Consider the following 57,671-nt stretch of genomic DNA (forward strand, 5'->3'; position numbering starts at 1 on the left):
GTTTCGCCAGTAGGGCCTGTAATACCTGTTGCTCCAGCAACCCCAGCTTCTCCAGTTTCGCCGGTTATCCCGGTAGCACCCGTTTCACCAGCAGGACCAGTAGTGCCTGTTGCCCCCGTGATACCAGTTTCACCAGTGCTGCCAGTCGTCCCAGTAACACCTGTTTCACCGGCAGGGCCGGTCGTACCTGCCATCCCAGTGGCACCAGTTTCTCCAATGCTGCCGGTTAGCCCAGTAGCGCCTGTTTCACCGGTGCTGCCGGTCATTCCGGTAGAACCTGTCGTACCAGTTCCTCCAGTACTGCCGGCCATTCCAGTAGCACCGGTTTCACCAGCAGGACCGGTAGTGCCTGTTGCCCCCGTAACCCCAGTTTCTCCGGTGGCCCCGGTGATTCCGGTAGCGCCCGTTTCACCAGCAGGGCCTGTGATACCGGTAGCCCCAGTGATTCCGGTTTCTCCGGTGCTGCCGGTCATTCCAGTAACACCTGTTTCGCCGGTAGGACCTGGCGTACCGGTTGGACCAGTCAACCCCGTTTCTCCGGTGGCCCCGGTGATTCCAGCAGCGCCCGTTTCACCGGTAGCCCCTGTTTCACCAGCAGGACCAGTGGTACCAGTTGGCCCAGTGACCCCAGTTTCACCGGTAGAACCTATTTCACCAGTGATACCGGTCGCTCCAGTCATCCCAGTAGCACCTGTTGCACCGGTAGAACCAGTCGTACCGGTCGCCCCGGTGGCTCCGGTTTCTCCAGAACTGCCGGTCAGTCCAGTAGGGCCTGTTTCACCAGTAGCGCCTGTAATGCCAGTTGATCCAGTAACTCCAGTTTCACCGGTGCTGCCAGTCATCCCGGTAGTGCCTATTTCACCAGTAGGACCGGTGGTACCGGTCGCTCCAGTAATCCCAGTTTCCCCAGCAGGGCCAGTAGCACCGATTTCGCCAGTAGCACCTGTTTCGCCAACAGGGCCAGTGATGCCGGTCGTTCCGGTCACACCTGTTTCACCGGTAGGACCTGTTGTACCGATTGCCCCAGTTTCACCGGTGCTGCCAGTTATCCCAGTAGCACCTGTTTCACCGGCAGGGCCAGTCGTACCAGTTGTCCCAGCAACCCCAATTTCTCCAGTGGCTCCGGTTATCCCAGTAGCACCCGTTTCACCGGTAGGGCCAGTAATACCTGTCGTACCTGTAACCCCTGTGACCCCGGTTTCACCAGTGCTGCCGGTCATTCCAGTAGCGCCTGTTTCGCCAGTAGGACCGGTAGTGCCGGTCGCTCCGGTCACACCCGTTTCTCCAGTGGTTCCGGTTATCCCAGTAGTACCTGTTGCACCAGCAGGACCGGTGGTACCGGTCGCTCCAGTAATCCCGGTTTCTCCAGTGCTGCCGGTCAGTCCAGTAGTGCCCGTAATACCTGTTGCTCCAGTGACTCCAGTTTCACCGGTGCTGCCAGTTATTCCGGTAGCACCGGTTTCGCCAGTAGGACCAGTGATACCGGTTTCTCCGGTGTCACCAGTCAATCCGGTCACACCTGTTTCACCAGCAGGGCCAGCGACACCTGTCATCCCTGTGGCACCAGTTTCTCCGGTGCTGCCGGTCAGTCCGGTAGCACCTGTTTCGCCAACAGGGCCAGTGATACCGGACGCCCCGGTAACACCCGTCTCACCGGTATTGCCAGTTATCCCAGTAGCACCTGTTTCACCGGTAGGGCCAGTGGTACCGGTCGCTCCGGTCACACCTGTTTCGCCAGAAGCGCCTGTAATGCCAGTTGGTCCAGTGATCCCAGTTTCTCCGGTGTCACCAGTCAATCCGGTAGCACCAGTAGTGCCAATTGCTCCAGTGACTCCAGTTTCTCCTGTGCTACCGGTCATTCCAGTAGCACCTGTTTCACCAGCAGGACCGGCGGTACCAGTTGGCCCAGTGACCCCAGTTTCACCGGTGTCGCCGGTCATCCCAGTAGCACCCGTTTCACCGGTAGGACCAGTTGGTCCGGTGCCCCCAGTTTCACCGGTGTTGCCGGTCAATCCAGTAGCGCCCGTTTCGCCAGTAGGGCCAGTAATGCCTGTTGCCCCCGTGATACCAGTTTCTCCTGTGCTACCAGTCGTCCCAGTAACACCTGTTTCACCGGTAGCACCTGTTTCGCCAGTAGTGCCAGTAGTGCCGGTCGCTCCGGGCACACCCGTTTCTCCAGTGGTTCCGGTTATCCCGGCAGCACCTGTTTCGCCAGTAGGGCCAGTAATACCGGTTGCTCCAGTGACTCCAGTTTCACCGGTGCTGCCAGTTATTCCGGTAGTGCCCGTTTCGCCAACAGGGCCAGTGATACCGGTCGCCCCGGTAACACCCGTCTCACCGGTGCTGCCAGTTATCCCAGTAGCACCTGTTTCACCGGTAGTGCCCGTTTCACCAGTGGCGCCTGTCGTACCGGTTGGTCCGGTCACACCAGTTTCACCGGTGCTACCGGTCATCCCGGTAGTGCCTGTTTCACCAGTACCGCCTGTAATGCCAGTTGGTCCAGTGATCCCGGTTTCACCAGTACTGCCGGTCAGCCCAGTAGCGCCTGTTTCGCCAGTGGGACCAGTAGTGCCGGTCGCTCCGGTCACACCCGTTTCTCCTGTGGCCCCGGTCATCCCGGTAGCACCTGTTTCACCAGTAAGGCCAGTGATGCCAATTGCCCCCGTGACCCCAGTTTCACCGGTGATGCCGGTCATTCCGGTAGCACCGGTTTCACCGGTAGAACCAGTGGTGCCTGTTTCCCCGGTGACCCCAGTTTCTCCAGTGCTACCAGTCATCCCAGTAGTTCCTGTTTCACCAGTAGGACCAGTAGTGCCGGTCGCTCCGGTCACACCCGTTTCTCCAGTGGCCCCAGTGATTCCGGTAGCGCCCGCTTCGCCAGTAGGACCTGTCGTGCCGGTTGGTCCGGTCACCCCAGTTTCACCGGTGTTGCCAGTTATCCCAGTAGCACCCGCTTCACCAGTAGGGCCAGTAATACCGGTTGCTCCAATGACCCCAGTTTCTCCAGTACTGCCGGCCATTCCAGTAGCACCGGTTTCACCAGCAGGACCGGTGGTACCAGTTGGCCCAGTGACCCCAGTTTCACCGGTGTCGCCGGTCATCCCAGTAGCACCCGTTTCACCGGTAGGACCAGTTGGTCCGGTAATCCCGGTTTCTCCAGTGCTGCCGGTCATCCCGGTAGCGCCCGTCACACCGGCAGGACCAGTCGTACCGGTTGCCCCCGTGCCCCCGGTTTCTCCGGTGCTGCCGGTCAGTCCGGTAGCACCTGTTTCGCCAGTAGGGCCTGTAATACCTGTTGCTCCAGCAACCCCAGTTTCGCCAGTCATCCCAGTAGCGCCCGTTTCACCGGTAGGGCCAGTGGTACCGGTAATCCCGGTTTCTCCAGTGCTGCCGGTCAGTCCAGTAGTGCCCGTAATACCTGTTGCTCCAGTGACTCCAGTTTCACCGGTGCTGCCAGTTATTCCGGTAGCACCGGTTTCGCCAGTAGGACCAGTTGGTCCAGTGCCCCCAGTTTCACCGGTGTTGCCGGTCAATCCAGTAGCGCCCGTTTCGCCAGTAGGGCCAGCGACACCTGTCGTCCCTGTGGCACCAGTTTCTCCGGTGCTGCCGGTCAATCCAGTAGCACCTGTTTCACCGGTAGGACCAGTAATACCAGTAGCACCGGTAACACCAGTAGCACCGGTAGCGCCCGTTTCGCCAATAGGGCCAGTAATGCCTGTTGCCCCCGTGAGCCCAGTTTCTCCAGTATTGCCAGTCATCCCAGTAACACCTGTTTCACCGGTAGGGCCAGTGGTACCGGTCGCTCCGGTCACACCTGTTTCACCGGTAGGACCTGTTGTACCGGTTGCCCCGGTTTCACCGGTGTTGCCGGTCAGTCCGGTAGCACCTGTTTCGCCCGTGGAACCTGTTGAACCTGTAACCCCAGTTACCCCAGTTTCTCCAGTGTTACCAGTCATTCCAGTAGTACCGGTCACTCCAGTAGCACCTGTTTCACCGGTAGGGCCAGTCGTACCAGTTGTCCCAGCAACCCCAATTTCTCCAGTGGCTCCGGTTATCCCAGTAGCACCCGTTTCACCAGCAGGGCCAGCGACACCTGTCGTCCCAGTGGCACCAGTTTCACCGGTGTTGCCGGTCATTCCAGTAGCGCCCGTTTCACCAACAGGGCCAGTGATACCGGTCACTCCAGTAGAACCTGTCGTACCTGTAACCCCAGTGACCCCAGTTTCACCAGTGCTGCCAGTCATTCCAGTAGTGCCTGTTTCGCCAGCAGGGCCAGTCGTACCGGTTGGGCCAGTCAACCCCGTTTCGCCAGTAATGCCAATTGCCCCCGTGACCCCAGTTTCACCGGTGATGCCGGTCATTCCGGTAGCACCTGTTTCACCGGTAGGACCAGTCGTACCGGTTGGTCCAGTAACCCCAGTTTCTCCAGTACTGCCGGTCGCTCCGGGCACACCCGTTGCTCCAGTGGCTCCGGTTATCCCGGTAGCACCTGTTTCACCGGTAGGGCCAGTAATACCTGTCGTTCCAGTTACCCCAGTTTCACCGGTGTCGCCGGTCATTCCAGTAGCACCTGGGTCACCAGTAGTTCCAGTGGTACCGGTCGCTCCGGTCACACCTGTTTCACCAGCAGGGCCTGTGATACCGGTAGCCCCAGTGATTCCGGTTTCTCCTGTGCTACCGATCATTCCAGTAGAGCCCGTTTCGCCAGTAGCGCCTGTAATGCCTGTTGCCCCCGCGCTACCAGTTTCTCCAGTACTGCCGGTCATTCCAGTAGCGCCTGTTTCGCCAACAGGGCCAGTGATACCGGTGGCCCCGGTAACACCCGTCTCACCGGTGTTGCCAGTTATCCCAGTAGCACCTGTTTCACCAGCAGGGCCTGTGGTGCCTGTTGCTCCCGCAATCCCCGTTTCTCCAGTGATACCAGTCATCCCGGTAGTGCCCGTTTCGCCAGTAGGGCCAGTAATACCTGTTGCGCCGGTGCCCCCAGTTTCACCGGTGCTGCCGGTCATTCCAGTAGTACCGGTTTCACCGGTAGCGCCAGTGGTACCGGTCACTCCAGTAGCACCTGGGTCACCAGTAGAACCTGTCGTACCGGTCGCACCGGTGACTCCGGTTTCTCCGGAACTGCCGGTCAGTCCAGTAGGGCCTGTTTCACCAGTAGCGCCTGTAATGCCTGTTGCTCCAGTAACCCCGGTTTCTCCGGTATTGCCAGTTATCCCAGTGGTGCCGGTTTCGCCAGCAGGACCGGTTGTACCGGTCGCTCCGGTTACACCTGTTTCTCCAATGGCTCCAGTCATCCCGGTAGCGCCAGTTTCGCCGGTAGGACCAGTAGTGCCTGTTACCCCCGTGACCCCGGTTTCTCCGGTGCTACCGGTCGTTCCGGTAGTACCTGGGTCCCCAGTAGAACCTGTCGTTCCGGTCGCCCCAGTTTCACCGGTGCTACCGGTCATCCCAGTCATTCCAGTAGCGCCTATTTCACCGGTAGGGCCAGTGGTGCCAGTAGAACCTATGCTACCGGTTGATCCAGTGCAACCAGTAGTGCCGGTTATGCCGTTTATACCTGTTGCCCCGGTTGGACCAGTTGGTCCAGTTGCTCCTATGAAGAAGGGTGGAAGCGGATGGGTGTGTCCTTTAGAGCATATGTAGTGCCAGGAACGATTTGTTTTCTTTAAACCGGGGATTCTTTTAGTTCTATAAAAAACATAAGGAAAATTATATTTCATAAGACATCACCTCTACGTGTCCAGTACAGAATTTATGCCGTAGTATCCTATGAGGATAAATGTTTGAAGGGAACGAGTAAAAAAGAAATACAGGCCGTTAGTTTAGCGAAACTGCAGATTGTAAAGATAGTAGTATTTATTAAGTTTTTTGCGAAATTGTCTGATGATTGCAAAAGAATACATAATACAATGTCTGAATTGTCTATATCGTGAATAAATTCACTAGACAAAAAAACGATTATGCATTATGCTATAAACAGAATACGAATAGTGGGGTAGAGTTACGGTGAACCCCCTAAAGTAGGCGTTGATTTTTAAAGAAATCAGCAGCTATTTTAGGGGGTTCTTTTTATTTAAATATAAATAAGGTCGAGTACAATGTGGAGGTTTACATGAAACAGAAAAAAGTATCACGAAGAGGATTTTTTAAACTTCTTGGTACCGCAGGGGTCGTGGGGGTTGGTGCAACGGTTAGCGGCTGCAGCAATGAATCGGCCGGAGGCAAAGGCTGGATGCCAAGTCAGTATAATGTTCCTGCCAACTGGCCCGTTCAGGTTAAAGGACGGATTCCGATAGATAGCAATAATGTATCCATTGAGCGGGATGATGCGAAATGTATTCTGTGCGGACAGTGTCTGGAAGTATGCCGCAATGTGATGAGTGTATATGGCTATTATGAGCTGCCGGTGAAAAAAGAAGTTGTGTGTATAAATTGCGGTCAATGTACGTTGTGGTGTCCCACCGGTGCCATTACCGAGCGGCAGGATACGGCGAAAGTGTTAGCGGCGCTTGATAATCCAGCAGTTCATGTGCTTGTGCAAACAGCGCCGGCTACCCGTGTATCTTTGGGGGAAGAATTCGGCTTGCCGCCGGGCAGCATTGTCCAGGGCAAGCAGGTGGCGGCGCTTAAAGCGCTTGGTTTTGATGCTGTGCTGGACACCTGTTTCGGTGCCGATCTAACCATTATGGAAGAGGCCTCGGAACTATTAGAGCGGGTGAAGCAACCGGAACACAGTCTGCCGCAATTTACCTCCTGCTGCCCCGGCTGGGTGAAGTTTGTTGAATATTACTATCCTGATCTTATGCCTCATTTATCAAGCTGTAAATCACCGCAGCAGATGTTTGGGGCGGTGGCTAAAACGTATTACGCGGCCAAGAAGCAAATCAGTCCGGAGAACATTGTATCGGTGGCGGTCATGCCCTGTACGGCAAAAAAGTTTGAGTGCCAGCGGCCGGAAATGAATGCGGCCGGCGTCGAGGCTAAACTGCCAGCGGTGCGTGATGTGGACATTGTTATCACTACACGGGAGCTAGCCCAATTGTTGAAAAAACGGGGCATTGACATGAACGGACTGGCCAGTGCCGAGTATGACTCTATTTTAGGGGAAACCAGCGGCGCCGGTATTATCTTTGGCGTTACCGGTGGGGTGATGGAGGCGGCGGTGCGGACTGCGTATCATTTGAGCACTGCTCAGGATCCGCCTGACAGTCTGTTGACCTGGAATCCTGTGCGCGGCCTTCAAGGCGTGAAAGAGGCGACTGCCGATATTCCCGGTCTTGGTACTGTTCGGGTAGCTGTCTGCCATGGCCTGAAAAATGCCAGGGAATTGCTGGCAGCAGTACGGGAGAAGAAGGCTCCCTGGCAGTTTATTGAGTTTATGGCCTGTCCCGGCGGCTGTATTGGCGGTGGTGGTCAACCCAGGACATCATTGCCGCCGACCGATGAAGTGCGCAAAGCCAGGATTGCCAACTTGTACAAATTGGATACGGCTTTGCCGGCCAAACGCAGTAGTTATCAGAACCAGGAAATCCGTCAGGTATATCAGGAGTGGCTGAAAGAGCCGTTGAGTGAAGAGGCGGAAGCATTGCTGCATACCCGGTTTGTTGACCGCAGCAATCAATTGACGGCAAAACGATAGGGAAGCGCTGATTGGTGATTTTCTATAAGCCGGTTTAAAAACAGGAGGTACCTGCTATGTCGAAAGGCGTGTTAACCGATCTTACCAAGTGCATCGGCTGTGGCAGCTGTGTGGTGGCTTGTAAGATGTGGAATAAACTGGAATATGATACAAAGCAGCCGGCCGTAGGGTCTGCAGCGAAATTAAACGATAAGAACTGGACAATTGTCAGCACCTGTGAGACGCAAAACAGTAAAGGAGAACCTGTCTGGCGGTTTGTCAAGCGTCAGTGTATGCACTGCCTGGAGCCGGCCTGTGTTTCGGCTTGTTTTTCCCGGGCATTGCAAAAAAATCCCGACGGCTCCATCGTTTATTATCCCGATTTATGTGTGGGCTGTCGTTACTGTATGCTCGCCTGTCCTTTTGATGTGCCGAAATATGAGTGGCAGAAGGCGGCGCCGGAAATTACAAAATGTCAGATGTGCTCTTCACGGCTGGAAAACGGGGAAGCCCCTGCCTGTGTATCGGTGTGCCCAACCGGAGTTATGCAGCTGGATGACCGTGATAAGCTGGTGGCCCGCGCGGAGCAGCAGATCAAAGATAATGATCAATATGTAAAAAAAATCTATGGCAAAGACGAGGTAGGCGGCACATCCTGGCTGTATATCTCAGATATTTCTTTTGAAGAACTGGGCTTTAAGGTCGTAGGCATGACGGCGCTCCCCACCTATACGCAACGTTTCCTGAAGCATACGCCGTTTATTGCCGTTGGATGGGGCATTTTGCTGGCGGCATTATCTTTTTACACCAGACGACGCAATGAGTTGGCCAAAGAGAAACAGCAAAACCGGCAAATGGAGGATGAGCATCATGAAAGTTGAGATATTGGGCTGGAAGTTTACCATTACACCGACTCGCCTGGTTTTGGCGGCTATTGCCGGCTTGAGCATTTTGACGATGCTGGTCCGCTTTATTACTGGTTTCGGTATGGTAACTAATTTGAGCGATGAATGGCCCTGGGGCCTCTGGATTGCATTCGATGTACTGACCGGCGTGGCTCTGGCCGGCGGCGGTTATTCCACAGCGCTGATCGTGCATATTCTGCACCGGGATAAATATCATCCCATCGCCAGAGGCGCCTTGCTGACGTCACTGTTGGGCTATATCCTGGTTATGCTGGGACTGTTTCTGGACATTGGTCAGTGGTTTAATTTCTGGCGGCCCTTTGTTTCCTGGGGGCATGCTTCGGTATTATTTGAAGTGTTCTGGTGCGTTTCCATTTATACTACCATCCAGACCCTGGAGTTCGGCGAGATTGTTACTGAAAAGATCGGGGTCCGTCTTCATGGACTGTTTAAAAAGATACTGCCTGTCCTGATGATTGTTGGCGTTATTTTTCCGACGCTGCACCAGTCGTCGCTGGGTGCGTTATTCCTGATCGCGCCGACTAAAGTGTATCCGCTTTGGTGGACGGAATTTTTGCCCGTATTTTTCCTCATGTCGTCCTTCTTTGTCGGACCGGCTATGATTACTATCGAGTCGGCGCTGGCAGGCAATTTTTTTGGGCATAAGGTTTCAAACGAGGTTCTGAGCGGTCTGGCCCGGATTGGCGGCGCCATGATGGCACTGTACCTGCTGCTCAAAGTATATGACCTGGTGTCCCGCGGCGTGTTCGGCCTGATGTTTGCCGGCAATTTTGAGGGTAATATGTTTTTGCTGGAAATGGTGCTGGGGCTTCTTGTGCCACTGGGTATTGTATTCAGCAAATGGGGCAACACCAAGGCCGGTTTGACTGTTTATGGAGTACTGACCGCGGGAGGCGTTATTTTGAATCGCATGAATACCGTATTTACTTCCATGCTGCATTACTCTGACGGTGCCTATTTCCCTTCCATATGGGAATTCATCATCAGCATCGGTCTGGTAGCTATCGGCTGTCTGTGCTATTGTTTTATTGTCGAGAATTTTAATATCTTCGATCATTCCCATACCGATAAGGAGAGCAGCGGAAAGACGAAAAACCAGTTCAACCGAAGCCCAATCGGTTCCATGCTGTCCAAGCAATAAGCCGTGTGCCGTTCATAATTCTTTCATCTTTTCTTCACAATATCTTCACAATGATCTGCTATAGTAAGTAACTACAGGTTAAAGGAGAGATGAAGAGTGAACATGACGCATTACATGGAATTATTGGCAGTGAACCAGCCCTGGAATCTGATTATATATATGGTGATTCCGGTAGCGTTGGCGGAAGCGCTCGTTGCTACTGAATTTTTCGTAGTTTTTAACCGGCTGCAGGCCGGCGCTATGCGGGCCTGGAACAAGTGGATTGGCATCGTGCTGGGCATTTACTTCTTAGGTGTTTTCCTGCAACTGTCGTTTACGGTAGTTCCCAGCCTCGCCTGGCGGGGGACGGCAGATATGATTGCCGTAGGAGCCTATTTGAGTGGTGTGATTCCACTGTTTTCCATCGCGCTGCTGGAACTGGGCGTGATTGGCGGTGGTAAAACTCATGAGGAAAAAATGAAGCTCCATTTCATTTTGCTGACCGTCTTTTTGGTTGTGGCGCATGTGGCCATGGTGTTTGGCATGATTGATCCTGCCATCATGGGCTGGAACCCTGGGGCGATGCACATGCCGGGCGGACATATGAGTCACCCGCAATAAAAGGCCCGAATAGTAGAAAAAGCAAAAGAAGGAAAACACCGACCGCCCCTGGCGGTCGGTGTTTTCCTTCTTTCCATTATGGACCGATCGTAGTACAATAGGCAATATAAGTGGCAAGGTATTTTCCAGTCCTCTGGGACTGGAAGAAAGAGGGTGGCAGGTTTGGCTGTTAGGAAGATCGCTTTTTTCGAATGCGATAAAAAACGCAAAGAATTTTATAGCCGCAATCTGCCGGGCTTTGAATTGCTATTCTATGCGGAAACGCTGGGACAGCAGCATATCCCGGCAATAAAGGACTGTGAAATTATCTCGGTGATCAATTACTCACCGGTAACGGAAAAGATCATAGAGCAACTGACCGGCACCAAGCTGATTGCGCTGGGCTGCACCGGTTTTGTTAATGTCGATGTCAGGGCTTGCGCCAAACAGGGCATTCTGGTCGCCAATACGCCGGGCTACAGTGATGATGCGGTAGCCGAGCACACGGTTGCGCTCATGCTGATGTTGCTGCGGCACGCTCACACGGCCTTTTTACAGGCCAGGGATAATAACTTCTCCTGGCAGGGTCTGCGCGGTAGAACGCTGCGCGGCAAAACACTGGGCATTATCGGCACCGGGAAAATCGGGTTGAAAGTAATTGAACTGGCTAACGCCTTTGGCATGAGAGTGCTTGCCTATAGCCGCCGGCAAAGAACCGATGAAGCGGCGCGGCTAGGGTTTGCCTACGCCGATTTGGACACAGTACTGGCTGAAAGTGATATTCTGTCGCTGCACCTGGCAGCCAGTCCGGAAACCCTTCATCTTTTCAATCAGGATAAAATAAGCCGCTGTAAACCGGGAGCCGTGCTGATCAATACCTCGCGCGGCGAAATTTGTGATACCAGGGCGCTGTTATGGGGGCTGGAAGAGGGCATCTTGCGGGGTGTTGCTTTGGACGTTCTGGAGGAAGAAAAGCTCTGCCAGGACAGCCGTCTGCTTACACCGGAGCTGACCGGTGCCCAACTGGAGACTTATGCGCTGAATCAGCGCCTTCTGCGTCATAAAAATGTGTTAATTACGCCGCATATCGGCTGGTTTACCGAAGAAGCCATTGCCAGCATGCTGACCGTTCATTTGGAAACGCTGCAGGCGTTCATTAACGGTACGCCTATTCATCTCATAAACCCCTAGGGAACCACTGATTTATTCACACCGTGCATCCTGGCGGAGATTTTTCCGTCTGGCTGCGTCAGCAAAACGTTGAAATAGGAACCGCTATTCCTGCGTTTTTGCTTCCTTGCCAGCCGAAAAAATCTTTCGTCAGGCTGACAGGCTCATTAAATCAGCGGTTCACTAGATTTTTTTAAATCTTAATTCTTTTAGAAAGGTAACCTTTGATTATGAATCAAACATTTTCCGGCCTGGCGTCCGCCGTCGGGTCCTATATACTGTGGGGATTTTTACCCATCTACTGGCGGTTGCTGCTGGACGTTCCAGCCTATACCATACTGGCTCACCGTATTGTCTGGTCTTTTGGCTTTATGATGCTTGTAGTGATTTGTGTTAACCGCGGCGGACAGTTTACAGCGGAGTGCAGGGAGATTTTCAGCGACACCAAGCGCTGGCTGGCCCTTGCCTCCGGTTCTGTCTTGATCAGCCTGAACTGGCTGACCTATATTTGGGCGGTCAATCATGATCGGATTATTGAAACCAGCCTGGGTTATTATATCAATCCGCTGGTCAGTATTTTTCTGGCCATCGTCGTTTTGAAGGAGCGACTGAGCTTCTGGCAGATGATCTCTGCTTTGTTGGCTTTAGCCGGGGTTCTGTTCATGGCTGTACATATCGGTACCGTTCCCTGGGTAGCCTTGGCCTTGGCGCTTTCCTTCGGGCTGTATGGCCTGTGCAAAAAACTGGCCAAGGTTACGGCTGTTGCCGGGCTGGCGCTGGAGACCTGCCTGGTGACGCCGTTGGCTCTTTTCTATTTATTTTATTTTCAACAAAGCGGTACAATAAGCGGTCTGACCAACTTTTCCACCACGGCGTTCCTGCTGGCGGGTACCGGTGTTATTACTGCTATTCCTCTGCTATTGTTTGCCAATGGTGCCAATCGCCTGTCGCTTACGGTACTGAGCTTTATCCAGTATTTGTCGCCGACCATTGCCTTACTTATTGGAGTCTTTTTATATCATGAACAGTTTACCGCTGTGCATGCGGTAACGTTTACCTTCATTTGGTCAGCGCTGCTGCTGCTTTCCCTGGGGAAAACGGCTTGGTTTAAAAAGGTGGAGGCTTATGCCGGTAGCCTGAAAAAGGCGATGGAATCCTAAGATGCGTCTTCAAACTATCGGAATGCTCCATGCGAGTGCTTTCTGCAGCAGACGAATTATACCCGAAAGGGCATGCGGAATTTTGCAGGAATAGCGGCCCTGTTTCAAAGTTGGCGGGCACTAGGAAAAATCGGCAAGCAGCTTGCGAAACTCGCTTTCGTCGGGAAACCGGCTGTGCAGTACTAGCTTTCCGTTGAGTACCAGAGCCGGCGTGTACCGGTCACTGGCGCTGTCGCGGGGCGCATGGTTGCAGCCGGGGCAGTAGCCGATTAGACAGCCGATATAAAGATTATATTCCTGCCGTAAGATGTCCTCGGCTTCTATTTTTTCAATAGTATAGGCTAGACCAAGCTCCTGCGCTATTTTTTCTACGACTTCCCGGTAATGGTCGCTGACAGCGCACTGAGAACCGAGGACTTTAATATTCAGCATGGTGTTAGTTCCTCCTCTTACTCTTATGGGCACTAGCTTTAGCAATAAAAAGGAGATATTCGGTCGATGAGGACGCGGATATCTCTTTTTATGATTAAAGAAAAATAAAAGATTGTCGTGTATGCTTATACCGTTATCCCGTTATGGTATTTTATGAATGACGGCATATAAATCAGTAAGGGCGGTGTACAAAACGGTCAAATCCTTATCGTTCAGGCAGGATAGCTTTTCCTGCAGAATGGCAAGCGTCTCCACTTTGCATTTTTCTCGCATTTCATATCCGGCGACAGTAAGTACAATGTGAATGATCCGACGATCCTCCATGTCCGGTTCACGCTTCACCAGGTTTTCCGCTACCAGTTTGTCAACAATCGGAGTCATCTGCTGTTTAGACATAACCAGCTCTTTGGCCAGGGACGTCATGGTGATGCCTTTTCTATCACTTAATCTTACCAGCACTCGCATCTGTGCCGGACTGAGCGGGATACTACTCTGCTGCATGACCGGACGGACGAAATTTCTTTCAAGCAGGGGGATCAAATGAAATAAGGTTTCCGCAGTTTGACGGTAATCCAAGAAATTCCCTCCTGTAGCATATTTTACGTTTGTTGCTAAGATTGACACTAAGATAGGGGAGAGGATAAGATATAATAAACAATTATTTAAGATATAGAATCATGGATATTTCGTAATAGTGAATATTTCAGAGATAGTGTAACACAAACGGCAATAAAAGTCGATAGAAGGTAACGTGTCCAAATGACGGAAAGGAGCAGAAAAAGGCGACAGGGACAGATGTGGTTCATCGCGGTTTTTTATACAATTTTTAAGCGAGGATTATACTATGCAAATAAATTGGAAGCCCATAACGAAACATAAAACCTGGATTGTGGTTGTGGCCGTACTAGCTGCTGCAGCAGCCGGCGGCGCGGTTTACTATCAAAAGAGCAGTACGCCGGTGGTTAAAGAAAGCACGATAGCGGTAAGCCGTGGCGACGTGCAAGAGACGGTTTCGGCTACCGGCACCATTTCGGCGGTTAATTCGGTAGAGATCAGTTCCCGGGTAACAGGATTGATTTCTGAGATGAAGGTGCAGGAAAATGATCTGGTAAAAGCCGGACAGGTATTGCTTGTCCTGGATGATACGACCTTGCGGGCGCAATTGTCGCAGTATCAGGCACAACTGCAAAATTACGCCGCCATTTATGAACGCGGCAAAAAACTGGCTTCTGTAGGTGGTTTATCCACTCAGGAGCTGGAGGCGGAACGGACCAATTACTTAGTGGCCCAGTCAACCTACAACAATTACGCGGCTCAACTTGATTATTATGTAATCAAATCTCCCATTGACGGTGTAGTCGTCGGTAAACCGACACCGGCCGGCCAAACGGTGGCCCAGGGGATTTCCAGCCCGCAGGTCATCATGACTATAGCGGACATGTCCAAAATGCAAATCAAAGTACTGGTCGATGAAACGGATATTGGCAAGATCAAGGTGGGACAGAATGTAACGTTTACAGTTGATGCCTATACCGATACAACCTTTAACGGTAAAGTGACCAGTATTTCCAAAAGCGCGACCACTTCGTCCAATGTCGTTTACTACCCTGTCTATGTGGATGTAGATCAGACCCAGGGACTGTTGTATCCAACGATGACTGCCAGAGTAAATATTATTACCGGTCAAAGCACCAATGCCATGCTTGTGCCGCTGGCGGCGGTGAAGGATAATGGCGGGCAAAAATATGTACAGGTCATGGTCAATGGGAAAATGGAAGATGTGCCGGTACAAGTTGGTTTAAGCGATGACCAGCATAGCGAAATTATAAGCGGACTCCAGGAAGGGGCCCAAGTGGTTATACCTGCTGCCAAAGCCGCTATCACCAAAACTCAGAATCAGCATCAGGGACCTCCGCTATAAGGAGGTTTGAGAATATGATTGATTTAACGGATGTTACCAAAACCTACGTGATGGGTGATTCGACAGTGTACGCATTGGCAGGCGTTAGCTTATCGATTGCTGAAGGAGAGTTTGCCGCCATCACCGGCCCTTCGGGTTCAGGAAAATCGACTTTGATGAATATTCTTGGCTGCCTTGACCGCCCGACAAGTGGCTCTTACCGGTTGGATGGACAGGAAGTGGCGTCTTTAAGTGATGACCAATTAGCCTGGACGCGAAATAAGAAAATCGGGTTTGTATTTCAGAATTTTAACCTGCTGACCAAATTGTCAGCTTTGCAGAATGTGGCATTGCCATTGGTATATGCCGGTGTTGAAAAGACGCAGCGCCTGGAAAAGGCGGCACAGGCCCTGGCTCGTGTGGGGCTGGAAGAACGTAAACATCATCTGCCGACCGAACTGTCCGGCGGACAGCGGCAGAGGGTAGCCATTGCCAGGGCACTGATTAACGATCCGGCCATTGTTATTGCCGACGAACCGACAGGTAATTTGGATACTAAATCCAGCCTGGAGATTATGGATATTTTTTGCCGGCTACATGAGCAGGGCCGTACGATTATCATGGTAACCCATGAGCCGGACATTGCCGCCTATGCCAAACGGGTGATCCATGTCCGGGATGGAAATATTACCAGAGATGAATGCAAATAGGGGGTGGGAGCATGTTCTGGGAAAGCATTTCTATTGCCTTTGAAGGATTAAAGACCAATAAACTCCGCTCCATCCTCACCATGCTGGGCATTATTATCGGTGTTGGCGCCGTGATTGCCATGGTTTCTATCGGTCTCGGCGTCCAGCAGAAGGTGCAAAGCTCAATTGCCAGCCTGGGCAGCAATCTGCTCATTGTCATACCGGGAGCCAACTCGCCGTCCGGCGGAGTGCGCCTGGCGGCCGGCTCGAATATCACGCTGACCAATCAGGACGCTAAGGCTATTGCCCGGGAAATCTCCGGAGTAAGTTATGTAGCCCCTACCGTAAATCAACAGTATCAAATTGTTTACGGTAATCAGAACTGGAAAACCAGTGTGCAGGGTACAACACCGGAGTTCCTGGACATACGTAATTATACGGTGGCGGAGGGCAGCTTTTTTAATACCAGCGACGACAATTCCCGGGCCCGGGTGGCCGTACTGGGTAACACGGTAGCTACCAATTTGTTCGGTAATGTCAGTCCGGTGGGCAAAACTATCCGTATCGGCAGTGCCCCGTTCCGGGTGGTCGGAGTATTGGCGACAAAAGGACAGTCTTCTATGGGGCAGGACCAGGATGATTTGATTCTGGTGCCGTTGACCACCGCTCAGGAGCGTATGATGGGGATTACCTATGTAAATTCCATCAGTGTTCAAGTAGAAAATGAGAAGGTTATTGATAAGGTACAGGAAGATGTTACTGCTTTGCTGCGGACCCGGCATCATCTGGCCGCCGGCGTAGACAATGATTTCTCGGTGCGCAATTTGGCGGCAATTATGGCTACTGCCCAGGAAACAACGGGGATGATTACCTTACTGCTGGGCATTATTGCCTCCATATCGCTGCTGGTGGGCGGCATCGGCATTATGAATATCATGCTGGTGTCGGTTACTGAACGTACCAGGGAGATTGGTATCCGCAAATCGTTAGGTGCTACCTACAGAAGTATTTTGATGCAGTTTTTGATTGAAGCTATTGTGATCAGCGTGGCCGGTGGTTTGATTGGAATCGGACTTGGAGTGGCCAGTGCCAAAATTGTGTCCATGGTTGCCGGCTGGAATACCGTTATTTCCGTCCTGGCCATTGTGGCCGCCTTTGGAGTTTCGGTGATGATCGGTCTGTTTTTCGGTATCTATCCGGCGCGCAAAGCCGCGCTGCTTGATCCGATTGACGCGCTGCGGTTTGAGTAAAACATGAGAGTCCCGCCTGGCGGCCATATGCTGACCAGGGCGGGGCTCTCATGTTTTATTATATCTTTTTGTACCGGCAATCGGACGATTTTTCAGAGTAATCATGCCTGTGTATTTTTTAAACGATGGCGGTCGATTTTGCCGGTTGTTGTCAGCGGCATTTCCTGGAGAAAGATAATTCGTTGCGGGTGGCAGTGGGGCAGCAGTTGTCTACGGCAAAAATCAAGTACCTGAGCCGTCGTTAATGAGGGGGCCACCAGCCAGGCGTAGATCTTTTCTCCCCGCAAAGCATCGTTGACGCCGGCGACGCAGGCCTGAATAACGCCGGGGCAGCTGAGCAGCACCTGCTCCACCTGTTCCGGGATGACCTTGACGCCGCCGGTATTAATGAGTCCGTTTTTTCTTCCCCACAGATAGAGGAAGCCATTTTCATCCAGTTCGCCCAGGTCGCCAACCGAGGCTTCCGGCTGATAAGCAGGAGCAAGATAGGGGCTTTTGACCCAGATAGTCTGATCTGTTTTGATGGTGATGGTTACACCGGGAAAAGCTTTCCCCACTGCTGTCGGATGGGCAAGGATATCCTTCGCCAGCAGATAACTGACATGGCCAAGCTCGCTGGCACCGTAATATTCGCAGATTTGGGCTGCCGGAAAATAGATCAGCAGGCGTTCCAAGGTAGCTAAATCCATTTTGGCGCCTGCCGTCACCAAGGATGTGAGGGCTGTCAGCGGAGCATTTAGCGCGTGCAGCAGTCGTTTGTAATTAGCCGGCACCATAAACAAAGCGCTGATTTGACAATTGGTAATTTCCTGTACCCAGGTGCGCGGCATAGCTGACGAAGCAAAGACGACGGTGCCGCCTTCCGTCAGCAGGTGGAGGCAGGCATTCAGGTTGGCCGTATAGACAAGCGAACCGGCCAGGTAGAGTGTGTCAGCACCGCTTAAATTAAATATCCGGCTCTGGGCGGCGAAAGCGCTAACCCAGCTTGTGTGGCTGCGCCAAATGATTTTAGGGGTGCCTGTGGTGCCGGAACTGAGCGCACCCAGGAAACAGTCCTGTGGCAAGATTCGGGGCAGGCTGCCGGCCTGCATTGCTGGCAGCGTATAACGGCTGTCAATGCAGAGACGAATGTTGTGAGACTGGAATAAACGGGTGCATATTTCGTCACTGGTAGTGGTGTCGGCCAGCAGACAAATGCCGCCCGCCTTGATAATGGCAAAAAAATAAAGCAATTGTTCCAGGGGACGGGCCAGCTTGATTAGTACGACCTCTTTGGGTTTAATTTGGGTTGCCAGACAGCGGGCCATTTCATCGGTCCGTTCCGCCAATTGCCGGTAAGTCAGGCGCTGGCTGCCCGAGATCAGACAGGCTTTATCGGGAAATGAAAGCGGTGGGCAAAGAAAACGATGAATCAACATGACCATCAGCACCTTTCCAGCAGGGTTGCCGTGCCCAGACCGCCGACCGCTCCGATAGCGGCAATACCGTAGCGGCCTTGAGTTTGCTGCAGCGCTTTTACCAGATGCAGCAAGATAATGGCTCCTGAGGCTCCGTAAGGATGGCCATAGGCCAGGGCGCCGCCCAGGCGGTTTACTTTTTCCGGCGGCAGGTCAAGTGCCTGGCAGCAGGCCAGTATTTTGACGGCAAAGGCTTCGTTGATTTCCACCGAGTCAATGGCTTTTAGCGGCAGGCCGCTGAAAGCCAGCAACTTCTCTATCGCGGCTACCGGGGATAAAGGAAAGAGGTTGGGGTCATAGCCACAGGTGGCATGAGCCGCCAGGATAGCCTGCGGTTTTAGCCGGTAGTTGCGTACTGCCTGATCGGAAGCCAGCAGAATAACGGCGGCGCCGTCGTGTTTTAGACAGGTGTTGCCGGCGGTAATACGGCCGCCCGGTCGAAATGCCGCTGGCATTCTGGACAGCAGGAGCGGGGTTAAGGCCGGACGAATGCATTCATCGTCCCGGATGGGCTGGGCATTTTGGCTGACGGGGACGATGATGTCGGTCAGCAGTCCTTTGCTTTGGGCGCTGACGGCCTTTTGGTGGCTTTCCCAGGCCCAGCGGTCCATAGCTTCCCGGGAAATGTTCAGTTGTTCCGCCAGATTTTCCGCCGCTTCGCCTACGGAAGGATTACCGACCGCCGGCGGTGAAAAGGGAGCCTGTTCATAAAAAGTATCAGGGCCTGTAAAGCGCGGATCGGCAGGATGGAATTGTCTTTTGGGAGCCAGGCTGGTGCTTTCCAGGCCACCGGCCAGAATCAGGTCAGCCTCGCCGGCACGGATTTGACTGCAAGCCAAATGAATGGCACTCAGCCCGGAGCCGCACTGAGCATCTACGGTTAATGCGGGGATGGCATAGGGCCAACCGGCTTCCAGCACGGAAACCCTGGCGATATTGCCGCCTGGGCCTACAGCGTTTCCTAAAATGACCTGGTTGATGGTTGCCGGTAATAAATGATAGGCAGCAAGTGTGTTATGTAATACGGCAGCAGCCAGTTTCTCCGGCAGAAACTGTTTTAGCCTGCCTCCTGTCTTGCCGATAGGAGTTCGGCAGCCGCCAATGAGATAAACGGTATTCATGATGTTGCCTTAGTTCCGGGTAAATGCCTGGCAACGGCGGAACCTACCAGGGTGGCAATAACTACTTTAAACAAATCACCTGGGATATATGGCAGGGCACCTACGGTTATGGCCTTGGCTAACGGCATGCCGGTAATCGTACTTAACCAGCATACACCTAGAATATAAACAAGACCGATCCCGCCCGCGATATTGGCAAGCGCCAGATGCCACAGCTTGCCGTTTTGGCGTCGCATGAGGGCAATCAGGATGGCTGCGGCCCAAAAACCCAGCAGATACCCGCCGCGGGGACCAAGCAAAATGCCGACGCCTGCGGTGCCGCCGGCAAAAACGGGTACGCCGGCAATGCCGAGCAGGAGGAAGGTAAACAGGGCCATATTGGCCTGACGTGCAGTCAATATGCTGCCGGCCAGCATGACACCCAGCGATTGGCCGGTAACAGGAACCGGGCTAAAGGGCAAGGGAATGGAAAGAAACCCTAATACACTGATCAAGGCGGCGAACATAGCCGCGTAAATAAAATCGGTTAGTTTGTTTTTGTTCATGCTGTATTCCTCCTAAATTCGGGGCAATTGAGCAGGCTAGTGTCTCAGCTGCGTTAAAACGATAGCAAAAATGGCAGAGTTTTTAATGCGGGTGAGGTACTGGCTACTAAAAAAGTGTAAGACATGTCCAAATGATTGTCAACTGATCTGCTGCAGATAGTTAACATCAGAGGAAAATTTAAAAATTTTCAGGAATATAGCAGGAATCTGACGCATTTATTTAGAAAGTAATTTGTAAAAGTGTCTTCCAAATTCTCCAAATTCAGGCAAGCTGACCGGTGTAAACCTGGATAAATAGTGAAAGCGGGGTATTGGTGTTGGACAGGCAGATTGAAGTACAGCAAGAGCGGATTCTGGTGGAACTGAAAGGTTGTATGTATGAGGATCATGCTGCCCTGTTGGGGCAGGAACTGTCCAACTACGTCAGCCGCGGTTACAATACCTATATTATTGATATGAGCAGTCTGGATTATATTGACAGTTCAGGCATTGGCGTGCTGATGGCCATCAACAAGCTGTCGCAGCGTTCAGGCGGGAGTGTCACTTTGCAGGGTTTGAAGGGAACAGTGCGTGAACTGTTTGAGATTACTCATCTGAACAAAGTGTTTAAGTTGCAGCAGGCTTCTTGCTAGCCGGTAGGTTTTTGTGGGCAACTATATTACTGCGAATAAAATAGGCAGATAGATAAAACCGGTGCCGGTTTACCAATAAGGTGAACCGGCACCGGTCTTATGTACGTGTCTGGCAGGTGCCAAACTTTTAGCTGAATTTGCCGTGGAGATTAGATATTGACATCGATAACGGCAGAGACGCCGACGCCATTTACGCGGGAGAAGTTGGTGACACTTTTGGCATTAACCGGTATAAGCGCTTTTACCCGGAACTGACGGCCGTTAAATTCGCCTTCCATTTGAATGACGGCTTCTGTCTGATCGACCAGCTCTTGAGAGCCAATTACCTGTGCGGCGCCAAGGTAGCCTCCGTTGCCTAAAGAGAGAATGGGAACGACTTTCGTGGCAAAATCGCTTCCGGCTCCATGTTTGAAGGTCAATGTATTAATGAAATTGTTTAACGGATCGGCAAATTTGCTAATGAGGACAGAGATGCCGCCGACCTTCAAAATATCTCCTAGACTGAAAGCCTGTGTGACAGGTACGGCTGTTACCGATAACAGGCAAATGAGCAATAGGCCGCTGACAAAACGTTTTTTCATGCTGTTGCTCCTCTCGTAATAGATAAACCGGAAACATAAGGGATGCTATGGACATATCACTCTCCTTGCGGCAGCCGGATAGTAAGAGTACTTGTCACGATCCTACAATATTAGGCTTGTCACAGTACTACAAGGAGCATAGCACGAAACTATGACAGAAATATGACGGAAATAGAAAGTAATATTTTCCAAAAACTATGGTTTTAATAGAACAAAAAAATCAAAAGACCATTGAATTTGTAGCGTTCAATTGACTTTTGATTGGAGTATTTAAATTTAATACCGATAAAATGCAAGGAAACTTTAGGAGAGCACGGTTTGATGGTAAGAGTTAAGAAGCCATGTTTTACAGGAGATTGAACATCAGAGATTGACAGTCTACCCGATATAGTTTTTAAATATGACTAAAAAAGAGATATTCGCTGTAAAACAGTCGAATATCTCTTTTTCTTCCTGTATCTAGGGTTTCATATTCATGGCTTCCTGGATGGTGGGCCGGACTTTGGGATCCTGCGCAACAGCTTTCAGGGTATCCTTCATGGCCGGATCAGCCATCATATCCACAACAACCGGCCGCATGTCCGGATTGCTCATTACCTGAACCAGGTTTTGACGCATGGCAGGATCTTTGAACATCTCGACCATCATGGGCTGCATGTCACTGGAACTCATCACTTTAGTCATCGAGAGCCGGGCATCGGTGGAGTTCATAAGCTGCCTCATCATAGTCGGATTGTTGGCCATCATGGAAATCATTCCCTGATCAACCTGAGGTTGTACCGTTTGAGTTTGCGGGGTCGTTTGCGGTGCAGTTGATTGCTCCATCGGTTTTTGCTGCGGCGCTTGGGAGCAGCCGGCAAAGACTAACAGAGCTATGAGCAGGAAAATGAAGCAAGGAACTGGATACCGTTTCATTAAATTACCTCCTGGATATAAAATACCTGAGGGAACCACTGATTTATTCACACAGCGCGCTCTGATGGATTTTTCCCCTGTCTGCAAAACTTGAAATAGTCATACTTCGGGATTTTACTGACAGGCGGAAAATTTCTGTCAGACCGGCAGGCTTATTAAATCAGTGGTTCCTTAAAGCTTTTTAGAAGCTAGGCTTAGCCGAGAGCCCGTACACCGGCGATAATCCAGCTATGGTCGCCGCTTCTATCGAGCGATACGGAATACCGATCGCCAGTGTCATGTTTGGTTACCTGTACCACGGCAGTGCCGCGAGAACGGGAAAGAAGAGAGAAAGTATCGCGGCTGCTGTCAAAACCATATTCAGAAGCATGGGATTTGACAAATTCAATAGGATTTATGCGGGTATAGGCATAATGATGACTTCCATAGTTGTCGCTGCGGTAGTAAACGCGCCCGTCTTTATAGAGGCCCTGGTTTTCATCCGATCCGGGCCAACTGTGTCTGTGACGGTGCCAGCCGCCGCCGTATTCGCTCCAGACGCTTTTGTCGTGATCCCGTGTAGAATAATGGGTTCTGTCATTGTCACGGGTGGAATAGGTGGCTGAGTTGGAATCATAATCGCTGGCCCGATAGACGGCTTTATCCCCGCGGTATTGATAATCACTGGCCCGGTATTTGGTGCTGTCAGAACTTCTGCTGTTATGATCCGCTGTGGAATAAAAGGTCTTATCATGGTCTCTGGTGGAGTAGGTGCTTTTATCCGTGCTGCTGGAACTGGCCGAAGCTGCTGGAATTGGTTTCGGACTGGCAAAAGCATGGGCGGCAGGCAATCCCGGCAGAGCGGCACCTGTCAATACGGCCGCGCCGGCAACTGCGGCTGCATACTTCCCGTATTTGCGGCCCAGGACGCGTTTCTTGGATTTTTTCTCCATGAAATTCTCCCCTTTCAGAATTTTTATTAGGGAACCGCTGATTTAATTAGCCTGTGATCTGACTAGCATTTTTTTGGTCTGGCAAGGTTATTTCGAAAGCCGCCAGACTGAAAAAAGCTGTCAAAACAAGCAGTGCAAATAAATCAGTGTTTCCTTAGTGTTTCAGGTGAAGAAATTCTTAATGCCAGGAAAATAAATCTGTAGCGAAATGCTGATTGCCTACCATAGTAGGATGCGCAAAAATAAAAAAACGATTCCTGTATTCTGAAGATAAAAGAGCTTCAGACAGAATCGTTTTTTTGTTGGGTGGGAAACGGCGTGCAATTGATTAAATTTTTCCTTTTTGGTTATTATTGGCAAACCAGTCGATCAAGCGCCGGCCAATGCTGACACTGGGGGGGATGGCCGGCAGTTGGTCAGCTGAAAACCAGGCGGCCTCGATGATTTCATTGTTGTCGATGCGGATGCTATCCGATACCGCCTTAGCAGTAAAGCCGATCATCAGTGAATCGGGGAAGGGCCAGGGTTGACTGCCAAAATAGGTGATGTCGGTGACCTTGACGCCGACTTCTTCCATCAGTTCCCGTTGGACGCAGTCCTCCAGTGTTTCGCCAGGTTCAACAAAGCCGGCGATAACGCTGTAAAGTTCGGGGCGCATACGGTTGCGGGCCAGTAAAAGCTTGTCGTCTCGCGTTACAGCTACGATAATCGCCGGGGAAAGCCGGGGATAAATCATGTTGCCACAATTGGCGCATTTCATGGCCAGTTCATGGTTGTCCAAACTCAGCGGGCTGCCGCAGCGGCCGCAAAACTGGGTGGATTTCAGCCAGTTGGTGATGTGATAGGCCCGGAAAGCCTGCCAGAACCATTCATTGTGAATTTGGCCATACAGGCGGCGCAAGACAAAGAACGAAAAGCCGTCGGGTACCTGGTCTTTCGTGACGGTTGCCGCATAACAGGCCCGTCCATCCAGATGACCCAGGGAGGGAGTGGCGGCTTTTTGCAGCGGCAGGTCCGCCAGGTCGCTAGCGAGCGGGACGCATAAGCCGCTGCCGGTGTGTTTCATCAGAATCTCATCTTTACAAAAGGCAAAGCAATACGGATCGGCCGGTACGCAGTTGGCGTAGGTCGCGTTCATTTCCTGACTCATAGTGGATACCGCCTATCTGTTTGGAATATAGTAGGATGTGTCAACGCGCTCTAGGGAACCGCTGATTAAATGAAGCTGTCGGCCTGGCGAGAGATTTTTCGTCTGGCAAGGAAGTAAAACCGCAGGAATAGCGAACCCTATTTCAAGGTTTTGCTGACGCAGCCAGGCGGAAAAAGATCCGTTAGGACGCGCAGCGTGAATTAATCAGCGGTTCCCTAGAGTACTTATTCATCATACCACAAAAAGCAGGGAAAGAGATAATCAAGGATGGTTATTTATCGTCAGGTTTGGTAGAATAGAACAGGTGATTGGAACTGAACAAAGAGGAGTCATAGAATATGTTGGATATGTCGAAAGCACAGATGACGCAGCTTGCTGTACACCGGGTCGGCAACAAACAGCGGGAGGAAGGCATTGTCATTGCTCCCGGCCTGTACGATATGACCGATGGTCAGGTTGAACAACTGCTGTTGAAATATTTCTTTTCTTCCTTTAAGGAAAAAGTATTATATAAATTTTTCCACGAGGCCGACATTCATTTGCATGAGCTGTATATGTATGTAAGCCGGATATTTATAAATCCCGCGGTGTTTTATGAACAGTCTGTTCATATTTTGAAGCATTTGTATGAAAAGTCAGGTCATCCCCAGATCAAGGGCGGCGAATTTTATGTGGCTTATTTTTCCGATTGTCTGGTGGAAGGAAAGACGGTTGACGCGGTGGGCCTGTTTAAGACGGAAAATAAGGAGAACTATCTCAAAGTCAGCCAACGGTCTCAGGGCATGTCGTTGCTGGCTGACCGGGGCATTAATGTTAAAAAACTGGACAAGGGAGCGCTCATTTTTAATACCGAATCGGTTGACGGTTACCGTGTGGCCATTGTCGATACGGTGAACCGCGAGAATAGTGAGGCTGCCTATTGGAAGGATGAGTTTCTGCGTTTGACCGATGTGCAAAATGATTATTTCCATACGCAGAACCATTTGAATCTATGCCGGGATTTTGCTGAGTCGGTCTATGGTTCTCTGTACCAGGCTGATAAGAAGGACCAGGTAATGTTTGTCAATGGGGCGGTGGCGTATTTTGATCAAAACCAGTCCTTTGACTTGGACGACTTTACTCAGGCGGTGGTAAAAGAGCCGGAACTTATCGAACGGTTTAAGGAGCACAAGGTAATGTATGAGCTAAATCAGGGGTTGGCGACAGTTGCTTCCTTTGCCATATCCGATCAGGCGGTTAAGACCACCAAACGAAAGCTCAAGAATCTGATCAAGCTGGATACCGATATTGAGATCAAGATTAAGCCGGCTGCTGCCGAACAGGATGCAGGAGACTACATCGAACGGGGTTATGACGAAGCAAGAGGCATGCACTTTTATAAAGTCTATTTCAATGAGGAAGAATAATGATTATTTTTTTAAAACGGTTATTCTTACTATTGCTTTCTGGTTTTGAGTATGGTATATTATAAACAAGCACCATCCTTATAAAGACTTAGATTAAACTGGTATTGCAAGCATGAGTTTTCCGCTTTGTGTACGGAGTTACGAGTCAATTGGGTAGTGTTTTTTATTTTATGATTTTGGTTTCCGGAAAGTATGAATGGGTCAGGTAAGTAAGTTTGTGTTCGGATGTAAGACTGATGCCACATAGGTTTGTTTTCGGTTGTAAGAAAGTAACGAGTTTGTAAGTAAGTAAAGGAGCATTTTGTATTGTTTCAGGTCGGAACTTTATAAGGATGGTCGCTTTGATAAAAGAGAAGGGTAAAACCTTCTCTTTTTATTTTGTCAGGATGTTCGTATGTACTAGTGTAGTGGCACATTCACATTTCGCTGAATTATTTGTCTAAATTTCCATCTGCGTCGTTGTCGTCAATCGGCGTAGGAACCACTATACCTCACTCCTCCGCCTTGCAGATGAAAATTTATCCTGCGTCCTTTAGCTGAACTGTGGACGTGTCACTACACTGGACAAAAAAGTTTGTCTAAAGACAGTGGAAGATTATTGACAGAATGGCTAAAAAATGCAATAATTTATCCCAAAGCCGTTTCAATTACATAGAGCCTGTTAAAGGTGATGATTGGGAACAAAGGCAGTAGGAAAGCCGCCCCAGAGAGCCGGAGAAGCTGCGAACCGGCGCGGACATATTGCCGATTAAATCCCCCATGAACTCTTCTGACGAAAATTACGGCGTTACCGTAAGGATTAGACAGAGGCGCGGCCCGGGCGTTAGCCGGGAGTCGGTTGATGGACCGATCGTTAGAGTGTAAAAATTAGGGTGGTACCGCGCCAAAATGCGCCCCTGTTCAATGCTATATTGAACAGGGGCGTTTTGTATGTCTGACAGATTAAAACAGGGGGAGAAGGTTTTATGACAAACAAAGCGAAACCAATGAAGACCATGGACGGAAATACGGCAGCGGCCTACATCTCGTATGCATTTACTGATGTAGCGGCCATTTATCCCATTACTCCATCCTCCAATATGGCGGAGCATGTGGATGAATGGGCAGCCAACGGCAAAAAGAATCTCTTCGGCCAGACGGTTAAGGTGCTGGAAATGCAATCTGAGGGTGGAGCCGCCGGTGCCGTGCACGGCTCTTTGCAGGCCGGGGCGCTGACGACGACCTATACGGCGTCACAGGGGCTGCTGTTAATGATCCCCAATATGTATAAAATTGCCGGTGAGTTGTTGCCGGGCGTCTTTCATGTCAGTTCCCGCGTGGTGGGAGCCAATGCGATTAGCATTTTTGGTGATCACTCCGATGTTATGGCTACCCGGCAGACAGGTTTTGCTTTGTTAGCCGAAAGCAGTGTGCAGCAGGTTATGGATTTGGCGGCGGTGGCACATCTGGCGGCCATCAAGGGGAAGGTGCCGTTCCTTAATTTCTTTGACGGTTTTCGGACCTCCCATGAGGTGCAAAAAATAGAAGTGTTGGATTATGAGGATCTGGCGAAGTTGCTCGACCGGGAGGCATTGCAGGATTTTAGGCGGCGTGCCTTGCATCCTGATCATCCGGTATTAAAAGGAACGGTGCAGAATTCGGACATTCATTTTCAGCAGCGTGAGGTATCCAATCACTTCTATCAGGAACTGCCGGCCATTGTGGAAGAATATATGGAAGAAATCAATAAACTGACCGGCCGGGAGTACCATCTTTTCAACTATTATGGTGCCGCCGATGCCGACCGGATGATTATTGCCATGGGCTCGATGTGCGAGGTCATTGAAGAAATGGTGGATTACCTGAATGACCGGGGCGAGAAGGTTGGATTGCTGACTGTCCACTTGTACCGGCCATTCTCCCTGGAGCATTTTTTTAAATACATTCCTGCCACGGTACGGCGGATTGCCGTGCTGGACCGTACGAAGGAAATGGGCGCCTTGGCCGAACCGCTCTATCTGGATGTCAAGTCGGCCTTTTACGGCCGGGAGCAACAGCCGCTTATTGTGGGCGGACGCTGTGGCGTGGGCGGCAAGGATGTGCTTCCCTCCCACATCCAGGCCGTCTTTGAGAATCTGAAACAGGACCGGCCGAAGGACCGTTTCACCGTGGGCATTGTGGACGATGTGACCAATACCTCGCTGCCGGAGGGGGCGGATATCGACACCAGTACGCCTGGCACCAAGGCTTGCAAGTTTTGGGGACTTGGCTCAGACGGTACGGTGGGTGCCAACAAAAGCGCCATTTCCATTATCGGCGACCGCACTGACATGTACGCTCAGGCCTATTTTGCCTATGATTCGAAAAAATCCGGCGGGGTTACTATATCGCATCTGCGGTTTGGGAAAAAGCCGATAAAATCTTCCTATCTCATTCATAAGGCCGACTTTATCGCCTGCCATAATCAGTCTTACGTCGATAAGTATAGTTTGCTGGAGGGCTTAAAGCAGGGGGGCAGCTTCCTCTTAAATTGCACCTGGACGGCGGAGGAACTGGAGACGCACCTGCCAGCGGCCATGAAGCGATACCTGTTTACCAGGGACATCCGCTTTTTCGTAATTGATGCTGTCGGCATTGCACGAACACTGGGGCTTGGCGGACGGATCAATATGATCATGCAGGCTGCTTTCTTTAAACTTGCTGCGATTATTCCGGTGGAGGAGGCGGTCCGTTATTTGAAGGAAGCGGTTATTGACTCCTACGGGCATAAAGGCGACAAGGTGGTGCAAATGAACCATGCCGCCATTGACCAAGGGGTTCAGGCACTGCGCCAGGTCGCTGTTCCCGCTCACTGGCAGTGGACTGAAGACCGGCAAGAGGAAGCTGGTTTGCTGCCCGCCTTTATCAAGGATATCCTGATTCCTATGAACCGGCAGGAGGGCGATAAACTGCCGGTCAGTGCCTTCCAAGGGCTGGAGGACGGTGCTTTCCCCATGGGTTCGGCGGCCTACGAGAAACGGGGCATTGCTATTGATGTGCCGGTCTGGCTGCCGGAGGCATGCATTCAGTGTAATCAATGCGCTTACGTGTGCCCCCATGCCGCTATCCGTCCCGTATTGCTGACCGAAGCGGAACAGCAGGCGGCGCCTGCAGCTTTTGCTGCACTGCCGATGACGGGCCGCAAGGACCTGTATTTCTCCATGGTGGTTTCCCAATACGACTGCACCGGCTGTGGCAATTGCGCCCAGGTATGTCCGGCTAAACAGAAAGCGCTGACTATGCAGCCGCTGGATACCCAAGGCGATAAACAGGCGCTTTGGGACTATGCCGGGAGCCTTTCGGTAAAACCTAACCCGCTTAACGCGCTTACCGTGAAGGGCAGTCAGTTCGAACAGCCGCTGCTGGAGTTTTCCGGTGCCTGCGCCGGCTGCGGGGAAACGCCGTACGCCAAGCTGGTGACTCAACTGTTCGGCGACCGGATGATGGTGGCCAATGCTACCGGCTGTTCTTCCGTCTGGGCGGGCAGCGCACCCTCTGTTCCCTATACGGTCAACCACCGGGGACACGGGCCGGCCTGGGGTAATTCCCTGTTTGAGGATAATGCCGAATTTGGTCTGGGCATGTTGACAGGCGTGAAGCAAATGCGCGACCAACTGGCGCAGCTTGTCCGGACGGCCGGTAAACTGGAGCTGGGCGAGGAATGGCGGGCAGCCTGTGCCACCTGGCTGGAGCACCGGGAAAAAGGCGAAGGATCAAGAGAAAGGGCCGACCGCCTGCTGGCTTGTCTGCAGGCGGTGCGGGGAACCGAGCCACTGCTTGATCAAATTGAGCAAAACCGCGATTATCTGGTAAAACGTTCCCAGTGGCTGTTCGGCGGTGACGGCTGGGCTTATGATATCGGTTTTGGCGGACTGGACCATGTGCTGGCTTCCGGCGAAGATATTAATGTGTTAGTTTTTGACACCGAGGTCTATTCCAATACGGGCGGCCAGTCGTCCAAGGCGACGCCGGCCGCCGCCATTGCCAAATTTGCCGCTGGCGGCAAACAGACCAAAAAGAAGGACTTGGGCATGATCGCCATGAGCTATGGTTATGTCTATGTGGCGCAAATTGCCATGGGGGCCGACAAGAATCAGACTCTAAAGGCCATTGCCGAGGCTGAGGCCTACCCCGGTCCGTCGCTGATCATTGCCTATGCGCCTTGCATCAGCCATGGGCTGAAAGCCGGCATGGGCTGCAGCCAGCTCGAAGCCAAGCGGGCTGTGGATAGTGGCTACTGGGCTCTGTACCGTTTCGATCCGCGGCGCAAGACAGTGGGAGAAAATCCGTTCCGGTTGGACTCCAAGACGCCGAGCCTGAACTTTAGGGAGTTCCTGCTGGGCGAAGTCCGCTATTCGGCCCTGCAAAAACAATTCCCGTCTGCGGCAGAGCTGCTGTTTGCCAAAACCGAGGCGGATGCCATGGAACGGCTGGACACCTACCGGCGTTTGGCCGGACGGCAGGAAGAGCTACCGACGGTCAGTCTTGTTTCGGCGCAGCCATAATTTTCCTCTCTAGGCTTATTGCATAGGAAGGCCCATAATCCGGATATAATATTACCAGATTTTGTCCGGAGCATAGGGGGCGAACATGTGAAAACAGGGTTGGAAATCGTACGGCTACACCGGGAGTACGAAGAAAAGATACATGAAATTACCAATGCCTTGTCCAAGCTTGATGAATATACGTATACCAAGACCATTCTGCAGGAGCAGCATGACCGGCTCCGTGATGAACTGAAGCGGCTAGAGGATACCCGCTTTCAGCCCATGGACCCCATTGTTATTCACACGTCGCTGCTCGGCGGTAAATCCCCGGGATAATCTGCCGGGAAAAAACAGAGTCATAAGAAAGGCAGCTCACTGGAACTGCCTGACACAATAAGGAGTCTCCCGTCTAAAAAGCGGGAGACTCCTTATTGGTTTTTATATAGATGCTAAGTTTAATAAATATTCTTAATATTTAAAAAACAACGACTTCCCAATGAGGATGGGATGTATTATAATAAAATTGTATAATTTTTCCAATTTATATTTCTACCGGTTCGAGGGAGTGCTCAGGTAAGGTGTTTGTAGGAATTTTCTTTCCCCGAGACAATCGGATATTCGGCTGGCTGATGGTGAGTTGTGCTTGCCAAGTATTTTGACAAGGAGGGAGCAGGTTCATGTAAGATCAGGCAATAGCAACTTTCAGTCAGAAAGTGGACTGAGCCATCTTTAAAGGAGGATAGAGTTTATGTTTAAAAAGAGACATTTACCCTTGCAGTTAGTGGCTGTTTGTGTAGCAATCTTTTTCTGTATTAGCTTTATCGCAGGCTACTCGCCAACAACTGCACGATCCGACAATGAGACTGCTTATGAAATATCCAGCATTGCTAAGACGAACGCAGATCCGACCGGTGTGAAACCCAAATATATTTTCTTATTTATCGGCGACGGTATGAGTTTCCCCCAGGCTACGGCATTGGGCCATTATAATGGAACAATTGAGCATAACTTTGTTGGAACCTTAGCCAAGCCTACACGGGAAAATATTCCTCAGGCAGAAATGCCTTCTTTTGTCAGCTTTCCTGTGGTTGGTGCCGCCACAACCTATGATGCTTCCAAGTTTATTACCGATTCAGCCTCAGCAGCGACAGCCATTGCCTGTAGTGTAAAGACCCTGGACGGTGCCCTTGGCGTTGATCCTTATAACAATCGTGTTGCATCAATTGCCGAACAGCTAAAGTCACAGGCAGGCTATAAGATTGGCATTGTGACAAGTGTTTCTCTTGATCATGCAACACCGGCAGGTTTTTATGCGCATCTGCCTAACCGGAACAGTTTCTATGAAATTGGACTGGATTTGATAACAAGTAACTTTGATTTCTTTGGCGGCGGCGGCTTTAAACAGCCTACCGGCAAAGCAAACAATCAAACCAATTTGATCGATTTGGCAAAACAAGCCGGCTATCATGTAGCCAATACCTATGAGGACATTAAGGCGTTGAATTCCCGGTCAGGCAAAACAATTGCCATTAATCCTGTTCTGGATAATCCCGGTGATGTGGCTATCAATTATAATATTGACCGTAATTACGGTGATTTGGCGCTTGCCGATTATGTACAAAAGGCCATTGATGTTCTAGGTGAAAAGAATAATTTCTTTATTATGGCCGAAGGCGGCAAAATTGACTGGTCGTGCCATGCCAACGACGCTTATACAACCATTCAGGAAGTGAAAGACCTGGAGCGGGCCGTTAATGTGGCGGTAGAGTTTGCCCGGCAGCACCCTAAGGAAACGCTGATCTTGGTCACAGGCGATCATGAAACGGGCGGTTTCACTATGGGCTATAACGGGACGCAATATGATACGTATCTTTATTTGCTCCAAAATCAGAAGCTCTCGTTTAAAAAGTTCGCCGATGAATATGTAGAGCAATACCGCAATAACCAGGTTCCTTTTGAAACAGCCATGGCTGATGTGAAAAGCCTGTTTGGGTTAGTGCTGCCTACCGATCCTGAGGCCGCCGGCCTGAAGGATCAGTCGTTGGTTTTGACGGGTAAGGAAGTTGCGCAGTTGCGTGACGCATATGCTGTAAGTATGATTCCTTATGAACAGCGCCATCGCGATAAGGAATATAAAACCACTTACAGCATGTATGAGCATGAGCCTTTCCAAATTGTTATTACCCGTATCTTGAATAGCCGGTCAGGGCTTGGCTGGACCTCAACGGCTCATACCGGGCTTCCTGTTGCCGTATATGCCTTGGGGACAGGACAGGATGCCTTCAATGGATTCTATGATAATACCGATATCAGCAAAAGGATTAAAGCTCTTGTAGGCTTGCAATAATTGAAAAAATGCGCCTGCCGCCTTTCGGTTGGAAAGAAGGCAGGCGCAGCTTTATATACTGCTATGGCGAGGTTAATTATGATAAAACAATATTATAACAAATGTGTTGCTTCCAAATCATTTATACCGACAGTCGTGGTTTTGCTGGCTGTGCTTGGGTTGCTTATGCTGCCCGACCGGTTTGTAAATCCCGTGTACAGTCAGTTCGAGACCTCGAAAGTCCGAGTGATATCCGTAAACAACAACGGCATTCAGCGTGCCGGAATTGTTGCCTATGGCGAACAACGATGTGTAGTTGAACTGCAGGATGGTAGTTATAAAGGAACGGTTGCCGAAGCTATGAATATGCTTTCCGGGTCGCTAGGAACCGATAAGCAGTATCAGGCGGGGGATATTGCGCTGGTTACGGTGGGCGGTGTACAGGGACAAGGCGTCTATAAAATATCCATGGTAGACCATTACCGGCTTAATTATCAGGTACTTCTGGCTGGGGCGTTTATGTTACTGCTGATTCTGTTGGCCGGCTGGATTGGTGTGCGGGCTATTTTAGCTTTTTTGTTTACCGTGCTTTGCATTTGGAAGATGCTGATCCCTTTCTTGCTGGCAGGATACCAGCCCATTTTGTGCGGCCTTTTGGTTACGGTCATATTGACAACGGTCATTATCATATTGGTATATGGTTTTGACCGGCGGTTTATTGCTGCCACGCTGGGGTCGCTGTTAGGCACAGGACTGACGGCTCTGTTGGCCATTATTTTTGTTAGCATGTCGAAAATTCATGGTGCGGTCATGGACTATTCCGAAAGTCTTTTATATACCGGCTTTCAGCTTAACCTGACCGAAATATTCATTGCCAGCATTTTCATTGCCTCATCAGGAGCGGTCATGGACATTGCGGTGGATATTACCTCGGCAGTGTATGAAGTGATTGAGGCCAATCCGGCCATTAGTAAAGCGGCAGCAATGAAAGCGGGACTGAATGTTGGCCGCACTGTGCTGGGTACCATGAGCACTACGTTATTGTTGGCCTATTCCGGCGGTTACATTGGTTTGTTAATGGTGTTTGTGGCGCAAGGAACACCGGTGCTGAATATATTGAACTTAAATTATATTGCGGCCGAAGTATTAAATACGATGATTGGCAGTTTCGGCTTAATTACCGTGGCGCCTTTTACGGCTGTTACCAGCGCTACGCTGCTTGTCGGGAGTAAGAACAGAGAAGCAAGAGCATTTGCACAAGGTTGAAACGGGAAAGACAGATAAAGCTGTTGTTTTTTAGCTTTCAGCAAAGAGCTGGCGGCTCTGTTCATCGTAAGCAAACAGCTCGGCATATCTGCCCCAGGCAATCAGGGTATCCAGCAATAGAGGGATTTCGGCGGCTGGCAGGGAGCGAGCCAGTATGTCCTCAAAAAATTCAATGTTCATCCGTTTATTGGATTTAGATTGCAGGATAGCCAGAATTTTACCGGCCAGCGGGACGTACTGTACAAGCTGGGTCCGGAACAGTTCCTTCCGTTCGAGGACCGAAGCCTGGGCAAAGCGGATGCCCTCGGGGGTCAGTTCAATATCACCGTCCACGACCTTGGCGAAGCCCAGCAATGTAGCTCCGTCAATGATCGGAAAAAAATCCTCGCTGTCCATCATAAACCGGTCTGCTAATTTATACAGATCGGTTTTTTCATTCAGGTCCTCCAAAAGCTCAAGAAACCCGGTCAGTGCGCCGGCGGAGACACGGGGCAGCACGATGATTTCTTTGTTTTCAATAGTGAGGGTGTTGCGCGGGGCGGTATCACTGCGTTTCATCATTAAAGAGTATAAGGTATCGACCAGGCTGATAAAGGCCGGAGCATTCTTGTCGCGCCAGTGAGGCAACGTGATGGGCATATCGGTATGAATGCCGGCCGGGCTGCCGGAGACAACCAGAATACGGTCAGCCATATAAACGGCTTCTTCAATGCCATGCGTTACCATAATGATTGATTTTGTCGGAATTTTATTTTCCCGCCACAGTTCCAGGATGTCGCGACGCAGGTTTTCCGCTGTCAGGACGTCCAGGGCGGAAAACGGTTCATCCATCAGCAGCACGTCGGGGTCACTGACCAGGGCGCGCCCCAGTCCTACCCGCTGCTGCATACCGCCGGACAGTTCCTTGGGATAGGCATTCTCAAAGCCGTCCAGACCAACCATATCAATGACTGCCAGAGCTTTTTCTTTTTTTACGTTGGCCGGCAAGTCCTTGGAATCCAGGCCGACTAGCACGTTTTCTAAAATGGTCAGCCAGGGAAACAGGGCGAAGGACTGGAACACCATGGCGGCGCCGGGATTTACGCCCTGATATTCCTGGCCGAGATAGGTGATTTTGCCGGAACTCGCCGGAGTGAGTCCGGCGATGATGCGCAGCAGGGTGGATTTGCCGGAGCCTGACGGTCCCAAAATAGCGAGGAACTCCCCGGCATAGATGGACAGATTGATATTGGACAATACCGGAACGCCGGCATTGCTGCTGCCGCCATCCCATTTCTTTTGAACCTGTTTTAATTCAATTAATACCTTTTTTTTCATGGCAAATCCCCCCTTTAATTTAAGTGATATTTGGTTTCCGACAGTTGGAACAGACGCCGCCATAACAGGCGGTTCATAAGAATGACAAAGACACACATAACTACAATGCCGCCGATAATGGACGGCCAGTCGCCAGTGGCGGTGGCCTGGCTAATGTAGCCGCCGATGCCGGTGGCGACTAACTGGTTTTCTTTCCAGGTAAGCAGTTCGGAGATAATGCTGGCGTTCCAGGCTCCGCCGGTAGCGGTAATGCAGCCGGTGATCAGGCTGGGGAAGATAGCCGGCAGGATAAGTTTCTGCCAGCGTTGCCGACCGGACAGTTTAAAAAGAACGGCCGCTTCCTTCAGGTCATTGGGAATGGTGGTAGCGCCGGCAATGACGTTAAACAGGATATACCACTGGGTGCCGAGTGCCATAAGGGCAATAGACCCGAATTCAAAATTTACCTCATGCTGCAGGTAAAATACGGCAATAAAAGGATACAGCATATTGGCAGGAAAGGAGGCGGCGATTTGCACAAGCGGCTGAAACAGTTTGGTCAGGCGGGGGTTGGTGCCGATCCAGACGCCGACAGGTACGGTCCAGATCAATCCGAAAAGCGTGGCGACAATAATCCGGCCCAGGGTGTAGAAGCCAAAAACAAAGAGGTTGCCTAATTCTTTGGTGCCGAGCGTGGCCAGCATTTGGTAACCGTCATAGGCTTCCCGTACTACATAATAAATAGCACCCAAGGCTAATGCATAGGTGAAAGCCGATCGCAGCAGAGAGAACAGCTTGAACCGTTCGGCTTGCCGGACAGTGTGTCCGCCGAAAGCGACAAAGCGGCTGCCATAGCTATATACCGCACTGCAAAGCGGGGTCAACAGGTACTTGCGCAGCCAGGTTATGAAAATGGCACGCTGCAGCAGATCGTAAACGAACGAGGAAGGCACCTCTTTGGCGGCGGTGCGTTCCATTTTGAATTTTTGGGACCATACGACGATAGGCCGCCAGAAAAGCTGGTCCACGGCCACAATCATCAGTACCATGGTTACCATGGCATATACCAAAGCTGTCATGTCGCCGTTAGCGATGGCGGCGGCCATGAAGGAGCCGATGCCGGGAAGCTGGATGCTGGAATTGAGCACCGTGATGGTTTCGCTGGCGGCCAAAAAGAACCAGCCGCCGCCAAAGGACATCATACTGTTCCAGACCAGACCGATCATCGAAAAGGGAACCTCCAGGCGAATGAAACGCTGCCAGGGATTGAGACGGAGCATAGTAGCTGCTTCCTTAAGGTCCTTGGGCAGAGTGGTCAGGGAATGGTAGAAGCTGAAAGTCATATTCCAGCACTGGCCGGTAAAGATGGCAAAGATGGAAGCCAGCTCCACGCCCAAGAGACTACCGGGAAACATACCGATGAACATGGTAATGGTAACGGACAGAAAGCCAAGCACCGGGATGGACTGCAGAATATCCAGCAAGGGAATCAAAACTTTTTCAGCCAGCCGGTTTTTCGCGGCCAGACTGCCATAGAGTAAGGTGAAAATAAGCGAGGCGCCATAGGCTAAAAACATACGCAGCAAGGAACGGCCGGCATAGTACGGCAGATCGGCCGGATTGGACGAAAGATCAAGCTGCGTTTCCGGCGAAAAGGGAACGGCCATGCCGGAGCTTAAGCGTACGAGCGAATAGAGCAGGGAAAAGACAAAAATAATAACTGCGAGATCCAGTAAGCCAAAGCGGCGGGTGGGTATGTGGGAAGAAAAAATGGCCATAGTCATCACATCCTAATGTAGTTTTTCGTGCTTTGCCGTATACCGGTTTTGACGGCAAATAAAATAGTATATGCGCCGGATTAGGGCCATCGTCCATACATACCACCTCCTATACAATAAAAATGACCTTCCCATATGGGAAGGTCATGCTGACAGCAAAGAAGGGCGCAACAAAAGCGGCGCTTGACCTCCCCACTCGTTTGAGCTTTGGCACTGTATAACGTAGAGCAAAATGCGCTGCGCTCAGCCACCTTAAGTAAAACCTTATGCCGGTAATACCTGTTCTACCCATTGGCGTCTTTCGACATTTCCGGGCAGTGGCCTGTGTTCATACAGGAGCCTCACCTAACGAGGAAGTTATGATTCTTATATGTGATTCTTATAATTACATAGAAACTGTAACACCGTACCTGGCTGCTGTCAATTGTTTCTTCTTAAAATACTGCTATTTTTAACAGAAATTTAAAATTTGACAGTTATGCAAATTTCATGCTATTATATTAATGTAGATTATTCACCATGCTGTTATACAGCGACATGTAAAAAAGAGTACTAGTGTGAGTTGCCTGTATCTTCTATTTCAATGTATATTGGTAATAATCCCAAGGTAATTGCGGCTGATGACGCTGGCGCAGCGTTATGAATTACCTATTAAGTTCATGGAGGAAAGGGATTATGGAGCAGAAAACGATTACGCATCTGCTTAGCCGCTTAACTTTTCTTGGGTATCACAGGTTCGAAATCAAGAACATCATTAAAGATGCGATTGGCGTTGAACATGTCGAGGGTTTAAACCGGGCCCAAGTAGGAAAAGTGATCCGGCATTTGAAGATGTATGAGTTACTTGGTTCTGACTATGTGCAGACCTACAGCAAGTAACTAACCCCAACAACCAACCGGGAGTGGTGACGCTCCTGGTTTTTTATATGTTCTCGAAGACCTGCCTGGAAGCTGCGCGTCAGAACTGCTCCGGCCTTTAATTGCCTAGCTCTAGGCCGAGAGATCATTAAGTCAGTGGTTTCCTGGACTAATCGGGCCAGACATGGTAAAATCAGATGTTATAAAAACAATAAAGAAAGATGGGTTACATACATGATCAGTACAAGCAGATTAACATTACAATTTGGCAAACGTATCTTATTTAAGGATGTGAATATAAAGTTTACGCCAGGCAATTGCTACGGTTTGATCGGGGCTAACGGCACCGGCAAATCAACCTTTTTGAAGGTGCTGGCCGGCGAGATTGAACCGACCAACGGCGAAGTCAGCATCACTCCTGGCGAGCGGCTGGCGGTATTAAAACAGAACCATTATGAATTTGACGAACATGAAGTATTGAAAACAGTCATTATGGGCCATGCCCGGCTGTATGAAATTATGGAGGCTAAAGACGCCTTGTATGCCAAAGCCGACTTCTCCGAAGCAGACGGCATGAAGCTGTCGGAGCTGGAATGTGAATTCTCCGAACTCAACGGCTGGGATGCCGACTCAGAAGCCTCCCGCCTGCTGAACGGACTAGGTATTCCCGAAACGCTTCACTATCAGAAGATGGGCGATTTGAGCGGCAAGGAGAAAGTGCGTGTGCTGTTGGCACAGGCATTGTTCGGCAATCCTGACATCCTGCTGCTGGACGAACCGACTAACCATCTGGACATCCAGTCGGTAACCTGGCTGGAAGACTTTCTTTATGATTTCCCCAATACCGTCATCGTCGTATCTCATGACCGGCATTTTCTGAATAAGGTTTGCACCCATATTGCCGATATTGATTTTGAAAACATTCAATTATATGTAGGCAACTACGATTTCTGGCTGGAGTCGAGCCAGTTGGCGCTGCAGTTGGCGAAAGACGCCAATAAGAAAAAGGAAGAAAAGGCGAAGGAATTGCAAAGCTTTATTCAGCGCTTCAGTGCCAACGCTTCCAAATCCCGGCAGGCCACTTCCCGGAAAAAACAACTGGAAAAACTGACGCTGGAAGATATCAAGCCTTCGTCCCGCAAGTATCCCTACATTGCCTTTAAGCCAGAGCGGGAAGCGGGAGCGCAGCTTTTACAGGTGGAAGGTTTGGCGAAAACAATTGACGGGGAACCTGTACTGAACGATGTCAGCTTCCTGGTAACCAAGGGTGATAAAATCGCCTTTGTCGGACCGGACGGGTTAGCTAAAACGACATTGTTTAAAATTCTAATGGGCGAAATGGAGGCCGATACCGGAGAATTCAAATGGGGAGTTACCACCTCGCAGGCCTATTTTCCTAAGGATAATTCCAGCTATTTTGACGGTGTCGAGCTGTCGCTGGTCGACTGGCTGCGTCAGTTTTCCCAGGATCAGGAGGAGTCCTTCATCCGGGGCTTCTTAGGCCGTATGCTGTTTTCCGGTGAGGAAAGCCTAAAAGCCGCCAATGTTCTTTCCGGTGGCGAAAAAGTGCGCTGCATGCTGGCAAAAATGATGCTCAGCGGGGCCAATGTTCTGCTCTTAGATGAGCCGACCAACCACTTGGATTTGGAATCCATCACATCATTGAATAACGGACTGATCAGCTTTGATGGAACCATGCTGTTTGTGTCTCATGACCACCAGTTTATTCAGACCATTGCCAACCGGATTATTGAAATTACGCCGAACGGTATCATTGACCGGCGGATGACCTATGAAGAATACCTGGAAGACGGGGAAGTAAAGAAGCAACGGACTCAATTATACGGCGAATAATAGAATAAAGCACAAAAGCCTTACAGACGGTGTAGCTGTAAGGCTTTTTGGATATGCTGTCTAGGGAACCGCTGATTTAATGAGCCTGCCAGCCTGGCGAGAGATTTTTTCGGCTGGCAAGGAAGCAAAAACGCAGGAATAGCGGTTCCTATTTCAAGATTTTGCTGACGCAGCCAGGCGGAGAAAGATGGCCAGGCTGTGTGGTGTGAATAAATCAGTAGTTCCCTACGAGCGGAGCGGATAAAGGGGAGAAAAGCTATATGAGCAAAATACTGGTATTGGCGGAGAAACCTTCGGTGGGCAGGGACATTGCCAAGGTGCTTGCCTGCCATAAACAGGGCAACGGTTATTGGGAGGGCGAGCGGCATGTGATTACCTGGGCGCTGGGCCATCTGGTGACACTGGCCGATCCCGAAGAATATGATGAGAAATACAAGTCCTGGCGTCTGGAGGATTTGCCGATGCTGCCGGCGACGGCCAAGCTGGTGGTTATCCGGCAAAGCAGCCGCCAATTTCGTATTGTTAAAGAACAATTACTGCGCAAGGATGTTGGCGAGGTGGTGATTGCCACCGATGCCGGGCGGGAAGGAGAACTGGTGGCCCGCTGGATTCTGGAAAAGGCCGGCAGCCGCAAGCCGGTGAAGCGTCTTTGGATTTCTTCGGTAACCGACAAGGCCATCCGGGCCGGTTTTAGCAGCCTGAAGCCGGGAAAGGCTTATGAAAGCCTGTATGCCGCTGCCGCCGCCCGGGCTGAGGCTGACTGGCTTGTGGGAATAAACGCTACCAGGGCGCTGACCTGCAAATATAATGCCCAACTGTCCTGCGGACGGGTACAGACGCCGACGCTGGCAATGATTGCCGCCCGGGAAGCAGAAATTTCCCGCTTTAAGCCCCGGCCTTATTACGGGCTGGCGGCCGTGGCCGGCGGCGTCCGGCTGATCTGGCGCGACGGCAAAACCAACGAGCCACGAACCTTTCAAAAAGAAGTCAGAGACAACCTGCTGGCCGGCCTTGCAAATAAAACCATGAAAATCATTGAGGTGGTTAAGCAAGCTAAAAAGGCCTATGCACCGGGCTTGTACGATTTGACGGAATTGCAGCGGGACGCCAATAAAGCCTTTGGCTATTCCGCCAAAGAAACGCTGTCTATTGCCCAAAGGCTGTATGAAAGTCATAAGGTGCTGACCTATCCCCGGACCGATTCGCGTTATCTTTCCTCCGATATTGTGGAGACGCTCAAGGAACGGCTGGAAGCCTGCGGTGTCGGCCCTTATACCAAGGCGGCATTTGCTGTGCTGAAACGGCCTATCCGGGCGAACAGCCACTTTGTTGATGACGGCAAGGTGTCTGATCACCATGCGATTATTCCCACCGAGCAATTTGTCTCACTCCAGGATTTTAGTGAGCAGGAGCGCAAAATTTACGATCTGGTGATCAAACGTTTTTTGGCTGTGCTCTATCCGCCGTTTGAATATGAACAAATTGCGGTAAAGGCATTGCTTAACGGTGAGATCTTTACTGCGAGGGGGAAGGTGATTCAGGCTGCCGGTTGGAAGGAGCTATATGGCGGTCAATGGGAAGGCGAAGAAGATGCGGACGACGAGCAGGAACAAGTGCTGCCTCAGCTTGCGGCAGGTGCTGTCCTGCCGGTTGGCCGACTGATCCCGACCGAGGGGGAAACCAAACCGCCGGCTCGATTTACCGAGGCAACTCTGCTTTCGGCTATGGAAAATCCGGTAGCTTATATGAAGCAGGAAAGCGACAGCCTGAAAAAGACGATCGGTGAAACCGGCGGGTTGGGGACGGTGGCGACCCGGGCGGACATCATCGAAAAACTGTTTAATAGTTTTTTGCTGGAGAAAAAAGGGAAGGATATTCACCTGACCTCCAAGGGAAAACAATTGCTGGAACTGGTACCGGACGATTTAAAGTCACCGGCTCTGACGGCCCAATGGGAACAAAAGCTGGGCGCCATCGCCAAGGGGGCGTTGAGCAAAACAGACTTTGTTCAGGAAATGAAACGGTATGCCGGGCTGATTGTCGGCCGGATTAAAGACAGTCAGGAAAGCTTTACCCATGATAATATGACCCGTTCCAAATGTCCGGAATGCGGCAAATATCTGCTGGAGGTCAACGGGAAAAGAGGGAAAATGCTGGTTTGCCAGGACCGGGACTGCGGTTATCGCAAGGGACTCTCACAAACGACCAATGCCCGCTGCCCCAACTGTCATAAAAAGCTGGAGCTGCGTGGTGAAAAGGAAAACCGGTTGTTTGTTTGTACCTGTGGTTACCGGGAAAAATTAACCGCTTTTCAGGAACGGAAGAATAAAGAGCAGGATAAAAGCTCAAAACGGGAGGTAGCGGTCTATCTGAAAGAGCAGAAGAAAATCGCTCAGGAGCCGCTTAATACGGCCCTGGCTGATGCCCTGGCCAAACTCCGGCTGAAGGATTAGAAACTACTGACTGGTGGCAGGGCGCAGGAAACTGCTTAAGCAATAAGGTTCCTTAACAGAAAACCCTGCAGCGAGAAGCATATCACCTTGCTTTTGCTGCAGGGTTTTGCGTCGGCAATCGCGGACGGGGCGAAGCGGTTGTCAGTTATGGCAGAACGTGGTATGATTTAGTTGATTGATAAATATTGTAAATATCCAGCTTGTTTTTGCGGGATAAGTCATTATATTTTTGCCGTGTCAGACATGTTGTGATGCTAATCACAGTCAAAGCCGGTAAGATCGATTATCATAATCATATAGCGAAAGTTATAAAAGTAGATCAACTCGATCTAGTTATACTGCACATTTGTCTAATGTAATAATACAAATACTGTATACAGTATGAATTAATCAGTATTCTTTCGGGGAATATGTTCAATTATTGCTGGCGAAGTATTGAATTATAAAATGAAACATGGTACCATCTACTTAGTCATTTTTACGCTCCCTTTATTTTTTTATGGTGTAAGTGAAATTTTGAACAATTGACCGGAGGGATGGTAACTAAGTAAGTGAAAAAGTGAACATTTGTCTAGACGCTGCTGTATGAATGGGCCTGTCGCCAGGGCGAGAGAATTTTTCGTATGGCAAAAGATTCGTCAGGCTACATAGCGTGAACTGGTGGTTTTCGAGGGCCAACCGGTGAGGTCGCTGACTAGCTTTACAGATATGTGTCATACTAACCCAAGATAGTGTTGTTTAAGCTAAAATGATTGAATTTTTGCTCAATAACGAAAGGGAGGATGGTTATGTTACAGGATTATACTTTAATTGGCGTACTCATCCTGATTGCGCTGGTCGTTCCCATCGGCGGCCTGGTTGCTTCGGCCATGGTACAGACCCGTAAACCTGGCCTGGAAAAGTCGCTGCCTTATGAATGCGGCATCGATCCCATCGGCAAGTCGTGGATTCAGTTTAAAGCAAGCTATTATTTATATGCCTTGGTGTTTGTCGTTTTTGATGTGGAAACGATGTTTTTGTATCCCTGGGCCGTCCAATTTCAGCAGCTTGGCTTGTTTGCTTTTGTAGAAATGATTATTTTTGTAGCCATATTAACGCTTGGATTATGGTATGCCTGGAAAAAGGGGGCTTTGGAGTGGAAATAAAAGATGCGGTGGCAAAACCTGATTCTTTATTGGAACGAAATATTATCGTCACTTCGATTGAACAGGTGCTGAACTGGGCCCGGAGCAACTCTCTGTGGCCGCTTACCTCCGGTTTGGCCTGCTGTGCTATTGAGATGATGTCGGCGGCAGCGGCCAGATTTGACTTGGCCCGATTTGGCTACGAGGTGTTTCGTCCGTCGCCCCGGCAGGCTGATCTCTTGATTGTGGCCGGGACGCTGACCTGGAAGATGGCGGGGCCGTTAAAGCGGCTATATGAGCAAATGCCGGAACCAAAGTACGTCATTGCCATGGGTAACTGTGCCAATGCCGGCGGGCCGTTCGTCGATTCGTCCTATACTGTTGTGCCCGGCGTGGATAAGATTATCCCGGTGGACGTATATATTCCCGGCTGTCCGCCGCGGCCAGAGGCTCTCATTCAGGGCCTGCTGGAACTAAAAAAGAAGATTCGTCATCCTGAAGTGGCAAGGCGGGATCAACATGACTAAACAAATGATAACCAAGGATGAACTGACAGAGCTGGCCGCCCGGTTTGCCCCGGCGACCGAGGTAAGCGGTGAGGGAGTAAGCGGCGCCTTGGTGATTGCCAGGGACAGGCTGCTAGAGCTGCTGCGCTGGCTGAAAGAGGACGCGGACTATCAATTTACCCTGCTGAGCAATGAGACGGCCGTGGACTACCCCGAGTATTTTGAACTGGTCTGTCATCTCTATTCCTGCCACCGTCGCCAGATGCTCACCGTTAAGGCGCGCTGCAGCAAAGAGGAAGCGGTTTTCCCCTCCCTGGTTTCGCTTTGGCCGGGCGCCAATTTCCAGGAGCGGGAGATTTACGATTTGCTGGGGCTTACCTTTACCGGTCATCCCCAGCTCAAGCGTATTTTATTGCCGGCGGAATTTACCGGGCATCCGCTGCGTAAAGATTTTAAAGCAGCCGGCCAAGAAGTGTGAGGTGAAGGATATGCCGAGAACAGAAGTATATACACTCAATATGGGACCGGTCCATCCCAGCACCCACGGTGTTTTGCAGGTGATTTTGGACCTGGACGGCGAACAGGTGGTGCGGGCTACCCCGGAAATGGGTTATTTGCATCGCGGTATTGAAAAGCTGGCCGAGGGCCGGACTTATCCCCAGTTTTTGCCCTATACCGACCGGCTGGATTATGTGTCGGCCATGGGCAACAACCTGGGCTATTGCCAGACGGTGGAGAAGCTGCTGGGCGTGGAGGTACCGGAACGGGCCGAATATATCCGGGTGATTATGGCTGAACTCAACCGCATTGCCAGTCACTTGATCTTTTTTGGCACTATTGCCATTGATTTCGGTTCGGCTACAGGTATGATTTATGGGTTCCGGGACCGTGAAAAAATACTGGACTTATTTAATATGGTCTGCGGCGCCCGCATGACGTTCCATTATATCCGCATCGGTGGGGTGGCGGAAGATTTGCCGGCCGAATTTGTGCCGGCGGCACAGGCCTTTCTTGATGAATTTCCCTCGTTGCTGGAAGAATATCACGGTCTGATCAGCGGCAATGAAATTTTTACGCATCGTCTGAAGGGCTATGCTAAAATCAACGCCGCCCGGGCGCTGGAACTGGGCATGACCGGACCGTCGCTCCGGGCCTCGGGCGTGGATTATGATATTCGCAAGGTTGATCCTTACGGGGTCTACGACCGATTTGACTTTACTGTTCCCCTGGGCACGCAGGGCGACAACTGGGACCGTTACATAGTCCGGATGCAGGAAATGGAACAAAGCGCCCGGATTGTCCGGCAGGCGCTGGAAGGCTTGCCGGAAGGGCCGGTGAAAGCCAAAATGGCCCGGGTGATCAAGCCGCCAGCGGGCGATGTATATCACCGGATTGAAAATCCCCGGGGTGAGCTGGGCTACTATATTGTCAGTGACGGCAGCACCAAGCCGTACCGCGTTCATATCCGCCGCCCGTCCTTCATCAACCTGCACGCGCTGGATGAACTGTGCCGCGGACTCTTAATCGGCGATGTGGTGGCCATTTTGTCTACGCTGGACCCACTGATGGGCGAGGTAGACTGTTGAATACAGGTTCGTAGCAAGGGAGGAGACTTTTATGAATGAGTTACTGGGACTTGCCAGGGTTGCGGCAATGGTCCGGGAGATACTGACGCCGTTCCTGCCCTATCCTGATATTGTGGATTTTATCATTGGCCTGGTAGGCATTGCCGGTATTTTTGGTGTTATTTTTACTGCCGCCCTGGTGCTGGTTTACGCCGAACGAAAAATCAGCGCTTTCATGCAGGTCCGCCTTGGGCCAAACCGGGTTGGACCGGCCGGCATGCTGCAGAGCTTTGCCGATATGCTTAAGCTGTTAAGCAAGGAGGATATTATTCCCTGTGGTGTTGACCGCTGGATGTGGATGCTGGCGCCGGTGGTGCTGTTTTTGCCGGCAGCAACCGTGTATGCTGTATTTCCTTTTGATGACGGGGCTGTGCTGGCCGATTTGAATATCGGTATTTTATTTGTTATGGCTATTTCCGCCCAGTCGACCCTGCCCTTTCTTATGGCCGGCTGGTCTTCCAACAGTAAATACGCTGTGATCGGCGGCATGCGGACGGTAGCTCAGATGTTAAGCTACGAAATTCCGCTGGTCTTTTCCGTACTGGGTATTGTCATGCTGGTCGGGTCCATGCGGTTAAGCGATATTGTGGCCGCCCAGCAGAATATATGGTTTATTGTGCTGCAGCCGGTGGCCTTTGTCATTTATGTCATTGCCGCCACGGCGGAGACCAACCGGGCGCCCTTTGACCTCGTGGAAGGGGAGTCGGAGATTATTGCCGGCCCGTTTACCGAGTATTCGGGCATGCGCTGGGCCTTCTTCTTCCTGGCGGAATATGCCAACCTCCTGGCCGTCTCGGCCATTGCCGCCACTTTGTTTCTCGGCGGCTGGCACGGGCCGTTCCTCCCTGGCTGGCTGTGGTTTTTTATCAAAGTAGGTCTGATGATTTTCTTATTCATGTGGTTTCGCTGGACCTTCCCCCGTTTCCGGATTGACCAGATGATGAGTTTTGGCTGGAAAATACTTTTGCCGCTGGCCTTGGCCAATATGGTTGTAACAGGAATCGGAATTTTTGCCTACAGGTTGTGGAGCTAGTGCTCCATTAACTTGCACTTTAAAAATTGGCGGAGCACTAGGAGGGATATGCCATGCAAGGCAAAGGCTTGCTCAAGGGGATGGGGATTACCCTGAAACGTTTTGTCGGTAAAAAAGTCACTGTTCAATATCCGGAGGAAAAACTTCCCCTGTCGCCGCGCTTTCGCGGTGGCGTACTGGATTTGTCAGTAGAAAAGTGCATTGCCTGCGGGTTGTGTGCCATGAGCTGTCCGAATCAGGCCATTGATCTTGGCACTGCCGTGGGAGAGAATAAAAAGAAACACCTGACGAGATACCACTATTTGTCAGGACGGTGCCTATACTGTGATTTGTGCATTGAAGCCTGTCCCACGAAGGCGATTGTTTGGGATAAGAATTATGAGAATTCCACGTACTGGCGGGATGACCTGGAGCATGACTGTATGGCGGCCGCTGCCGCTAAACAGGGGACTGCCGGCGAGCCGGACGCTACGGCGCCGGACGGGGAAAAGGGGGAGGACTGATGATGCAGGACTTGACCTATACGGCGGCCTTTTATCTATTATCACTACTTACGCTGGGGGCCGGGCTGGGTGTTGTCGTCAAGCGCAATCTGGTGCACAGCGCGCTGCTGTTGGCTCTTTCTTTTATCGGTGTGGCGGGGTTATATATCCTGCTGCAGGCGGAATATCTGGCTGCCGTGCAAATTTTGGTCTATAGCGGCGCCGTGGCAATCATGGTGGTTATCGGTATTATGCTAACCGTCCGCGGCGACATGCAGGACAGCAATCCGCCAGGCCGGCTGCGCTGGAGCGCCGCCGTGGTCAGCGTACTGTTTACCGGCATGCTGCTGGTGCTGGTGACGGCTACGCCCTGGAAGCACAGTGTCGCGACTGCTGCCCTAAACGCGGTGCCCCTCTTGGCTACACTGATGCTGGGCGACTACATGCTGGCCTTTGAGGCGGCGGCCGTATTGCTCCTGGCGGCCATGCTGGGGGCCATTATCCTGGCTAAAGGAGCGGATGAGCAATGATTGGACTGGAACATTTTCTGGTTGTCGGCGCGCTGCTGTTCGGTATCGGTTTGTACGGCTTATTGAGTAAGCGCAATGTAATCGCCTTATTGATGAGTATTGAACTGATGCTGAACGCCGTCAATATCAACCTGATTGCCTTTGCGCGGTTTGTGACTCCCGACCGTCCCGACGGACAGGTGTTTGCCATTTTCAATATAGCCCTGGCGGCAGCGGAAGTAGCTGTCGGGCTGGCGCTGGTATTTCGTATTTACCGGGACCGTGCCGGTATTGACGCAACTAAATTAAACGGGATGAAGTGGTAGAGAGGGGTGTTGGATGATGAGTAGCTATGCGTTGGCCCATGCCTGGCTGATACCGCTGTTGCCGGCCTTTGCTTTCCTGCTTGGCGGGACCTTGCTGCGCCGTATCCCCTATGCTGCCGCTTGGACTGCCATTCTTGCCAGTACCGGCAGTCTGCTGCTGGCGCTGGGGGTGGCCGGCGGGATGGCTGATGGTCGGATTACCATGGTGCAGCCGCTTATCTATAAGGTTTTGTGGTTTTCGGTGCCTGGCTTGTCGGCTGATATGGGGGTATATCTGGACCCGCTGACGGCCATGATGCTCTGTGTGGTGACCTTGGTGTCGCTGCTGGTGCAGATCTATTCACTAGGCTATATGGCCGGTGATCCCGGTTTTGCCCGGTTTTATTCTTTCCTGTCTTTATTTGCTGCCTCCATGCTGGGGCTGGTGATTGCCGCTAATTTTATCCAGATGTATGTCTTCTGGGAACTGGTGGGCTTATGCTCTTACCTCTTGATTGGCTATTATTTTCATAAGGTTTCCGCCCGGGAGGCGGCCAAGAAGGCCTTCATGACCACGCGAATCGGCGATTTCGGTCTGCTGCTTGGCATATTGCTATTGCAGCTTATCTTCGGGACGCTGGACTTTGCTAAGCTGGGCCTGGCCATTCCCGACTATGTGGCACAGGAAGGGAGCGCGCTGTTAACAGTTGTGGCTCTCCTGATCTTTATCGGGCCTGTCGGCAAATCCGGTCAGTTTCCGCTCCATGTCTGGCTGCCTGATGCCATGGAAGGGCCGACGCCCGTGTCCGCTCTCATCCATGCGGCCACCATGGTGGTGGCCGGGGTGTATCTGATTGCCCGTGCTTATGTGCTGTTTCACTCCTTGCCGGCGGCGCTTACGGTGATTGCCTGGGTTGGTGCGTTTACCGCCCTGTTTGCCGCCGTCATTGCCGTGACGCAGCGGGAAATGAAGCGGATACTGGCTTATTCGACCATCAGTCAGCTCGGCTATATGATGCTGGCCCTTGGGGTAGGAAGTTTGACGGCCTCCATGTTTCATTTGATGACCCATGCTTTTTTTAAAGCGCTGATGTTTTTGGCGGCCGGTTCGGTGCTGCATGCGTTGCATGATACGGCGGATATTTTCAAAATGGGAGGCCTGCGGCGGCAGATGCCGTTCACCTTTGCCGCGATGGCTGTCGGGGTGATCGCCATTGCCGGCATTCCGCCTTTTGCCGGCTTTTATTCCAAGGATGAAATTCTGGCTGCCGCTTATGCTGTCAGTACGCCGCTTTACCTGATCGCGGTAGTGACCGCTTTCCTGACTGCCTTTTATATGGCCCGGCTGTTATTTGTCGCCTTTTTCGGCGAACCAAAACCGGAAAATCATGCCCATGAGTCGGGGCCGGCCATGCTGCTGCCCTTGCTGGTGCTTGGTACGCTGTCGGTCATAGGCGGTTATCTGGCCCATGCGGCAGGCTTTGGCCACTGGATTTATTTCGGAGAGGCCCATATGGCGCCGGTCAACTGGCTGGTAGCCGGCACATCGACGCTGGTGGCTGTGGTTGCCATTGCGCTGGCCTGGAGCATCTACGGGGCCGGTGTGATCAAACCCTATCAGGTGCGGGACCGGCTGGAGCTGTTATACCAGTTGAGTTATCATAAATTTTATATCGACGAAGCCTATGCCTGGCTGAACCGGCATATTGTCAACGGTTTTGGCCGGCTGCTGGCCTGGGTCGACATTCATCTGGTCGATGGACTGGTCAATCTGCTTGCCTTGACCGTCCGGTCGAGTGGCGCCGTGCTGCGGCGTACCGAAACCGGTCAATTGCAGCACTACGCGCTGGTCTTCTTCGGTGCCGCCCTGGTTATCCTGCTATGGATTACTTACGCGGGCCACTCGCTGGCTATGGCCTGGATTGGAGGGGGAGTACGATGAATGAGTTTCCGATACTGACAACGATTTTGCTGCTGCCCATCCTTGGCGCTTTGCTACTGTCCTGCCTGCCGCCGTTGGCGGAAAAAGCCATTAAAGTGGTTGCCGCGGTGATTATGGGAGCTGTGGCCGTATTGGCGGTCTATGCCTATGGGGCGTATGATTTTACTGTTGGCGGCATGCAATTTACCCAAACCATACCCTGGATTGCCGATCTCGGCGTCAATTATGCCGTAGGTGTCGACGGTATGTCGCTGCCGTTTTTGCTGCTGACCGCCCTGATCGGGTTTTCCGCCGTTTTTGCCTCCTGGAATCTGGAACAACGGCCTAAGGAGTTTTTTGTTCTGCTGCTGATTTTGCTGGCCGGTGTAACCGGTACGTTCATTGTCCGGGATTTATTCATCTTTCTCCTGTTTTATGAACTGGTGGTCATTCCGATCTATATCATGGTCATTATCTGGGGCTCTACCAAGCGGGTCAGTAAGGAATACGCCGGGATGAAGCTGACGATTTACCTGTTGATCGGCTCGGCGTTCATGCTGGTCGGCGTGGTGGCTCTCTATCTAAACGCTTTTCCCGCCGGGGCGCGCACCTTTAGCATGGAGCTATTAGCCCAGGCCCATCAACTGGGGCATTTATCGGAAGAGTTTCAGGTTTTCGCCTTTTTCCTGTTGCTTTTGGGTTTTGGTTCGCTGCTCTCCATGTGGCCCTTCCACAGTTGGTCGCCTGACGGCTATGCCGGGGCGCCGACGGCAGTGTCCATGATTCATGCCGGTGTTTTGAAGAAGATCGGCGGCTACGGTTTAATCCGCATCGGTCTGTTGGTATTGCCGCTGGGCTTGAAGTTCTGGGCGCCGCTGATCGCCGGTCTGGCGGTGGTCAATGTTCTCTATGCCGCTTTTATCGCTCTGGCGCAGAAGGATTTGAAATATGTTGTCGGCTATTCTTCGGTATCCCATATGGGCTATGTCTTAATCGGCATTGCGGCGTTAAACGGCACCGGTATCAGCGGCGCCATCGCCAACATGTTTGCCCATGGCATCATGAGCGCCCTGTTCTTTGCCATGATCGGCTATGTCTATGAGAAGACCCATATTCGGGAAATGGATGGTCTGGGCGGTTTGGCCCATCAGATGCCCCGGGTGGCTACCGGCTTTATGCTGGCTGGCATGGCCTCGCTGGGTTTGCCCGGTCTGATCGGCTTTGTGCCGGAGTTTACCATTTTTGTTGGAAGTTTCAGCCAGTATCCGGTATGTGCTGTACTGGCTATTGCGGGTATTGTCTTTACCGCGCTTTATGTTCTCAGGCTGTTGGCCAATGTACTGTTTGGCCCGCGGCGGCCCGAATTTGACCGGTACCGGGATGCCCGCGGCGCAGAATTAGTGCCACTCTTCGTCCTGGGGGCCGTGTTGGTAGCCTTTGGTCTCTTCCCGAACCTATTGATGCAAAAAATAAGCAGTGAAGTTTCGACGATGCTACCACTCTTGGCAAGCCTTCAAGATGCGCCTGCACTATGGGGAGGGATTTGGCGATGAACTTTTCTCTAATCGTACCTGAGCTATTGACGGCTTGTTTGGCGATGTTTCTGGTGGTGCTTGATTTGCTGCTGCCGGGGAAGGAAACCCGCCGCAGCCTTGGCTATCTGGCTGTTTTTGGATTGCTGGGCATTCTGACGGTTTTGCTGGGCCAGCAGGAAGCAAGCGGCGCTTTTTACGTCAATTTGTATACCGTCGACGGTTATGCCGTATTTCTAAAAGCGCTATTCTTAATTGCCGTGGCTTTGACGCTGCTCTTTTCCTTTGATCTGATCGAGCGCCTGCCTCGCTATAGCGGTGAATTCTACGCCTTGATCGTGTTCAGCGTGTTAGGGATGATGCTGATGGCTTCGGCTAATGACCTGATTACCCTGATTGTCGGGATGGGGGTCATGAATATCAGCTTTTACATTCTGGTAGGTTACCATTTCAAGGATATGCGCTCCAGTGAAGCGGGCGCCAAGTATCTGATCTTAAGCGCCGCTTCGACGGCGGTGCTCTTATACGGCGCCAGTCTGGTCTATGGCTATACCGGCAGTGTCCAGTTTGCCAAAATCTTTCAGGCCGTAGACCCGTCTCCGGCCATGCTGGGCGGGATGGCCATGCTGGTTATCGGTCTGGGCTTTAAAATTGCCGCCGTACCTTTTCACATGTGGTCGCCGGATATTTACGAAGGGGCGCCGCTGCCAGTAACAGCACTCTTGGCCATGTGCTCCAAAGTGGCTGCCTTTGCCGTCTTACTGCGTCTGCTCATCCAGGCATTGCCGGCGCTGGCTGACGGCTGGGTGGCGATTGCTGCTCTGTTAGCCGTGCTGAGTATGATTACCGGTAATGTGATCGCCATGAACCAACACAATATCAAACGGCTGCTGGCCTATTCTTCTATTGCCCAGGCCGGCTACCTGCTATGTGGCCTGGTGGCAGCCGATCAGGCCGGTGTCAAGGGGATACTCTTTTATAGCCTGCTCTACGTGTTTGCCAATGTGGGCGCCTTTGCCGTCATTACGGTAGTTAAGCTCCATTCGGGTTCGGAGGATATGGCAGCGTTTGCCGGACTAAGTCGGAAATCGCCGTTTCTGGCGGTGGTCATGACCGTTTCGTTGCTGTCGATGGCCGGCATTCCGCCAATGGCGGGGTTTGCCGGAAAGCTATACCTGTTTCTGGCTGTCGTCGAACGGGGGTATCTGTGGCTGGCCTTGCTGGGCTTTGTTATGTCGATGATTTCAGTATATTACTATCTGTTGGTTGCCAAGGTCATGTACTGGGGAGAGCCCACTGACGGGAGACGCCTGGAGGTTGGTGCTCCGCTTAAATGGGCGGCAGCCCTCAGTCTGATTGCAACCTTGCTGCTCGGTGTGTACCCCGGCCCGTTAGCCGACGTGGCAGCTTGGGCGGCGGCCAGTTTGTTTTAGATTTGTTAATCTGTTAGAAGCGAGCCTTTCCTCCTTACTTGGTGGGAAGGTTCGCTTTTTTATGTTGTGTCGTTTAAAGCGTAAAGACGGTATTTCCGGGCAAAGCAGGGAAGGCCATGAATACGTGGAAATAGTACAAATGGGCCTTCGGGGTTCTTCCATTACAAAACGTAGGAGAGATTGCAATGAATGTCAATTTATGCACTAAGAAAATGAAAACTATTATTGCCAGTATACAGACCCAGAATGAAATAGAAAAACTGCAGTCTTACGGGGCGATTGTTTCCATTATGGAGTTGTTTGACGATTTGGCCGAGATATTGGCCGTATCGGAGGATATTTACCAGCAGTACAAAACAAGCCTGCTCTGGCACTGCCAGGTGCTCTGCGGCCTGGAGGAAGCGGCAGGGCTGGATGAGGCAAGCCATGTCGAGGCTGCCTGTGAAGAGATTAGAAAACTGAAATCGGTCCATTGTTTTAATTGCAATTAAATTAGTGGACTGTCTACTCTGAAATCACAATTACTTCACGGATCTTTTTCCGTAATGCTTTGTTGTCGTCAGCTTACATATATCCTATATGCGTGCCTCCTCCGCCTTGCCTTACGAAAAAATTTCCGCGAATTCATTTGCATTTCCAAAGTAGGCGGTCCACTAAGAGTAGAATAATAAAGGCTGCTTTTTTCGTGAATTATCTGAGAATATCCGGCCGGAGATATTGACAGACTTAAAGATAGGGCTTATGATAACAGTAGAAAGATGAACAAACGACACAATACCCGCGCATATGTTCAAAGAGGAGACTGATATATGGACAGTAGTATGGAAAAGTCTTTGCTAACCAGAATTGCCTGGATGTATTATGTGCAGGATATGACGCAGGGAGAAATTGCGGCAAAGCTGAACTTCTCCCGAACCAAGATCACTCGTTGCCTGGCCAAGGCAAAGAATACGGGCATTGTTGAAATCCATATTGCCTCGGAGTATCGTGCCTGTCTGGATACTGAACAAGCCTTGAAAGATCGGTTTCCTTTTTTGGAAACGGTGGTTGTCCCGGCCGGTAATAGTGATGCCGTCACTAAGGAAGGCGCTGGTAAAGCCTGTGCCGGTTACCTGGAAAATATCCTGACAGATGGTGATGTTGTAGGCATTGCCTGGGGCTCTTCCCTGTATGAAGTGGGAAAATTCCTGGGGCTGAAAAAGCCGCTAAATATTACCGTCGTACAGCTCATGGGTGGACTCAACAGCAGTGAAACCATCAATCCGGAGGAGATTGTCAAGCAAATAGCCCGTCGGCTGCATGCCAACGGGGTATGGCTGAACACACCGGCCATGATGGACACGCCGGAAATCAAAAAAGCTCTGCTAAGTGATGAAGGTGTCAAACGGGTTCTGACCAAGGCCACCAGTTGCACCAAAGCGTTGTTTGGCGTTGGCGATGTTAGTGACGACGGTTCGCTGGTTATCAGTAATGCGCTGACCGTAGCCGAGATGGCAAAATTGCGGGATATGGGTGCGGCTGGCAATCTGCTCGGCTGGTTTTATGATGTCAACGGCAATCCGATCCATTCCTTTGTCAGCGACAGGGTGATATCCGTACCGTTTGAGGATATTAAACGGATTCCGCACAAAATCTGTCTAGCTACAGGCTCTAATAAGGCTGTGGCAATTTTGGGAGCCATTCGCGGCGGCTGCATGAATACGCTGGTCACCGATGAAGTGACGGCTCAGGAAGTATTGCGGCTGGCCCGGCAGTAATATGTTTTTTTGTTTGCATGGCGTATGTAATTTTTTTTGAATAAAAATGAACAAATGTGCAATTGGCGATGCATATGTGCTCTGGCGACTGGGCTATGCCGGGAGGGGTGGCCTGCCAAGAGCATATATGCATGACTAGGAAGCAAAACATTTATAGGAGGGAACAGGAATGAAAGTAGAGAAAGAGACTTTGTTAAAATGGTACAAAAAAATGCTGCATACGCGTTTTTTTGAATCCCAGGTAGACGCGTTTTTTGCCAAAGGTATGATTCATGGTACGACTCACTTGTCCATCGGGCAGGAGGCCTTTGCCATCGGTTCCACCGGGGCGTTGCGCGAGGATGATTTGATTACCAGCACCCACCGTGGTCATGGCGAGTGTATCGGGAAAGATGCTGATGTGAATTTAATGATGGCTGAGCTGATGGGTAAATCCAACGGCTACTGCAAGGGTAAAGGCGGCTCTATGCATATTGCCGACCTGGAAAAAGGAAATCTGGGGGCTAATGGTGTCGTTGGCGGCGGTTTTGCTATTGCAGCCGGTGCGGCGATGACTCAGCAAATGAAAAAGACCGGCAAGGTAGTGCTTTGTTACTTCGGGGATGGTGCCAGCAACGAGGGTTCCTTTCATGAAGCACTGAACCTGGCTTCCATCTGGAAGCTGCCGGTTGTCTTTATGTGCACTAATAATAAATATGGCATGTCCATGTCCACCGAACGAAGCATGAATGTGGAAACCGTAGCCAGCCGGGCCGCTGCCTATGGTATGCCGGGTGTCACCGTACCGGGCAATGATGTATTGAAAGTATATGAAGCCACCTTGGAAGCGGTGGAACGGGCCAGAAGAGGCGAAGGGCCGTCGATTGTGGAAGGTCTTACCTACCGTTGGCTGGGCCATTCCAAGAGTGATGCCAACCGGTATCGCACGAAGGAAGAGATTGAAGAATGGAAAACCAAGTGCCCCATCAAGGCTTTTGAAAAATACTTAATGGAAAACAAAGTGGCTACCAGAGAAGAACTGGATGCTATAACCGCCACGGCAAAAGAAGACATTGCTCAGGCTGTAGCGTTTGCTCAGGCCGGTTCCTATCCCGGTATTGAAACGTTAGAAGAAGACGTATACGCGTAAAGGAGTGGATAGATAATGGCAGTAATCACATATAAAGAGGCTGTAAGACAGGCCATGCAGGAAGAAATGCGCCGCGACGAGACGGTCTTTCTGATGGGTGAGGATGTAGGTATTTACGGTGGTGCTTTCGGTGTGTCACTGGGCATGCTGGATGAATTTGGCGAGGAACGTGTGCGGGATACGCCGATTTCGGAAGCGGCTATTTCCGGTGCGGCCGCCGGCGCTGCCGTCACAGGCATGCGGCCGATTGCCGAAATCATGTTTAGTGATTTTATTACGATTGCAATGGATTCTTTGGTTAACCAGGCGGCCAAAATGAGATATATGTTTGGCGGCAAGGCCAAAGTTCCCATGGTGCTTCGCCTGCCGGGCGGTTCGGGAACGGGTGCGGCAGCACAGCATTCGCAGAGCCTGGAAAACTGGCTGGTCCATGTACCGGGATTGAAGGTAGTTATGGCGACCACCCCCTATGATGTAAAAGGCTTGTTAAAAACCGCTGTCCGTGATGACAATCCGGTCGTATTTATTGAAACTAAAACCTGTTATAACCGCAAGGGAGAGGTGCCGGAAGGCGAATATACCATTCCCTTTGGTGTAGCCGATATAAAACGGCAGGGCAAAGATGTAACTATTCTGGCCACCGGCATCATGGTGCACCGTTCGCTGGAAGCGGCCGAACTGCTGGCTAAGGAAGGCATTGATGTAGAGGTCATTGATCCGCGTACTCTGGTGCCGTTCGATAAAGAAACGCTGGTCAAATCAGTGATTAAAACCGGCAAGCTGATCATTGTCCACGAAGCCTGCAAACGCGGCGGCTTTGGCGGCGAAGTAGCTGCTGAGGTTATGGACAGTGAAGCCTTTGATTATCTGGATGCACCGATCAAACGGGTAGCCGGTAAAAATGTACCTATTCCGTACTGCATGGAACTGGAAAAAAGCGCAGTACCGCAGATCGACGATATTGTAAAAGCCGTCCGTGAAATTGTATAAACAGGAGGAGTTAGCATGGCAGCAGAGTTGTTGATGCCCAAACTGGGCATGACCATGGAAGAGGGAACCATTGTGAAATGGTCTAAACAGGTGGGAGACAAAGTCGCTGAAGGCGAAATCCTGCTGGAAATTATGACGGACAAAGTCAATATGGAAGTGGAAGCTCCGGCTACCGGGGAAGTACTGGCTATATTGGCGGCTGAAGGCGATATTGTTGCGGTAAATACACCGATTGCTTATATCGGGCAGCCCGGCGAAAAAGTCGGTACGGCAGCGGCACCGGCGGTTCCGGGACCAGCTCCGGCTCCGGTGGCAGCGGCAGTAGCGGCTGCTCCGGTAACTACGGCGGCGATCGGCGCCGAGGGGAAAATAAAAGCCAGCCCGGCAGCCAAACGGGTTGCCCGGGAAGAACATATCGATCTGCGTCAGGTACCGCCGACCGGACCGGGTGGCAGAATCATTGAGAAAGATGTAAGAAACTTTAAAGCCAGCCCGCTGGCGCAGAAAATCGCCCAGGACAAGGGCGTTGATCTGGCAGCCGTTACCGGCACAGGCATTGGCGGCAAGATTATGAAAGCCGATGTGGAAGCCGCTGTCGCTACGCCGGCTGCTGCGCAAAAACCGGCAGCAAAAGCCATTCGTAAACCGCTGACTGGTCTGCGCAAGGCGATTGCCAAAAATATGGCTGAGGCCTGGGAAGCTCCTCATGTCACTCTAAACACTGAAGCCGATATGAGCGGTATGGTAGCTCTTAGAAAGCAGATTATTCCTGGCATTGAAAAACGGACCGGCATCAAGCCGTCCTATAACGATCTTATTATCAAAGTCGTAGCCAAGGCGCTGCGGGAAAACCCGACGATCAACTCCCGTTTCTATCCCGACGGCGTGGAAGCTTGCGAGGATGTTAACGTAGGTATGGCTGTTGCTATCCCGAACGGTCTGGTTGTACCTGTCATTAAAAATGCCGACACGCTAAGCGTTGAACAAATTGCTCAGGCAACCAAAGGCTTGGCCGCGCGGGCCAGAGACGGGAAACTGGCGCCTGACGAAATGTCCGGCGGTACCTTTACCGTATCTAACCTGGGAATGTTTGGTATTGATACCTTTACCCCGATCATCAATAAACCGGAAATTGCCATTTTGGGCGTAGGCCGCATGCTGGATAAACCGGCTGTAAAAGACGGTGAGATTGTTATTCAGCCACGGATTTCCCTGTCGTTGTCCTTTGACCACCGTGTGGTAGATGGCGCTGAAGCCGCTAAATTCCTGGGACGCATCAGAGAACTGCTGGAAGATTATCTCCAACTCATATGACAACGGAGGAATGGCAATGGCAACAGAATTGTTAATGCCCAAGCTGGGCATGACCATGGAAGAAGGGA

At 51.2% G+C, this 57,671-nt stretch carries 47 protein-coding genes and 1 riboswitch (1 of these 48 running past the window's edge); of the genes, 35 read left to right on the plus strand and 12 right to left on the minus strand.

The window, feature by feature from the left end:
• On the minus strand, window positions 1–5,459 hold a 5,459-nt coding region (locus F3H20_RS11395), incomplete at its 3' end, for a beta strand repeat-containing protein (RefSeq protein ID WP_316843070.1).
• A 656-nt stretch (window positions 5,460–6,115) separates the two neighbouring features.
• Here F3H20_RS11395 and F3H20_RS11400 point away from each other — a divergent pair.
• From F3H20_RS11400 to rarD, 6 genes are all read left to right on the plus strand, one after another.
• Complete coding sequence (locus F3H20_RS11400; protein ID WP_149735049.1) at window positions 6,116–7,642, plus strand: [FeFe] hydrogenase, group A; 1,527 nt, start codon at window positions 6,116–6,118, stop codon at window positions 7,640–7,642.
• Between the two features lie 56 nt (window positions 7,643–7,698).
• Complete coding sequence (locus F3H20_RS11405) at window positions 7,699–8,502, plus strand: 4Fe-4S dicluster domain-containing protein (protein WP_149735050.1); 804 nt, start codon at window positions 7,699–7,701, stop codon at window positions 8,500–8,502.
• Entirely contained in the window at window positions 8,492–9,688 is a 1,197-nt protein-coding gene (gene nrfD, locus F3H20_RS11410; RefSeq protein WP_149735051.1) for an NrfD/PsrC family molybdoenzyme membrane anchor subunit, read from the plus strand. Before F3H20_RS11405 ends, nrfD begins: the two co-directional genes overlap by 11 nt.
• Before the next feature lie 102 nt (window positions 9,689–9,790).
• Window positions 9,791–10,288: a DUF6803 family protein gene (locus F3H20_RS11415; protein WP_223191740.1), complete on the plus strand. Its 498-nt coding sequence runs from the start codon at window positions 9,791–9,793 to the stop codon at window positions 10,286–10,288.
• 162 nt (window positions 10,289–10,450) lie between these two features.
• Window positions 10,451–11,458, plus strand: a complete 1,008-nt coding sequence (locus tag F3H20_RS11420; protein ID WP_188128300.1) for a 2-hydroxyacid dehydrogenase — start codon at window positions 10,451–10,453, stop codon at window positions 11,456–11,458.
• A gap of 209 nt (window positions 11,459–11,667) precedes the next feature.
• A complete protein-coding gene (gene rarD / locus F3H20_RS11425) occupies window positions 11,668–12,597 on the plus strand; it encodes an EamA family transporter RarD (RefSeq protein WP_149735054.1) in 930 nt (309 codons plus the stop codon).
• Window positions 12,598–12,717: 120 nt separating this feature from the next.
• Here the strand turns inward: rarD and F3H20_RS11430 are convergent, their stop codons facing one another.
• On the minus strand, window positions 12,718–13,029 hold the full coding sequence (locus F3H20_RS11430; RefSeq protein ID WP_149735055.1) for a thioredoxin family protein: 312 nt from the start codon (window positions 13,027–13,029) through the stop codon (window positions 12,718–12,720).
• A 141-nt stretch (window positions 13,030–13,170) separates the two neighbouring features.
• Entirely contained in the window at window positions 13,171–13,605 is a 435-nt protein-coding gene (locus F3H20_RS11435; RefSeq protein WP_149735056.1) for a MarR family winged helix-turn-helix transcriptional regulator, read from the minus strand.
• Between the two features lie 268 nt (window positions 13,606–13,873).
• Here F3H20_RS11435 and F3H20_RS11440 point away from each other — a divergent pair, with 268 nt between their 5' ends.
• The 3 genes from F3H20_RS11440 to F3H20_RS11450 are packed head-to-tail and all read left to right on the plus strand — an operon-like array spanning window position 13,874 to window position 16,868.
• Window positions 13,874–14,950, plus strand: coding sequence for an efflux RND transporter periplasmic adaptor subunit (locus F3H20_RS11440; RefSeq protein WP_149735057.1), 1,077 nt, complete (start codon window positions 13,874–13,876; stop codon window positions 14,948–14,950).
• Between the two features lie 14 nt (window positions 14,951–14,964).
• Entirely contained in the window at window positions 14,965–15,639 is a 675-nt protein-coding gene (locus tag F3H20_RS11445; protein ID WP_149735058.1) for an ABC transporter ATP-binding protein, read from the plus strand.
• Window positions 15,640–15,650: 11 nt separating this feature from the next.
• Window positions 15,651–16,868: an ABC transporter permease gene (locus F3H20_RS11450; RefSeq protein ID WP_149735059.1), complete on the plus strand. Its 1,218-nt coding sequence runs from the start codon at window positions 15,651–15,653 to the stop codon at window positions 16,866–16,868.
• 101 nt (window positions 16,869–16,969) lie between these two features.
• Here F3H20_RS11450 and F3H20_RS11455 read toward each other — a convergent pair whose 3' ends face one another.
• Genes F3H20_RS11455 through F3H20_RS11465 form a run of 3 tightly spaced genes read right to left on the minus strand, consistent with a single transcriptional unit; the run spans window position 16,970 to window position 19,991 of the window.
• Window positions 16,970–18,286: a class I adenylate-forming enzyme family protein gene (locus F3H20_RS11455; RefSeq protein ID WP_149735060.1), complete on the minus strand. Its 1,317-nt coding sequence runs from the start codon at window positions 18,284–18,286 to the stop codon at window positions 16,970–16,972.
• A 5-nt stretch (window positions 18,287–18,291) separates the two neighbouring features.
• Complete coding sequence (locus F3H20_RS11460) at window positions 18,292–19,446, minus strand: thiolase family protein (RefSeq protein WP_149735061.1); 1,155 nt, start codon at window positions 19,444–19,446, stop codon at window positions 18,292–18,294.
• Window positions 19,443–19,991, minus strand: a complete 549-nt coding sequence (locus F3H20_RS11465; RefSeq protein ID WP_149735062.1) for a biotin transporter BioY — start codon at window positions 19,989–19,991, stop codon at window positions 19,443–19,445. The genes F3H20_RS11460 and F3H20_RS11465 overlap by 4 nt, the downstream gene beginning before the upstream one ends.
• 314 nt (window positions 19,992–20,305) lie before the next feature.
• Between F3H20_RS11465 and F3H20_RS11470 the strand changes: the two genes are divergently transcribed.
• Window positions 20,306–20,623, plus strand: coding sequence for an STAS domain-containing protein (locus F3H20_RS11470; RefSeq protein ID WP_188128301.1), 318 nt, complete (start codon window positions 20,306–20,308; stop codon window positions 20,621–20,623).
• Window positions 20,624–20,772: 149 nt separating this feature from the next.
• Here F3H20_RS11470 and F3H20_RS11475 read toward each other — a convergent pair whose 3' ends face one another.
• The 4 genes from F3H20_RS11475 to nudC form a co-directional block, all read right to left on the minus strand.
• Window positions 20,773–21,204: a hypothetical protein gene (locus F3H20_RS11475; protein ID WP_149735064.1), complete on the minus strand. Its 432-nt coding sequence runs from the start codon at window positions 21,202–21,204 to the stop codon at window positions 20,773–20,775.
• A 459-nt stretch (window positions 21,205–21,663) separates the two neighbouring features.
• Window positions 21,664–22,119: a hypothetical protein gene (locus F3H20_RS11480; RefSeq protein WP_149735065.1), complete on the minus strand. Its 456-nt coding sequence runs from the start codon at window positions 22,117–22,119 to the stop codon at window positions 21,664–21,666.
• Window positions 22,120–22,313: 194 nt separating this feature from the next.
• Window positions 22,314–23,051, minus strand: coding sequence for a hypothetical protein (locus tag F3H20_RS11485; protein WP_149735066.1), 738 nt, complete (start codon window positions 23,049–23,051; stop codon window positions 22,314–22,316).
• 328 nt (window positions 23,052–23,379) lie between these two features.
• Entirely contained in the window at window positions 23,380–24,201 is an 822-nt protein-coding gene (gene nudC, locus F3H20_RS11490) for an NAD(+) diphosphatase (protein ID WP_223191736.1), read from the minus strand.
• A 338-nt stretch (window positions 24,202–24,539) separates the two neighbouring features.
• Here nudC and F3H20_RS11495 point away from each other — a divergent pair, with 338 nt between their 5' ends.
• From F3H20_RS11495 to F3H20_RS11515, 5 genes are all read left to right on the plus strand, one after another.
• On the plus strand, window positions 24,540–25,607 hold the full coding sequence (locus F3H20_RS11495) for a nucleoid-associated protein (protein WP_149735067.1): 1,068 nt from the start codon (window positions 24,540–24,542) through the stop codon (window positions 25,605–25,607).
• A 965-nt stretch (window positions 25,608–26,572) separates the two neighbouring features.
• Window positions 26,573–30,130 (plus strand): pyruvate:ferredoxin (flavodoxin) oxidoreductase, encoded by a 3,558-nt coding sequence (nifJ, locus tag F3H20_RS11500; protein WP_149735068.1) that lies wholly within the window; start codon window positions 26,573–26,575, stop codon window positions 30,128–30,130.
• A gap of 87 nt (window positions 30,131–30,217) precedes the next feature.
• On the plus strand, window positions 30,218–30,448 hold the full coding sequence (locus F3H20_RS11505; protein WP_091744128.1) for a hypothetical protein: 231 nt from the start codon (window positions 30,218–30,220) through the stop codon (window positions 30,446–30,448).
• A gap of 412 nt (window positions 30,449–30,860) precedes the next feature.
• Complete coding sequence (locus F3H20_RS11510; RefSeq protein WP_149735069.1) at window positions 30,861–32,459, plus strand: alkaline phosphatase; 1,599 nt, start codon at window positions 30,861–30,863, stop codon at window positions 32,457–32,459.
• A 78-nt stretch (window positions 32,460–32,537) separates the two neighbouring features.
• Window positions 32,538–33,704, plus strand: coding sequence for a YibE/F family protein (locus tag F3H20_RS11515; RefSeq protein WP_149735070.1), 1,167 nt, complete (start codon window positions 32,538–32,540; stop codon window positions 33,702–33,704).
• A 30-nt stretch (window positions 33,705–33,734) separates the two neighbouring features.
• Here the strand turns inward: F3H20_RS11515 and F3H20_RS11520 are convergent, their stop codons facing one another.
• Window positions 33,735–35,021, minus strand: coding sequence for an ABC transporter ATP-binding protein (locus F3H20_RS11520; protein WP_149735071.1), 1,287 nt, complete (start codon window positions 35,019–35,021; stop codon window positions 33,735–33,737).
• Window positions 35,022–35,035: 14 nt separating this feature from the next.
• Window positions 35,036–36,778: an ABC transporter permease gene (locus tag F3H20_RS11525; protein WP_149735072.1), complete on the minus strand. Its 1,743-nt coding sequence runs from the start codon at window positions 36,776–36,778 to the stop codon at window positions 35,036–35,038.
• Between the two features lie 184 nt (window positions 36,779–36,962).
• A riboswitch (M-box (ykoK) riboswitch) is annotated at window positions 36,963–37,138 on the minus strand.
• A 315-nt stretch (window positions 37,139–37,453) separates the two neighbouring features.
• Here F3H20_RS11525 and F3H20_RS11530 point away from each other — a divergent pair.
• The 20 genes from F3H20_RS11530 to lpdA all read left to right on the plus strand — a co-directional run.
• On the plus strand, window positions 37,454–37,657 hold the full coding sequence (locus F3H20_RS11530) for a hypothetical protein (protein WP_149735073.1): 204 nt from the start codon (window positions 37,454–37,456) through the stop codon (window positions 37,655–37,657).
• 213 nt (window positions 37,658–37,870) lie between these two features.
• The gene (locus tag F3H20_RS11535; RefSeq protein ID WP_149735074.1) at window positions 37,871–39,490 is read left to right on the plus strand and encodes an ABC-F family ATP-binding cassette domain-containing protein; all 1,620 of its coding nucleotides are present in this window, start codon (window positions 37,871–37,873) and stop codon (window positions 39,488–39,490) included.
• 260 nt (window positions 39,491–39,750) lie between these two features.
• Window positions 39,751–41,943 (plus strand): DNA topoisomerase III, encoded by a 2,193-nt coding sequence (locus F3H20_RS11540; protein WP_149735075.1) that lies wholly within the window; start codon window positions 39,751–39,753, stop codon window positions 41,941–41,943.
• A gap of 788 nt (window positions 41,944–42,731) precedes the next feature.
• Window positions 42,732–43,088, plus strand: coding sequence for an NADH-quinone oxidoreductase subunit A (locus F3H20_RS11545; RefSeq protein ID WP_091744120.1), 357 nt, complete (start codon window positions 42,732–42,734; stop codon window positions 43,086–43,088).
• Window positions 43,079–43,594 (plus strand): NADH-quinone oxidoreductase subunit B, encoded by a 516-nt coding sequence (locus F3H20_RS11550; RefSeq protein ID WP_091744119.1) that lies wholly within the window; start codon window positions 43,079–43,081, stop codon window positions 43,592–43,594. Before F3H20_RS11545 ends, F3H20_RS11550 begins: the two co-directional genes overlap by 10 nt.
• Entirely contained in the window at window positions 43,587–44,051 is a 465-nt protein-coding gene (locus tag F3H20_RS11555; protein ID WP_149735076.1) for an NADH-quinone oxidoreductase subunit C, read from the plus strand. Before F3H20_RS11550 ends, F3H20_RS11555 begins: the two co-directional genes overlap by 8 nt.
• Window positions 44,052–44,061: 10 nt before the next feature.
• Window positions 44,062–45,159, plus strand: a complete 1,098-nt coding sequence (locus tag F3H20_RS11560) for an NADH-quinone oxidoreductase subunit D (protein WP_149735077.1) — start codon at window positions 44,062–44,064, stop codon at window positions 45,157–45,159.
• A gap of 31 nt (window positions 45,160–45,190) precedes the next feature.
• On the plus strand, window positions 45,191–46,231 hold the full coding sequence (gene nuoH, locus F3H20_RS11565; protein WP_149735078.1) for an NADH-quinone oxidoreductase subunit NuoH: 1,041 nt from the start codon (window positions 45,191–45,193) through the stop codon (window positions 46,229–46,231).
• Between the two features lie 53 nt (window positions 46,232–46,284).
• Window positions 46,285–46,734, plus strand: a complete 450-nt coding sequence (locus F3H20_RS11570) for a NuoI/complex I 23 kDa subunit family protein (RefSeq protein WP_149735079.1) — start codon at window positions 46,285–46,287, stop codon at window positions 46,732–46,734.
• Complete coding sequence (locus tag F3H20_RS11575) at window positions 46,734–47,243, plus strand: NADH-quinone oxidoreductase subunit J family protein (RefSeq protein WP_223191737.1); 510 nt, start codon at window positions 46,734–46,736, stop codon at window positions 47,241–47,243. The genes F3H20_RS11570 and F3H20_RS11575 overlap by 1 nt, the downstream gene beginning before the upstream one ends.
• The gene (nuoK, locus tag F3H20_RS11580) at window positions 47,240–47,548 is read left to right on the plus strand and encodes an NADH-quinone oxidoreductase subunit NuoK (RefSeq protein WP_149735080.1); all 309 of its coding nucleotides are present in this window, start codon (window positions 47,240–47,242) and stop codon (window positions 47,546–47,548) included. The genes F3H20_RS11575 and nuoK overlap by 4 nt, the downstream gene beginning before the upstream one ends.
• A 13-nt stretch (window positions 47,549–47,561) precedes the next feature.
• A complete protein-coding gene (gene nuoL, locus F3H20_RS11585) occupies window positions 47,562–49,469 on the plus strand; it encodes an NADH-quinone oxidoreductase subunit L (protein WP_149735081.1) in 1,908 nt (635 codons plus the stop codon).
• On the plus strand, window positions 49,466–51,001 hold the full coding sequence (locus F3H20_RS11590; RefSeq protein ID WP_149735082.1) for a complex I subunit 4 family protein: 1,536 nt from the start codon (window positions 49,466–49,468) through the stop codon (window positions 50,999–51,001). The genes nuoL and F3H20_RS11590 overlap by 4 nt, the downstream gene beginning before the upstream one ends.
• Window positions 50,998–52,413, plus strand: coding sequence for an NADH-quinone oxidoreductase subunit N (locus tag F3H20_RS11595; RefSeq protein WP_149735083.1), 1,416 nt, complete (start codon window positions 50,998–51,000; stop codon window positions 52,411–52,413). Before F3H20_RS11590 ends, F3H20_RS11595 begins: the two co-directional genes overlap by 4 nt.
• Before the next feature lie 185 nt (window positions 52,414–52,598).
• Entirely contained in the window at window positions 52,599–52,904 is a 306-nt protein-coding gene (locus F3H20_RS11600; RefSeq protein ID WP_149735084.1) for a hypothetical protein, read from the plus strand.
• Between the two features lie 318 nt (window positions 52,905–53,222).
• Window positions 53,223–54,170, plus strand: coding sequence for a sugar-binding transcriptional regulator (locus F3H20_RS11605; RefSeq protein WP_149735085.1), 948 nt, complete (start codon window positions 53,223–53,225; stop codon window positions 54,168–54,170).
• Between the two features lie 169 nt (window positions 54,171–54,339).
• Window positions 54,340–55,299 carry a thiamine pyrophosphate-dependent dehydrogenase E1 component subunit alpha gene (locus F3H20_RS11610; protein WP_149735086.1) on the plus strand — a complete coding sequence of 320 codons (960 nt, stop codon included), beginning with the start codon at window positions 54,340–54,342 and terminating at the stop codon, window positions 55,297–55,299.
• A 15-nt stretch (window positions 55,300–55,314) separates the two neighbouring features.
• A complete protein-coding gene (locus tag F3H20_RS11615; RefSeq protein ID WP_149735087.1) occupies window positions 55,315–56,289 on the plus strand; it encodes an alpha-ketoacid dehydrogenase subunit beta in 975 nt (324 codons plus the stop codon).
• A gap of 15 nt (window positions 56,290–56,304) precedes the next feature.
• The gene (locus F3H20_RS11620) at window positions 56,305–57,603 is read left to right on the plus strand and encodes a dihydrolipoamide acetyltransferase family protein (RefSeq protein ID WP_149735088.1); all 1,299 of its coding nucleotides are present in this window, start codon (window positions 56,305–56,307) and stop codon (window positions 57,601–57,603) included.
• Between the two features lie 16 nt (window positions 57,604–57,619).
• Window positions 57,620–57,671, plus strand: partial view of a dihydrolipoyl dehydrogenase gene (lpdA, locus tag F3H20_RS11625; RefSeq protein ID WP_223191738.1) — the beginning only. The gene runs 1,619 nt beyond the window's last position; 52 of the gene's 1,671 nt are visible here — the first part of the coding sequence; its start codon is at window positions 57,620–57,622; its stop codon lies off the right edge, out of view.

Source organism: Propionispora hippei DSM 15287 (genome assembly GCF_900141835.1).
Classification (GTDB): domain Bacteria; phylum Bacillota; class Negativicutes; order Propionisporales; family Propionisporaceae; genus Propionispora; species Propionispora hippei.

Bases quoted from the DNA above. Each gene is read 5' to 3' on its own strand.
- F3H20_RS11400 (WP_149735049.1), top strand. From the start codon at position 6,116: ATGAAACAGAAAAAAGTATCACGAAGAGGATTTTTTAAACTTCTTGGT.
- F3H20_RS11405 (WP_149735050.1), top strand. From the start codon at position 7,699: ATGTCGAAAGGCGTGTTAACCGATCTTACCAAGTGCATCGGCTGTGGC.
- nrfD (WP_149735051.1), top strand. From the start codon at position 8,492: ATGAAAGTTGAGATATTGGGCTGGAAGTTTACCATTACACCGACTCGC.
- F3H20_RS11415 (WP_223191740.1), top strand. From the start codon at position 9,791: ATGACGCATTACATGGAATTATTGGCAGTGAACCAGCCCTGGAATCTG.
- rarD (WP_149735054.1), top strand. From the start codon at position 11,668: ATGAATCAAACATTTTCCGGCCTGGCGTCCGCCGTCGGGTCCTATATA.
- F3H20_RS11430 (WP_149735055.1), bottom strand. From the start codon at position 13,029: ATGCTGAATATTAAAGTCCTCGGTTCTCAGTGCGCTGTCAGCGACCAT.
- F3H20_RS11440 (WP_149735057.1), top strand. From the start codon at position 13,874: ATGCAAATAAATTGGAAGCCCATAACGAAACATAAAACCTGGATTGTG.
- F3H20_RS11445 (WP_149735058.1), top strand. From the start codon at position 14,965: ATGATTGATTTAACGGATGTTACCAAAACCTACGTGATGGGTGATTCG.
- F3H20_RS11450 (WP_149735059.1), top strand. From the start codon at position 15,651: ATGTTCTGGGAAAGCATTTCTATTGCCTTTGAAGGATTAAAGACCAAT.
- F3H20_RS11455 (WP_149735060.1), bottom strand. From the start codon at position 18,286: ATGTTGATTCATCGTTTTCTTTGCCCACCGCTTTCATTTCCCGATAAA.
- F3H20_RS11460 (WP_149735061.1), bottom strand. From the start codon at position 19,446: ATGAATACCGTTTATCTCATTGGCGGCTGCCGAACTCCTATCGGCAAG.
- F3H20_RS11465 (WP_149735062.1), bottom strand. From the start codon at position 19,991: ATGAACAAAAACAAACTAACCGATTTTATTTACGCGGCTATGTTCGCC.
- F3H20_RS11475 (WP_149735064.1), bottom strand. From the start codon at position 21,204: ATGAAAAAACGTTTTGTCAGCGGCCTATTGCTCATTTGCCTGTTATCG.
- F3H20_RS11480 (WP_149735065.1), bottom strand. From the start codon at position 22,119: ATGAAACGGTATCCAGTTCCTTGCTTCATTTTCCTGCTCATAGCTCTG.
- F3H20_RS11485 (WP_149735066.1), bottom strand. From the start codon at position 23,051: ATGGAGAAAAAATCCAAGAAACGCGTCCTGGGCCGCAAATACGGGAAG.
- nudC (WP_223191736.1), bottom strand. From the start codon at position 24,201: ATGAGTCAGGAAATGAACGCGACCTACGCCAACTGCGTACCGGCCGAT.
- F3H20_RS11495 (WP_149735067.1), top strand. From the start codon at position 24,540: ATGTTGGATATGTCGAAAGCACAGATGACGCAGCTTGCTGTACACCGG.
- nifJ (WP_149735068.1), top strand. From the start codon at position 26,573: ATGACAAACAAAGCGAAACCAATGAAGACCATGGACGGAAATACGGCA.
- F3H20_RS11510 (WP_149735069.1), top strand. From the start codon at position 30,861: ATGTTTAAAAAGAGACATTTACCCTTGCAGTTAGTGGCTGTTTGTGTA.
- F3H20_RS11515 (WP_149735070.1), top strand. From the start codon at position 32,538: ATGATAAAACAATATTATAACAAATGTGTTGCTTCCAAATCATTTATA.
- F3H20_RS11520 (WP_149735071.1), bottom strand. From the start codon at position 35,021: ATGAAAAAAAAGGTATTAATTGAATTAAAACAGGTTCAAAAGAAATGG.
- F3H20_RS11525 (WP_149735072.1), bottom strand. From the start codon at position 36,778: ATGGCCATTTTTTCTTCCCACATACCCACCCGCCGCTTTGGCTTACTG.
- F3H20_RS11530 (WP_149735073.1), top strand. From the start codon at position 37,454: ATGGAGCAGAAAACGATTACGCATCTGCTTAGCCGCTTAACTTTTCTT.
- F3H20_RS11535 (WP_149735074.1), top strand. From the start codon at position 37,871: ATGATCAGTACAAGCAGATTAACATTACAATTTGGCAAACGTATCTTA.
- F3H20_RS11540 (WP_149735075.1), top strand. From the start codon at position 39,751: ATGAGCAAAATACTGGTATTGGCGGAGAAACCTTCGGTGGGCAGGGAC.
- F3H20_RS11545 (WP_091744120.1), top strand. From the start codon at position 42,732: ATGTTACAGGATTATACTTTAATTGGCGTACTCATCCTGATTGCGCTG.
- F3H20_RS11555 (WP_149735076.1), top strand. From the start codon at position 43,587: ATGACTAAACAAATGATAACCAAGGATGAACTGACAGAGCTGGCCGCC.
- F3H20_RS11560 (WP_149735077.1), top strand. From the start codon at position 44,062: ATGCCGAGAACAGAAGTATATACACTCAATATGGGACCGGTCCATCCC.
- nuoH (WP_149735078.1), top strand. From the start codon at position 45,191: ATGAATGAGTTACTGGGACTTGCCAGGGTTGCGGCAATGGTCCGGGAG.
- F3H20_RS11570 (WP_149735079.1), top strand. From the start codon at position 46,285: ATGCAAGGCAAAGGCTTGCTCAAGGGGATGGGGATTACCCTGAAACGT.
- F3H20_RS11575 (WP_223191737.1), top strand. From the start codon at position 46,734: ATGATGCAGGACTTGACCTATACGGCGGCCTTTTATCTATTATCACTA.
- nuoK (WP_149735080.1), top strand. From the start codon at position 47,240: ATGATTGGACTGGAACATTTTCTGGTTGTCGGCGCGCTGCTGTTCGGT.
- nuoL (WP_149735081.1), top strand. From the start codon at position 47,562: ATGATGAGTAGCTATGCGTTGGCCCATGCCTGGCTGATACCGCTGTTG.
- F3H20_RS11590 (WP_149735082.1), top strand. From the start codon at position 49,466: ATGAATGAGTTTCCGATACTGACAACGATTTTGCTGCTGCCCATCCTT.
- F3H20_RS11595 (WP_149735083.1), top strand. From the start codon at position 50,998: ATGAACTTTTCTCTAATCGTACCTGAGCTATTGACGGCTTGTTTGGCG.
- F3H20_RS11600 (WP_149735084.1), top strand. From the start codon at position 52,599: ATGAATGTCAATTTATGCACTAAGAAAATGAAAACTATTATTGCCAGT.
- F3H20_RS11605 (WP_149735085.1), top strand. From the start codon at position 53,223: ATGGACAGTAGTATGGAAAAGTCTTTGCTAACCAGAATTGCCTGGATG.
- F3H20_RS11610 (WP_149735086.1), top strand. From the start codon at position 54,340: ATGAAAGTAGAGAAAGAGACTTTGTTAAAATGGTACAAAAAAATGCTG.
- F3H20_RS11615 (WP_149735087.1), top strand. From the start codon at position 55,315: ATGGCAGTAATCACATATAAAGAGGCTGTAAGACAGGCCATGCAGGAA.
- F3H20_RS11620 (WP_149735088.1), top strand. From the start codon at position 56,305: ATGGCAGCAGAGTTGTTGATGCCCAAACTGGGCATGACCATGGAAGAG.